Genomic DNA, 57,671 nt, shown 5'->3' with positions numbered 1-57,671 from the left:
GCCGACAACGGCCGATCCGCTTCACTTGGGAGCTGGACCGAAACGGCTGCTTTCGTAGCTTCTCGAAGGAGTTCGCCGAGCTTTTAGGCCCACAGGATGCCACTCTGATCGGCCTCCCGTTCGATGCTGTCCGCAAGAAACTGCGGATTGGTAAGGTCCCGGCGATTTCAAAGGCAATCAAAAAGCAACGCGCTGTCAGCGGCGTGACACTGCTTTGGCCTGCCTGCAATTCAAACAAGGTTGTTCCTCTCGATTTATCCGCTCAACCAGTGGAAACGAAGTCAGGTGAGTATGACGGCTTGCGCGGATTTGGGGTTATCCGCAGCGTTGATGCAAAAAAATCTGATGAACCAGTCGATCCGCTTGCGGTCCTGACCAAGTTGCGTGCTGCCTTGCGAGAGGAAAGCGACAACACTGAATCTATCTCTGAACCGGCAAAGACAGATACTCCTGTCAGCGAGCCTGATGTAGGGCTGACGCTTGAGCATGATCAGCCTGAACGATTTGTGCAGGGAGACGTCGCACCAATCGAAGCCCTTTCCGATACTGAGACACATCAGGTATCAGAAATTGTTGAGGCACCACTAGTTGATGGCATTACAGCTCCGGGTTTCCTACAGAATGAACCTGAGATTCCAGAGTTGATCGTTGATTTCAGCGAGGAAGAAGAGCAGGCAGTCGTTGAGAGTGCCGAACCCCTTGAGCCGGAAACCTCTCCTGAGGCTGATCCGGTTGAAGAGGTGGTAGTTGCGGCTACTCTTGATCCTGAAGCAGACGCTGAAGCTGAAATCAATCACACTCCAGAACCAGACCTACCCGCATCAGACTCACAGCCAGATGAGAATGGGCTGCACTTTCTTCATGAAGAAGAAGCAATTGTTGTTGAAGAGAATGAGGGCCTTCTTCAGCTGACGGATGCAGATGTCCTTCACGATCCAGCAGATCCTCTTGAGATTGTCGCTCCCGTTGAGGTCGAAGCGCAGCCAGAGGATATTTCTGAGCCAGAAATAGTTGATCAGATCACGTCTGCTCCGGAAGCTGCTGTGCAAGTGCCTGCAGATTCTGATTTACAGGCTTTTGAAGAGGATCTTACTGAGATTGAGGATACCCCTCCAGAGGCGGCAGAACAGGTGAGCGCAGCTCCGCCAATTCCGGAGCCTACCAGTAAAGATGATTTTGAGCGTGCTATTGCAAACTTGCCGGACGCACCGCAAAAGAAAGTCAGAACTGGTCCACGCAGCCTTGCGGAGTTGACCAACAGCATTGTTCGGCTGGTAGATAAACATCCTGTTCCAAGAGAGAATGCTGGACTTTCCAAACCTGAGCGAGATGCCTTCGACAAAATTGCGCGAGCATTAGGTGCTGAGAAGAAAGATGAGCAAACTGCTCTTCCGGCACAAGTTGAAACCGCAAAAACGGTCTCTGCTACACCCGAAGAGACAGCAGCTCTCGCGTTAGCTGAAACTGATGTGGTAGAGACTGAGTTCCACGAGGAGCCAAAGCCTGCGACCGCGGCTAAAGCTGACAACATTATTCCGCTGCCAGCTGAGCCAACTGCACGCGATGAGACCGTTGAGGTTGAAGCTGAGCCAAAGCAGGACAACGTAACCCATGTGGTTCTACCACGGGTTCCGCCAGATATTGAAGAAGCCGCAGAGCGCGCTCGCGAAAAGACAGGACGTATTCCTGATAAGCCGATTGTAGCGCCAATCGACCCTCGTCTTTTGGATCGTCTGCCAATTGGGGTCGCCGTTGTTCGCGACCGCGATGTTGTTTATGCAAATGATACTCTACTTGAGCTGCTTGGTTACGAGCGCTTTGAGGGGTTGAACGAAGCAGGAGGCCTTGAGGCGATCTTCGCAGAACCAGAAGAGTGCCCTACTCCAAGCCCTCAGACTGTTGACCGTGTGGTCCATGTGAGGCTTGCAGAAGGTGGTGTACTTTCTGTTGATGCCCGCATGCACGCAGTGCCCTGGAATGGTGCGCAAGCGCTGATGATCTCTGTGGTGGAGAAGGTACAGGGCGAAGCAGATGCACCCGTAGCTTCGGCACACGTTCAGACTACAGCAGGCTCTGAAACTCAAATCAAACATCTGCACACACGCATTGAAGAGCTGGAATCCGTTCTTGCTACTGCGACAGACGGTGTGCTTGTGATGGATCAACACGGAACCATCCGCAGTGCAAATCACTCTGCAGAAGCTCTGTTTAATGCCGGAGAAGATGATCTCCTTGGCGCTCCATTTACGACATTCCTTGCGGATGAGAGTCACATTGCAGCGCTGGATTATCTGGATGGACTGGTCGCCAATGGCGTTTCCAGCGTGCTCAATGATGGTCGCGAGGTCATTTGCCAAACGCTGGATGGCGATATATTCCCAACCTTCCTGAGCATGGGACGTGTCAGTCATGCTAACGAACAGCTTTTCTGTGCGGTTCTTCGCGACATCACCCAGTTCAAACGAGCTGAAGAAGAGTTGGTGAGTGCTCGTTACAAAGCAGAGAAAGCCAACACGCATAAGTCCGAATACCTGACTAAAATCAGCCATGAAATCCGTACACCACTGAATGCGGTGATCGGGTTCTCAGAAGTGATGCAGGAAGAGCGTTTTGGTGAGCTTGGGAATGTGCGTTACAAAGAGTACGCCCGCGATATCCATCGCTCTTGCTCCCATATGCTGACGCTGATTAATGACTTGCTTGACTTGGCCAAGATTGAAGCTGGCAAAATGGATCTAGCATTTGAGGCCGTTTCTGCAGCCGACATCATCAATGAATGCGTAGCACTGTTGCAACCTCAGGCGAATGACCAGCGCGTAATTATTCGCGCCAGTACGCCTCTGTCTGTTCCAAAGATTGTGGCGGATCCGAAAACGCTGCGCCAGATCACGCTGAATCTGTTGTCCAATGCCATCAAATTCAACCGGTCCGGTGGTCAGGTGATCATCTCGCTTGTGCTTGATCCGAATGGTGAAGTGCACTTGCGCGTGCGAGATACTGGCCACGGTATGTCGAAGGCTGATCTTGAAGCTGCGCTTCAACCGTTCCGCCGCCTTAATGCCTCTTCTTCAACAGAAGGGTCTGGTCTTGGTCTTCCATTAACCAAAGCTCTTGTGGAAGCGAACCGTGCTTCGTTTTCAATAAATTCTGAAGAGGATGAGGGTACGCTAGCAGAAGTCACTTTCCCACCTCAGCGAGTTCTCGCCGAATAACGCGCTCCTGTGGTGGCCTGACCATCGCAGGAGATTTGCATGCTCACACTGGCTGCTTTGGAAGATGCGTCGCAGGAACTGCGGCGCCATATGGCCCCGACAGCGCTTTATAGCTGGCCCTTGCTGAATGACGCCCTGGGCTGTGAGGTCTTCATCAAGCACGAGAACCATGCGCCCACCGGATCGTTCAAGGCCCGGTGCGCCTTGCTTTATCTCCTACGCCAATCACAACGGCATGTCAGCTCCACGAGCTTTGTTGCAGCCACTCGCGGTAACTTTGGACTGGGTATGGCGTGGGCAGCAAAGATGTTGCACCAACGAGCAGCAATTGTTGTTCCTCAAGGCACTTCCAAAGAAACGACATCCGCCATCCAAAGCTACGGTGCATTTTTGATAGAGCACGGCAAAGACTTTGAAGAAGCCCATACATTCGCCTGCCAGATGGCCGAGGATTCTAAGCAGGTGCTCTCCCCCGGCTTTGATTATGATCTTGTTCTTGGAGCCGCGACTTACGCGCTTGAGATCTTCCGTACGATTAAGGATCTGGATGCCATCTATGTGCCTGTTGGTTTAGGCACTGGCATATGCGGACTAATTTCTGTGCGTGACCTCTTTGGCCTGAAGACGAAGATCATCGGCGTGGTTGCGGAAAAGGCGGATGGGTGCGCACACTCTATTGAAGCTGGTGAATATACACTCACGTCTTCAGCCAATACCTTTGCTGAAGGGATTTGTGTGCGGGGGCCTGCCCGGGAAGCTTTTGCCTTAATCAGATCAGGCGCTGAGCGCATTATTCGTGTCAGCGAGGATGAGATTGCAGAAGCAATCCGCCTGCTCTATCGCACAACACACAATGCGTGCGAAGGTGCTGCAGCAGCTGGCCTGGCAGGTCTTTCAAAAGAACGTGCCAATCTGCAAGACAAAAAGGCTTCTTTCATCCTCTGCGGGCAAAACATGAACCGCATCTGGATGGCACGAGTGCTGCAAGGAGACACTCCAACTCCTTAAAATTGGAATCGTTTCTGCATATGAATGCAGGTACTGCACTCCCTCCAGACCCGTTTGTTTTCAACAACTCTGAGTTTTTCAGTAAACTTTCCCGTGAGGTTGACATAAGCCGCAATTGAAAATCATTCGCAATTGCAGATGGATAGCGCCTTAAAAGCTGAATTTTACAGTTTAGAATAGTTCTATCTCATTGTTTTCACGCAGTTTATTAGTTGACAGAGAAAGTCAAGTTTCCGATATAACGGCAAATGACAAGCGTTTGCAGGCGCATACAAGATCACTCAGGAGATGTTCCGATGAAGTCGTTGTTTAAGGGAATTGGGCTAACAGCAGCTGGTTTTGCAATTGGTACAACCGGTATGGTCGCATCAGCACAGGCAGAAGGCGAAGTGAATATCTATTCTTACCGCCAGCCAGAATTGATCAAACCACTTCTCGATGCATTCACTGCTGAGACTGGCGTCAAAGCAAACGTTGTTTTCGCTAAGAAAGGTCTTGGCGAACGTATGAAGGCTGAGGGTAAGAACTCTCCAGCTGACGTTCTTCTTTCCGTAGACATTGGCCGCCTACAGGGTGCAAAAGACCTCGGTGTTACTCAGCCAGTCGTTAGCGATGCAATCAACGGCAACATCCCGGCAAACTTGCGTGACTCTGAAGGCCACTGGTTTGGCCTGACAACGCGCGCTCGTGTCATCTATGCTTCCAAAGACCGTGTTGCCCAAGACAGCATCACCTATGAAGAGCTGGCTGATCCAAAATGGAAAGGCCGCCTTTGCACCCGCTCTGGTCAACACGTTTATTCCATCGGTCTGATTGCTTCCATGATTGCTCACAAGGGTGAAGCTGAGACACAGAAGTGGCTGGAAGCTGTTCGTGACAACCTGGCACGTAAGCCAACCGGCAATGACCGTGCGCAGGTTAAGTCCATCTTCGCTGGCGAATGCGACATCTCATTGGGCAACACCTATTACATGGGCAAAATGCAGACCAACGAGAAAGATCCTGAACAGAAGGATTGGGCAGCGTCAGTTCGCATTCTCTTCCCGAACACCGAAGGTCGTGGCACTCACGTGAACATCTCCGGCATGGTTCTGGCGAAAAATGCTCCGAACAAAGACAACGCTGTAAAGCTGATGGAATTCCTTGCTTCCGATGAAGCGCAGGCTATCTATGCTGCACAGAACTTCGAGTATCCAGTAGAGTCAGGCATCGCACCATCTGAACTGGTTGCCTCCTGGGGTTCCTTCAAAGCTGATGAAGTTTCTCTCAATGAGATTGCCGCTCAACGCGCAAAAGCTAGTGAGCTGGTTGATATCGTTGGTTTTGATAACGGTCCATCCAGCTAAGTTCCAACAAGTAAATTGAGTTGAAGCCATTCCATGACATCCAGACACGGACATAGTGGATCGCCACAATACAGAACCGCCGCCCCCTCTTCTCGAGGGGAGCGGCTTCTTGCGTTTGGGACCTACTTTCTGACCGGCCTCGTTGTGATGCCGGTTCTTGCAATTGTTATTATGGCTATGGGCTCTTCGGGCAATCTGTGGCCGCACCTTGTTTCAACAATTCTGCCACGCTCAATTGCCACCACATTCCAGCTAATGGTTGGTGTGGGTGTGATCGTGTTTGTCGTCGGGGTCAGCACTGCATGGTTAGTTACCATGTGCCGTTTTCCCGGGCGACGCTGGTTTGATCTGGCGCTGTTGTTGCCGTTCGCAGTCCCGACCTACATTATCGCATTTTCATATGTTGAACTGCTGGATTACACTGGTCCGGTGCAAGGTCTGATACGCGATATCTTCGGATTCAAGACCTCTCGTGACTACTGGTTCCCTGAGATCCGCTCTCTTGGCGGTGCCATGTTTGTTATGGGTTTTGTGCTTTACCCTTATGTGTATCTGAGTGCACGCGCCTCATTCCTTATTCAGTCAGCTTGTGCATTGGATGTGTCCCGCACCCTCGGTGCTGGTCCATTTCGCTTGTTCTGGAAGGTCGCGTTGCCGCTGGCTCGTCCTGCTATTGTAGTTGGTGTGACGCTCGCCCTGATGGAGTGCCTGAACGACATTGGTGCCGTCTCCTTCTTTGGCGTACAGACGCTCACATTCTCTGTTTACGACACATGGCTCAATCGCTCTAATCTGACGGGTGCGGCTCAAATCGCAACAATCATGCTGGTGTTTGTGCTCGCTCTGATGTTCCTCGAGTATTATGGTCGCCGAAAGCAGCGTTTTCACCAGACAACGGGTACCTATCGCGCTTTGCCAAGCTACGAGCTGAGAGGCTGGCGTGGCTGGATTGCTGTGGCTGTTTGCGCCCTGCCTATCATTCTGGGCTTTGTCTTTCCTTCTCTGCTTCTGCTCAGCCGTGCAAGCCGCCGGTTAGAAGATCTATTTGAACCGGCTCTCTGGGCAGCCGCTGGCAACACACTTTGGCTGGCTGCAGTGGCCGCTGCTGTATCTATCGGCATCAGCCTGACCCTTGCCTATCGCCGCCGCCTGTTCCCAAGTAGAGTGACTACGACACTGGGCCGGGTGGCTTCAATTGGCTACGCTGTTCCTGGAACTATTCTGGCCGTTGGTATTCTGTTCCCCGTTGCTGCGCTAGACAATATGATCTCAGAGGGCTTTGAGGCACTGTTTGGCTTTGGTACTGGGCTGCTTCTTATTGGATCAGGCACAGCGCTCATCTACGCTTATGTCGTCCGCTTTCTGGCTATGTCATACGGACAGATAGATGGCGGCTTTGGCAAGATCACCCCGCACTATGATATGGCTTCTCGGAGCCTGGGTCAGACCGCCTGGGGCACGCTAGGCCGCGTTCATATGCCATTGATGAAACCGGTTATTCTCTCTGCGACACTGCTTTCCTTCGTTGAATGCATGAAAGAACTGCCTGCAACATTGCTCCTGCGACCGTTTAATTTTGAGACGCTCGCAACAACGGTTTACAATGCAGCTTCTCGAGAAGCGTTTGAAGACGCAGCTTTGCCAGCCCTTTGCATTGTGCTGGTGGGGATCATTCCGGTGATTATGCTCGCGAAGACAAGCGCTGATACGTTCCGCGAAAAACGGGGCAACAAGCGCTTTTCCAAGGACACGTCAATGGTGCCGGCTGAATAAGAACAGAAGAACTTGCGATAAAAAAAGCCGCTGAAGATGTTCAGCGGCTCTTTTATATCTGATGCGTCTGTATTCGTTGTTATCTGGTAGCGGCTGCCAGTTTCAGCGCCATTCCGACAAAGACAACAGATGCAATCCGGTTCATGACTTTCTGAGCAGTTACAGACTTGCTCAAACGATCGCCAATGGCACCGGCTGCGAAGGCGACTGAGCCAAAGACCAGAATTGCCGAAAGCATAAATACTGCACCCAACTGCAAGAACTGCGGCATAACAGGACCATAAGCAGGATCAACAAACTGCGGAAAGAACGAAAGGAAGAAGATCGCGACCTTTGGATTGGTGATGTTCATGATCACGCCACGACGGTACAAAGGGATCAAGGCGGAATGATCGACTTTATTCTGCTGTACCGGCTCAGGCTTCGCTCTAAAGGCTCCCCATGCGAGGTAGAGCAGATACCCAACACCAAGTATTTTGACGAAGGTAAACGCCAGCTCAGATGCCTGAAAGATCGCAGAAACGCCGAGCGCCACAGCCGTAGTGTGAAAAATCAAGCCAGTGCAAAGACCAAGCGTCACCGCAATACCTGCCATACGACCACACACTGCAGACTGCGTCAGCACAAAAATATTATCAGGGCCAGGTGCCAATGCCAGCAAAACAGTGACAGTGAAGAAACCAGCCAATACGTCTATCGGGATCACACAGTGCTCCATCCATTCAGAAAACTGAAGCGCACAATGCCCCAACTTCCTAATCAGGGCAAGTTTCTTGGCTTTATATGAGCGTTAATTTCGCCTCAATTTCAATCTTAAGATCTGGATGGAAGAGCTTTTTCTTTGAAATGGCTCTGTTACTTTCTCCTAAAAGCAAAAAGCCCAACCAAAAAGGTTGGGCTTTTAATTACACACGCTGAATAGTTGTTAGTCTACCAAATTAGCTTCAGTTTTTTCTTTGATCTCATCTAACGTTACACCCTCTGCCATTTCGACGACTTTCAGGCCACCGTCGACGATGTCGAAGACGCCGAGGTTGGTGATGATGCGATCGACGCATTTTACGCCTGTGAGCGGTAGAGCGCATTTATGGAGGAGCTTTTTGTCGCCCCGTTTGTTGGTGTGATCCATAATGACCACAACGCGCTTAACGCCTGCAACAAGGTCCATTGCACCGCCCATGCCCTTGACCATTTTGCCAGGGATCATCCAGTTTGCGAGATCTCCGTCTTCGGAGACTTCCATCGCACCGAGGATGGACAGGTCGATATGACCGCCACGGATCATCGCAAAGCTGTCAGATGAAGAGAAGTAGCTGGTACGGTCCAGTTCAGTGATGGTCTGCTTACCTGCATTGATCAGGTCTGCATCTACTTCGCCTTCAGTTGGGAACGGACCCATGCCAAGCATGCCATTTTCTGACTGCAGCGCTACATTCATTCCATCAGGAATGTAGTTTGCAACCAGTGTCGGGATGCCGATGCCGAGATTTACGTAGAAACCATCTTGCAGTTCTTTTGCCGCACGGGCGGCCATTTCGTCACGATTCCAAGCCATGATTACTGCCCTCCCTTAAGCTTCGCGTGTGGTGCGCTGCTCGATGCGCTTTTCGAACGAGCCAACAACGATGCGGTCAACAAAGATACCTGGAGTATGGATATGATCTGCATCCAACTCACCGATCTCCACGAGTTCTTCAACTTCAACAACAGTGGTTTTACCAGCGGTTGCCATCATTGGGTTGAAGTTGCGTGCTGTCTTACGGAAGATCAGATTGCCTTCTTTATCGGCTTTCCATGCTTTCACGAGAGACACGTCTGAAATCAGACCCGTTTCCATGATGTAGGTTTCACCGTTGAAGTCTTTGTGCTCTTTGCCTTCAGCAATCAGGGTGCCAACACCGGTTTTGGTGTAGAAGCCTGGGATACCTGCACCACCAGCACGGATGCGTTCAGCAAGAGTGCCCTGAGGGTTAAACTCTAGCTCAAGATCGCCGTCCAGATACTGACGTTCAAAGGTTGCATTCTCACCCACGTAAGACGACACCATCTTCTTGATCTGGCGTGTCTGCAACAGCAGGCCCAGTCCGAAGTCATCAACGCCAGCGTTGTTGGAGATGGCGGTTAGGTCTTTCGCACCAGAATCTCGCAGCGCAATAATCAGGTTTTCAGGAATGCCACAGAGACCAAACCCACCTGCCATGACGGTCATGCCATCAAAGGTAAGTCCTTCCAGAGCAGCGGCAGCACTTGGATAAACTTTATTCATTATAAACTCCCAATACATGAGTTGGTAAAACTCACGCTTCTCATTCTCCAGAACGCAAGCAATACCGCCTTTTCATGCTGGCAATGGGACCTGACCCTCCATCCGGATCAGCATCCTGCCGTTCCCTCCTAGGGAAAATAGGTATAGCGACAGCAATGTTGATAGCCGTGTTTTATGTCCTCGCCAAGTGCTCTTTGTACAGAGAGCGACTATTTATTGAGGTGAAAACCACAAAGCTGGGAGGAATGAGTGTTTGCAGTGCACAATTTTATAAAATTAACACTCAGACCCATGAAAATTCTTAAAGATGGGCTGCTGCGAGTCGCTCTTCTTCCATGCGCTTGAACCTCTGCCTTTTAGTGAGGAGAGAGGCCAAGATGACGCCAATCGTCACGATGACGACCAGTATCGTGCAAATAGCATTGATCTCAGGAGTTACGCCTAATCTTACCTGAGAATAAATCTTCATAGGCAAAGTGGTTGATCCGGGGCCGGAGTTGAAGCTCGCAATCACCAAGTCATCCAGTGACAATGTGAATGCCAGCATCCAACCTGCGAGCACTCCTGGCAGGATTTGGGGCAGAGTGATGCGGAAGAATGTTCTGACAGGAGGACAGCCCAAATCCATTGCAGCCTCCTCCAAGGAACGGTCAAATCCAGAAAGGCGGGATTGCACGACGATCGCCACGTAGCACATGGAGAATGTCGTGTGCGCAATCATGATTGTCCAGAAACCGCGATTCTGATCAATAGCCACGAAAAGCAGCAGCAATGACAACCCGAGGATGACTTCTGGCATCACGAGTGGTGCGTAGATCATCCCCGAGAACAAGGTGCGTCCGAAGAAGCGTCCTTGCCGGGCTAAGACCAGCGCAGCTAACGTACCAAGAACCGTCGCTAGCGTTGCAGATGTGAGACCAATGCGGAATGTAACCCATGCAGCTTCCAACAGCTGTTCGTTCTGTAGCAGAGCTGCATACCACTTGGTGGAGAAACCGGCCCAAACCGTGACTAATCGAGATTCATTGAATGAAAAAACAATCAGAATGACGATGGGCAAATAAAGGAAGCTGAACCCCAAAACCAATGATGTGAGATTAAACCAGCTCGGTTTCGACGGCATTACATGTCCCCTTCGTTGCGTCGGGTCTCATGCCGCTGAAACAGCAAGATTGGGATCACAAGTAATACCAGAAGAACAATTGCCACCGCAGACGCAACTGGCCAGTCCCTGTTGGAGAAGAACTCGACCCATAGAGTTTTCCCGATCATCAGTGTTGATGAGCCTCCCAACAAGTCAGGAATAACGAACTCTCCTACGGCTGGAATGAAGACTAGGAAACACCCTGCAATCACGCCCGGCATAGCAAGAGGGACTGTTACCCGCCAAAATGTCTTCCAAGGCGGACAGCCAAGATCTTCAGCAGCTTCTATGAGTGTCGTATCTAGTTTCTCCAAGGACGAATAGAGCGGGAGGACCATGAAAGGCAGGTAAGAATAGATAATGCCAATGTAGACAGCGATGCTGGTGTTGAGGATGACCAGAGGCTCACTGATGATACCGATCGCGATTAGTGCCTGATTGAGCAAGCCATCGGTTTTCAAAATGCCGATCCACGCATAGACCCGGATCAGAAAGCTGGTCCAAAACGGCAGGATGACCATCATAACCAACGTTGGCTGCCAGCTCCTTGGTGCCCTTGCCATGCCGTAAGCAAGAGGGAAGCCAACGAGCAAAGTCAGCAATGTGGATATAAAAGCTATTTGCAGGCTGGAGACATAGGCACGCCAGTAGAGGTCATCCTCTGTTAGCCAGATGTAATTATCCAACGACCAGCGCTGCGCAGCCTCCCAAAGGCCAAGCAGGCCTCTGCCCCAATCGATTACCGGTAAGTAAGGCGGAATTGAAACGGCAGCTTCAGACAGCGAGATCTTGGCAACAATCACAAACGGAACAAGGAAGAAGAGCAGTAGCCAAACGTATGGCACGCAGATGAGTGCGAAGCGGCCCCATTTTCCGGTTGGATTGGTCGGTGAGTTTTCTGGATCCTGAAGTTCATGACGCGGTGGAGGGATCGTTTCTGATCTCAAGAGGTCCGTTGATGAAAGGTTGGGGTCAGTCATTTACCACCTCTCATCGTGTCAAGATCACGCCGGCATCGCTGTCCCATGACAGCCAGACCTGATCTTCCCAAGTGATCGGTCTTTCAACCAGTCGTGCTGTATTGGCGACAATCGCCCGCAGCGTCTCTGTCTCTGCCACTTTAATATGATAGATGGACACGTCTCCCATGTAGGCGATATCCCAGACTTCTCCTTGAATGGCATTGGTGCCCAGGCGTTCTGGTTTATCAAAGGAGATACGCATCTTTTCCGGGCGTATGGCCAGAGCGGCATGATCGCCGACGTTTGCAGCGGTTGGATAGCACACGTCCAAATGGCTACCCAGAACGGATGAGAACATCTTGACGTCCTCAAGTTCTTTATTGGTGACTTGCCCGTCCAGAACGTTGATATCACCAATGAATTCCGCCACAAATCGGGAATTGGGTTGCTCGTAGATTTCTCCCGGTGTCGCATTCTGAAGGATCTTGCCCTTATCCATAACCGAAATGCGGTCTGCCACGGTCATGGCCTCTTCCTGATCATGGGTTACAATCAGGAACGTCATCCGCAGTTGTTCTTGCAGGTTGATCAATTCCAGCTGGGTTTCTTCACGAAGCTTCTTATCGAGCGCAGCAAGAGGTTCATCGAGAAGGAGCACTTTGGGGCGTTTGGCGAGGGATCTAGCGAGTGCAACGCGTTGACGTTGACCACCGGACAACTGGTGCGGCTTGCGTTTGGCAAATCCTTCCAGCTTGACCAAGCTAAGCATCTCCATCACACGGCTTTTGATTTCTTTGGAAGGCAAGCCATCCATTTCCAAGCCAAAGGCGATGTTCTTTTCGACGTTCATGTGCGGGAAGAGCGCGTAGGATTGGAACATCATATTGACCAGGCGTTTATATGGTGGCACGCCAGCGAGATCTCGCCCTTCCAGAAAGATCTGACCTTCAGATGGAGCCTCAAACCCTGCAAGCATTCTCATCAAAGTGGTTTTACCGCATCCAGACCCACCCAGCAGGGCATGGAATTCACGCTTGTAGATTTTGAGAGAAAGATTATCAACAGCGACAAAATTGCCAAAACGCTTGGTAATATTCCGAAATTCAATAAAAGGCTGCTCGCTCGGGTCGTCCCAAGGTGAAAATGCACGACGTACGGGGCCAAGCGGTTTTTTCGCCAATACTCCAATCCTTTTCAGCGGCCTGCGTGGTCAACTGTTTAAGGTAGGATTGCATGTTATTGAGCAATCCTACGCTCGCAGGCCCATAGTTTTTAGTGACCGGTTTTGACAGTTGTGAAGGTGCGGTTCATCAAGCGTTGAGCTTTAAGCGGCTTGGCTCCGATGGTGTAAAGGCGCTGCTTCACCTCATCTGTCGGGTAGATGTTTGGATTTGAAGTCACTTCTTCATCCACCAGAACTGTCGCATCTTTGTTGCCGTTGGCGTAGTAAACATAATCCGACATTTTCGCGATCACTTCCGGGCGCATCAGGTAGTTGATGAACTCGTGTGCTTCTTCAACGTGTTCTGCATCAGCTGGAACTGCGATCTGATCGAACCACATCTGTGCGCCTTCATTCGGCAGGATGTAGGTGACTTCTACACCCTTATCAGCCTCTGCAGCACGATCCGCTGCCTGCAATACATCACCAGACCAGCCGTATGCCAAGCAGATGTCGCCGTTGGCAAGGCCGTTTACGAATTCAGAATTGTGAAATTTACGAATGTAAGGGCGGATCGTTTCCAGAAGTTCGCCAGCCGCTCGAATATCTTTCGGGCTGTTGGAGTCGGGATTGAGACCGAGATAATGCAGCGCAGCCGGGAACATTTCATCCGGCTCGTCCATCACATATACACCACATCCCGCGATTTTTGAGAGCTCTTCAACGTCAAACAATAAATCCCAACTGCCAATCGGAGCATCTGGATTGAGTGCACGCACCTTTTCCTCGTTTACCCCATAGCCAGAGGTGCCCCACATATAGTTGACGGAGAACTCATTGCCTGGATCGAACACTTTAATACGCTCTTGCAGAAGCGGATCCATGTGCTTGAGATTTGAAAGTTTGTCTTTATCGAGCTTTTGATAGACGCCAGCCTGAATCTGACGCTGCAGAAAGGTGGCACTTGGAACAACGACGTCGTAACCAGTTTTACCAGTCAGTAGCTTTGTTTCTAAAACCTCATTAGAATCAAAGGTATCATAGTTCACCGTGATACCTGTTTCCTTCTCGAAGTCTTTGAGAACCTGTGCATCAACATAGTCGGACCAATTGTAGATATTTACAATGCGATCCTTAGCGTTGGCGGCAGACAGAGAGAGAGCCAGCGCTGCTGCTCCTGATAGCATAATTACAGTTTTCATTCTCAAATACTCCAATCTCAAATACAGGGGCTCAAAGCACCTTTACGAAGCGAACCTCTGCATACAGCCGCCATGGTATATCCTTCTGGTGGCAGATTAATTTCGGCCTACATTCCAACCCAATATTTTACAGGAATGCCATAGGTTCTTTGAGAGACTCATCCATCCAGCTCGTCTGTCCTCTCAACACTATCAGGATTTCTACTGAGCGGCCTCAACCTGTGTCTAGAGGCGGTTGGTTAAACGCCGCATTTTTAGAGGAAATGCGGTGGTTTTATACAGAATTTCGATAAGTTCTCTAGGGAACACTTAGCAGCGTCGGCCCAAAATTTCTTTGGTTGCGTAGATGCATCTCGGGGCATCGCAAACCTTAAGTTTGCGACAGTCTGTTAGAATCAAAGGTTTTTATTGAGACCAGTGATTCCAGCTCCATTCTCAAAAGTCCTAAAAACGTCTTCATCACTTTGGTCACATCGATGGCTGATTATCTGAAGTGCCATTAGCTGTGTTGGAAGCCTGCAAAAACCACATCATATAATCAGGCCTTACAGATTCCCTCCAACCAGCCAGGAAACGAGAAAGCAGTCTGTTCTCAATGCCATAGTTTAGTATACCCCCCAAATATAACCTTAAGTAAGTGATGTAATTATCTGCGAATATGACGTAGATTCATATTCGAAATAATTGAAGAGGAGATGGAATTAAACTTCCACAAAACAACATAATTTACGACTTGAGCTGACCTCTGCTAAACTACTTTTCCAACCAGAAGCAAGCTGGACCTTCTAGCAGCCACAAAGAGCTGAATTACTTTTCATGAGTGAATGATTGCCAAAGCACTTGGCAGCAAACCCAATTGGAAGTCCTATGAGTTCTGAAATTAATCCGGATGATGAAGCGGCGCTCAATATGCGTGGTGTGAGCAATCTTGAAGAAGCCCGCACCTGGCTGCAAGCCCGGAACATTGGAGATATTGAGTGTGTTGTACCTGACGTTGCCGGGGTACCACGCGGCAAGATGATGCCGGCAAACAAGTTTTTCAGCAGCAATACGCTGACAATGCCCTCCTCTATTTTCGCCCAGACTATTTCTGGCGATTACCCTGAGGATGATGATCGGTTTCAATATAATCCGACGGATGGCGACCTTTATTTCAAGCCCGATTATTCAACGCTGACCATTGTGCCTTGGGAGACTGACCCGACAGCTCAGCTCCTGCATGATGCTTTCACCAAGGATGGGAAGCCCTTCCCGATTGCTCCGCGTAATGTCCTAAAGCGCGTTCTTGAGCTTTATGATGCTGAGGGCTGGCAACCAATTATCGCCCCTGAGGTGGAATTCTATCTGGTTAAGCCCAATACCGATCCCGATTATCCGCTGGAACCTCCAGTTGGTCGCTCTGGTCGCCCTGAAGTTGGCAGGCAATCTTATTCAATCTCCGCTCTCAATGAGTTCGACGAGTTGATTGACGACATCTATGATCTCTCTGAGGCTCAGGGACTGGAGATCGACACCCTTATTCACGAAGAGGGTGCTGCTCAGATGGAAATCAACTTGAGACATGGCCACCCTTTGGAGCTGGCGGATCAGGCGTTTATGTTCAAACGCACCATTCGCGAGGCCGCGCTGCGCCATAACATTTACGCCACTTTCATGGCCAAGGCGATGTCCTCTCAGCCAGGGTCATCTATGCATATTCATCAGTCTATCCTTGACCGGGAGACAGGACAGAACATCTTCAACAGTGCAGAGAACGAGGCAACGCCTGCCTTCTATCATTTTATTGGTGGGCATCAGCGTTACATGCCCGCTTTAATGCCGATTATGGCGCCTTATGTGAACTCCTACCGCCGTTTCGCGCGTGATAGCGGGTCACCAACCAACCTGTTCTGGGGCTACGACAACCGCACTGTGGGGCTTCGTGTTCCCAGTTCGTCACCGGATGCGCGACGGTTAGAAAACCGGGTGCCGGGGTCTGATGCCAATCCGTATCTCGTTATCGCTTCCAGCCTTGCCGCCGGATATTTGGGTATCAAGAAAGGGATTGAGCCAGATAAGCCGAGAGACACCGACAACAGTGAGGTGATGAGCAAACTCCCGCGTACATTGCTTCATGCCGTTGATGAGTTTGAAGCAGACGATGATTTGCTGGAGATTTTTGGCGAACAGTTTGTTGCCACATATCGAGCCATCAAACTTGAAGAGTACGAGACCTTTATGTCCGTTATCAGCGCCTGGGAACGAGAATACCTGCTGATGAACGTCTGATTCCCACCGGGTGGGGTGTGACTTTCACGCGAAACTGTGGATACCACACCCCTTAGTTGAGCCAATTAGGCCCAGCAATTTAAAATTTCATAATATTCATTAGGACCAATCACAGCAAAGTTCCTAAGAGATACTTCTGCAAAATAGAATTTAAACCGATTAATATTTCGAATTTAACTAATTACAAATACATATACGGATCTAATTTTCGTTAAAACATCACACAAATGTGATGCTATGCGAAATTATACTTACATATTTTTGAATTTACTGGGTATTTAATTTCAGAATTCCTAGTCTATCATGCAATTTTTGATTTTATTTAATTTTATCACAACTTTATGTCTAATTTTAAATACATTTCAAATATTGTTTATTACAAGCCATATTCGAGGCTATTGATGGCGGTTAATAGGTTGCGAACGCAATTTTAATCGCATTTGCTGGTTTTTGAGGACATCACATGCCAGATCAGAAAAAGAGCATTCTTCTCGTTGAAGATGCCAATTTCTTTGCTCGCGTTACTGAAAGCGAGATTGAGCGTGCGGGGCATTATCATGTCACGACGGCGAAAACGTATGCTCAGGCTAAAGCTATATTGGAAGAAGGGAAGGTAAAGCCGTTCCTTGCTCTTGTTGATCTGACGCTGCCAGATGCGCCGGATGGTGAGGTCGTGGATCTGACCATCAACGCAGGGCTGCCGACAATTGTATTCTCCGGGCGCTTTGATCAGGGCACTCGTCGATCCATCCTGAAGAAAGGGATCGTTGATTATGTTCTCAAGGACTCCCCTGCCAGTCTTGGGTACCTTGGCGAGTTGGTCAATCGTGTAGACAGAAACCTCAGCACCAAAGTATTGATCGTGGACGATTCCTCGCATGCATTGGCGTTGTTAAAGAAACGGCTTCAGCTTTATTGCCTTCAGGTGATCACGGCAACTTCCGGCGAAGAAGCGTTGGAAACACTCAAGCAAAACCCTGATATCAAGCTGTTGATCATCGATCACCTGCTGCCAGGAGCGACTGGCTTTGAAGTCATGACGCGGATCCGCCGGAGGCATAGTTTCAGTACATTGGCGGTGATTGGGATATCGGCAACAGACGACCCTGCCCTGACCGCAAAGTTCCTGAAATCCGGCGCTAACGACTTTCTGAACAAAGCCTGCACGCCTGAGGAACTGATGCTGCGGGTTTCGCAGAACCTCAATCAGTTGGACCGCATAAGTGAACTGACTGAAATGGCTCATCGTGATCCAATGACAGGCCTGTTCAACCGGCGCCATCTCTACAACGTCGTCGATAAACTTCATAAAGACCAGATGCTCGCTGGCAAGGAGATGCGATATGCCATGATCGATATTGATCGCTTTAAGCAGATCAATGACAAGTTTGGCCATGAAACCGGAGACAACCTGATTATCTCTGTCGCGCATCGCATTTCGGATCTCCTGCCACCACGAAGCGTTGCCATTCGCATTGGTGGAGATGAGTTCTGTGTTGCACTGCCCGATATTGATGAACCAACATCCAAGCAGTTTCTTTCTGAGCTCAGAAGTTCCATGCCGGTCACAGATCCCGGGAACGACGAGCATACGTTTGCACCAACGATCAGTGTCGGTCTTTCAGCAGGCTCTGAGAAGTCACTGGCGAGCGCTCTGAGGGTTGCGGACCGTTGCCTGTACAGAGCCAAGAAATCGGGCCGCAACCGCATTGTAACGTCTTCTGCAACCACTCTTGATGCCATGTAGTCTGACGGCACACCTTAGCCGTCAGATTGTCCTTCCTCCATCGACTTCCAAAGCAACACCCGTGATAAACTGGGCTTCATCTGAAGCAAGCCAGAGCGCTGCGTTTGCAATGTCTTCTGGTTTGGAGAAGCGCCCCAGAGGAATGCTGTCACGAAACTGCTGGCGCTTTTCTGGGGTATCTTCGCCCATGAAGAGCGCCAACATGCCGGTTTCGCCAGCAACTGGGCACAAGGCGTTGACGCGGATGTTTTGCGGAGCAAGCTCTACGGCCATGGATTTGGTTGCAGTTATGACCCACCCTTTGGAGGCATTGTACCAAGTGAGCCCGGGACGCGGACGGATGCCCGCTGTAGACGCGGTGTTGATGATGACGCCGCCACCCTGTTTTTCCAACTCAGGCAAAGCTTCAAGCGTTGTCAGGTAGATGGCTTTGGCGTTCACTTCAAAAATACGATCAAAGTTATTTTCATCTACCTGCTCCATTGGGCAATTGCGATGGGTGTAGCCAGCGTTGTTGACGACGACATCCAAACGCCCACTTATCTCAATTGCGTAAGCGACCATGGCTTTCACATCAGAACGCACGGTGACGTCTGTCTCAATGGCATGCGCGTTGTCACCGATTGCATCAGCAAGATTTCTTGCTGCAATTCCATCGAGATCAGCGATGATGACCGTTGCGCCTTCTTGCGCATACTTTCGAGCGATACCTTCCCCGAAACCAGCGGCACCACCAGTGATTATTGCAGTTTTTCCTTCCAATCGTCCTGACACGCTTTTCCTCCCCGCGTGTGAAAGTCCGCCTTAAGCGTGACTGACAACAATGGTTTTCAGAACAGAGAATTCTTTAAGTGCTTCAAAGCCTTTTTCCCTGCCGTGACCAGATTTCTTAACCCCGCCAAATGGCAGCTCAACCCCGCCGCCTGCTCCGTAGGTGTTTACGAAGACCTGACCGGATCGGATGGCTTTGGCGACACGCGTTGCTCTTGCGATGTCTTTGGTCCAAATGCCGGCCACGAGCCCGTAAGGAGTGCCATTGGCAATGCGAATTGCTTCTTCTTCCGTTCGAAATGGAATGAGAGAGAGAACCGGGCCAAAAACTTCGTCCAGTGCAAGTGAGTGATCTGTTGGAACCGGACCGTAAACTTTTGCTGTGGTGTAGTAGCCTTCTGTCGGCGCGTCCGGCGCGATTGTCCCCTCCCCGATGAGCGGAATACCGTCGGCTTCCGCCTGCTCGCAAAAGGCGTTCACACGGCGGAGCTGGCTCGCGTTAATCAATGGGCCGAGATCACGATTGTCCTTGTATTGGCCTGAAACAGTACTTCTGAAGGCGGATCTGAGTGTATCAACTGTCTCTTCCCAACGACTTTGATGCACCAGAACACGAGATCCGGCAGAACAGGTTTGGCCGCCATTCTTCAAAATGCAGTCCTGAATGACAGGCAACGCTTTGCTTAAGTCAGCATCTTCGAAGATAATTTGCGGAGATTTACCGCCAAGCTCCAATGTACATCCGATATGATTGCGCGCGGCGGCAGACTGGATCATCGCACCAATATCCGGCGATCCTGTAAAGGTGATGAAATCCACTTCAGGATTATAAGAGAGCGCAGCTCCGGCCTCTTCTCCCAGGCCTGTCAAGATGTTGAGCGTTCCAGCCGGAAACCCAGCTTCTACTGCAAGTTTGGCAGTCTCAATGACAGATAAGCAGGCATATTCAGAGGGTTTAACGACCAGTGTGTTGCCCATGGCTAACGCTGCTCCTGCAACGCGCGCAAAGATTTGCATGGGGTAATTCCATGGCACGATCGAGGCAACGACACCATGCGGCTCGCGAACTGTCATAGCGAGGTAATCAACTGCAATCGGTAGCGTCTCTCCTGTGATTTTGTCAGCCGCCCCACCATAAAACCGGAAGTACTGGATTGCAGCATCAATGTCCCCGTAGCCTTGGCTTAGGGGTTTACCGGTGTCACGTGCCTCAAGCTCTGCCAGATGATTCCGGTTTTGAGAGATCAATTCCGCAAGCCTTAATAAACGCTCTCCACGTTGCCCGGCAGATAGTGTGGCCCATTCCTTTGAGATGAGTGCTGTTCTTGCAGAAGAAACCGCTTTACCGACATCAGATGCAGTACACCGAGGAATCGTTGCGTACGGCAAGCCCGTGCTTGGGCAGATCATATCAATGGTTTCTCCAGAGGACGCATCACACTGTAAGCCATTGATAAATGTTTGGTATTTTTTCAAATTCTGAGAATTGAGTGTTGCGCTAAACTCTGTCATTCCGCCCCCCTCGGATGATAAGCTTTGTGCTGGTCATCCAAACGCTAGTTCATGTAAGAGGGCGGCGCAATTCTCTTCTTGGGGGAGTTTCAATGGGGTTCGGTTGGTGTCAGAACCGTTGCTGAGCTCTTTACTCCATAAAACTGATTGTGCCACAATTCGGCATATATCCCGTCTTTCGCCAGTAATTCCGCATGCGTTCCTGCTTCAACAATCTGCCCTTTGTCCATCACGATCAGGCGGTCCATTCTGGCAACTGTGGTCAGGCGATGGGCAATAGCGAGGGTGGTTTTGTCCTTCATCACATCATTCAGGATCTCCTGAATATCCGCATCCAGCTTGGTATCCAACGCCGAGGTTGCTTCATCCAGTATCAGGATTGGTGGATTTTTCAGGAACACACGGGCCAATGCAATCCGTTGGCGCTGCCCACCGGATAGTTTGATGCCACGCTCGCCTACGAATGCCTCAAAGCCTTTTCGGCCTTTGTTGTCTTCCAGTGCCTCGATGAACTCCAACGCATGCGCTCGGCGGGCAGCTTCACGAACATCTTCCATCTCGACATCATCTTTTCCAAGCGAGATGTTGTCGAAAATAGACCTATGAAACAACGAGGTGTCCTGTGTCACCAACCCGATTTCTACACGCAGAGATTCCTGCGTGACACTTCGCAGATCCTGATGATCAATGGTGATAGCTCCACCTTCAACGTCGTACATGCGCAGCAGCAGATTCACGACGGTTGATTTGCCAGCACCTGAGTGACCGACGATACCTACCTTCTCACCGGGTTGGATGATGAACTTCAGACCTTTCACAATCGCGGTTTGCTGGCCGTAGGCAAAGTCGACATTGTTGAACTCAATAAGACCCTTCTCATAGTGAAAGTTCTTGGCCTCAGAATCGTCAACAAGACCAAGCGAGTGCTCCATGGTTCTGGCGGTGGATTTAAATGAGCCATATGAGCGGAAAAGGCCGGTTAACTGAGCAAATATTTCCAGCAGTTTGCCTTCCAGGCGAATGGCAAAACCAAGGACGATTGCAACTTCACCCGTTGTGATTGCCTGTTGATGCCACAACGCAAGACTTAAGCCCGTAAATGCAGCAAGACCACATGCTCCGACGAGTGCAACAAGCATCCGCGATGTAACCACTGTGGAGCGAAACCTAACTATTGCTTCTTTGAAACCTCTGAGCTGATTTGTGAAATGGCCAAGCGCACGATCATTACCCTGAAAGAGTTTCACAGTCTGAATGTTGGAGTAAACGTCAACAACAGAACCATTCACGGCATGCGCGATATCTGCTCCTTCTTTTGAAGCATCACGAATGATTGGCACGCGGATATACGCAAGGACAGCAAACAATCCGATCCAGATAAGCATGACTACTCCAAGATACCAATGCAGCCATGACAAGGCGATTAGGAGCGACCCTGCAAAGAAAAAGTTTGGGATGACAATCCCAATCCCCGCCCAGAACAGTTCTGCAACTTCTCGCCCACCTCCAAAGGTTTTGCTGGCGAGGTTTCCCGCAAACTCCTTTTGAAAGAACGTCATGTCCTGATTGAGTAGTCGATCAAAGAACGTGACACGCGATGAGGTGAGAATATTAACGTGAAGTGTCAGTGAAATCAGAACTTCATAAGCAATTGAAAATACTGGCTTTGCAACAAGAAATGCGACCGCAGCAGTCACAATCAGCCACATATTCTGCTGCCAGAACAGCTCTGGTCCACTCGCTTCCATCTGATCAATCAGGAAGCCAACAAATGACAGCAGGAAGACAGTCAGAATGGTTTCGACCAGCACCACCAGCAATAGAACCAGAGTGTGCTTTGGAAAGATGAACACGAGAGAACGCAGTTGTTGCAAATGCGTTTTGCTCTCCCATTCCATATGATTTTTGGCAAATGGGTCAACATGATTGGTTGCCCACTGATAAAGCGCATTCAGCACGATCTGCTCCGGGAGACAAAAAGAGAACACTTAGACTATCGCGCGACTCGGCTTGTGAAAACCCAGAAGAATTCATCTACTCAAATTTGAACTCGAGACTGTGTCATTTTGCGCAAGTTCGAGCACAACGCTTATTTTACCTTATTGAATTCAATACATTATCTCTACATTAGATTTTTCTAATTTTATGTATTGTTATTTTAGCATTTTCTAATATACTAATTTCAACTTTAAAAAAGGATTAGCCCAATGCGTTATCTTTCTAATTTAGGTGAGCGGTATTCTCCTCTGTACTTTTTGTCCGCCGTTGGTGCAGGTGGCTTGGCAATTAGCTTCTTTATGTACCTGATGTGGATGACACCACATAAGGGATCTCCTATCGCTAACTTTGCCTCTTTGACTGAGGCCTTCAACAACGGTTCCATCGCTATGCAGGCGCTGATTGTTGTGGCCGCGGTTGGTATTATCTTCTTCTCAGTTTTGCACTTTCGCTTGCTGTTCTGGAATTTTTCCGAGTACGGAAAGTGGAAACAAACCAAGGTTTTTGAAGGCTTTAAAAATTCCAACGCGGAAAGCCAATTGATGACTATTCCGCTGGCTCTTGCCATGACAGTCAATGTCAGCTTCATCGCGGGTGCGGTATTTGTACCTGGCCTTTGGAGCATTCGCGAAATCCTGTTCCCCTTCTCCCTGCTGGCATTTGCAGCTATCGGAGTGTTGGGCTTCCGCATCTATCTGGACTTCATCTCCCGTGTCCTGACAGAGGGTGGATATGAGTGCGCAAAGAACAACAGCCTCGGTCAGATGATCTCCGTGTTCGCATTTGCCATGATTGGCGTTGGCTTCTCTGCTCCGGCAGCTATGAGTCAAACCAAGGTGATTGCGGCAATCGGCATTGCTGGTAGTGCCCTGTTCATCGGCGCAGCGATTGTGATGGGGACAATCAAACTGATCCTCGGCTTCCGTTCTATGATGGAACACAAGGCTGCGGGTGAAACCACACCAACACTCTGGATCATCATCCCATTCCTGACCGTTGTTGGCATTGCAATCTACCGCATCAAAATGAGCCTTGCACATAACTTCGATGCACCGGTAACTGCTGGCGGTATCTATGTCTTCCTGATCAGCCTGTTCGCAATCCAGATCCTGTTTGGTCTGATCGGCTGGGCAGTCATGAAGCGGGTTGGCTACTATGACCGCTGGATTGCTGGTCCGGACAAGTCTCCAGGTTCTTACGCGCTGGTTTGCCCTGGTGTTGCATTGTTCGTCTTCGGTAATTTCGTAATCAATGCGGGTCTTGTGAAGCTTGGTGTTCTTGGTTCCATGTCCATCGCCTACTTCGCGCTGTACGCCCCGCTGATTGTAATCCAGATCGCGACAGTCTGGCTGTTCCTGAAGCTCAACGGAAAGATGCTTTCAGCGTCCAACCAGCTACAGGCTCAACCAGCAGAATAAGAAAAAGGCGGGTGTTTGACCCGCCTTTTCTCATTAAACTTGAATATCTTGCTCTAAAATCAGATTGGACGCCGCGCCCATGGTCTCGTACCAGCGGGCGCTTCTTTTCGCGCAAAGACTGGCTGCGTGTAGGCGGTGACCTCATTGAGGTTGCCGGACTCCAGATCAGCTCGTAGACGTGGGTTGTCCAGCGCGAAACTGTTGATGCCGACGCGGAGCATGAAGCCAATCTGATCGAGAATGAACGGACCAACCGCACGGATCTCGCCACCGTAGCGCAATCCATCTCTCAGGATGCGGGCAGCAGAGAAACCCCGACCATCTGCAAAGCTTGGGAAGTCTACTGCAATGAGTTCCAGCGCCTCAAGATGATCAGCCAGCTTTTCAGCCTTCTCACCAGCACGAAGCACAACACCTAAAGACAGGTTCGTCTGCTTAAGCTGTTGTTCTTCTGACAGAAAACGCTCCAGAGAGAAGATGAACTTCCCCTCAGCAGGCAGGGCATCATCCTCTGCGATGTAGGCCCAGTCATCGGCAACGATCTTGTCGTTCTTGAAGATCTCAGTGGTCTTTTTGAGTTCTGTTGTCATTTGAACCTCAGATGCTTTGGGCTGCGCCGCCCTTGGACGCACTTGAGAAATGAATTCCGCATTCGGTTTTGTTCTGGCCCCGCCAGCGGCCTGAGCGCGGGTCTTCGCCTGGAGCAACCTTATCCGTACATGGCATGCAACCGATTGAGGGGTACCCTTCCGCGACCAGTGGATGTGGTGGCAGGCCATTATCCTTTGCATATTGAAGGACTTCGGCAGCCGTCCAGTTGGCCAGCGGGTTCACTTTGATGCGACCTTCTTCGACTTCAAAATGCTCCAGACTGGCTCGAGTGTCAGCCTGATGGCGTTTGCGGCCTGATATCCAAGCTTCGAAACCACCAAGCGCTTTAGCAAGCGGAACCACTTTACGAATGTGGCAGCACCCGTCCGTATCAGACGCCCAGAGAGCACCTTTTGGGTCTTTCTCTGCAAGATCTTCTGGTTCAGGCGTGATGACACGCACGTCTAAAAGCCCAAGCTGTTCAACCAGTTCATCACGATAGCGCTTTGTTTCACCGAACAGTTTGCCGGTGTCGACAAACAGGACCGGTGTGCGCACGTCGATCTGAGAGACCATGTGAAGCAGCACGGAGCTGTCCGCGCCAAATGAGGACACCAGAGCAATCTCTCCAGAGAATTGCTCTGTGAGCGCGTGCTGCAGGATGTCCTGAGCATCGCGCTCAGAATACATCCGGTTCAGCAGCTTCACCTGTGCCTCCAAGGAGGCCTTATGTGATTGACTATGCTCCATAAAGAGCGTCCTTAAATGGCTGATCACCCAAGCGGCGGTAGGCTTCGATGAAGCTTTCTTCCTCATCCAGACGGTTCGCCAAATAGGTATCGACAACGGTTTCGACAGCATCTGTGATCTCTGCTTCCGGGAAGCCGCGACCGATGATTTTGCCGATGGAGGTGTTCTGATCCGCAGAACCTCCTAATGTGATTTGATAAAGCTCTTCGCCTTTGCGGTCTACACCCAGGATACCGATGTGGCCGACGTGGTGGTGACCACAGGCGTTGATGCAGCCGGAGATTTTCAGTTTCAGATCACCGATCTCATTCTGACGCTTAACTTCTTCAAACCGCTTGGAAATTTCCTGAGCAATCGGAATTGAGCGTGCGTTTGCCAGAGCACAGTAGTCCAGGCCTGGGCAAGCGATCATGTCGGTGATCAGGCCTGCATTGGAATCTGCAAGCTCATTGGCCTTCAGGATCTTGTAGACAGTGGGGACATCTTGCAGCTTCACGTGTGGCAGAACGAGGTTCTGCTCATGTGTGACGCGCAGCTCATTATGTCCAAACCGTTCTGCCACATCAGCAATTACATCCATCTGGTCTGCGGTCGCATCCCCCGGCGCTCCGCCAATTGGCTTCAGCGAGATGGTGACAGATGTGTAGCCTTCTGCTTTGTGCGCATGCAGATTGCGGCTTGAGAACAAGGCAAGATCACGGTCTTCGCGCTTGGCTGCTTCCAGCTCTGTGCTGATCTTTGGCAGGGCTTCAAAAGACGGCGGGGCGAAGTATTCGTTGATGCGAACGACTTCTTCATTTGGCAGGTCGAGGATACCGTTTTTGGTAGCCTCAAACTCAGTCTCAATGTCCTGCTTCAGCTCTTCCAGACCAGTTTCGTGAACCAGGATCTTGATGCGAGCCTTGTACTTATTATCGCGGCGACCATAACGATTGTAGACACGCAGGATCGCCTCGCTGTATGCCAGCAAGTCATTTTCTGGTAGGAAATCCCGTACCTTACGGCCAACCATCGGCGTACGGCCCAAGCCGCCGCCCACGAAGACCACAAAGCCGATTTCCCCATCTTCATTGCGGGTCAGCTGCAGGCCGATGTCATGGACCTGTACGGCTGCACGGTCATGTTCAGCACCTGTGATCGCAATCTTGAACTTGCGTGGCAGGAACAGGAATTCCGGATGCAGAGAGGACCATTGACGCAGGATTTCGGCGTAAACGCGTGGGTCTGCGAACTCGTCTGCGGCTGCGCCTGCGAACTGGTCGGAGGTGACATTACGGATACAGTTGCCGGAGGTCTGGATGGCGTGCATCTCGACGTCGGCAAGTTCATGCAGAATCTGCGGCGTATCAGAGAGCTTTGGCCAGTTGAACTGGACGTTCTGGCGCGTTGTGAAGTGGCCGTAGCCTCTGTCGTAAGTCCTTGCAATATGGGCAAGTTTACGCATCTGACTGCTGTTGAGCGTGCCGTATGGGATGGCAACGCGCAGCATGTAAGCGTGCAGCTGCAGGTAAAGACCATTCATCAGGCGGAGTGGCTTGAACTCGTCTTCGGTCAACTCGCCAGACATACGGCGGCGGACCTGATCTTCGAACTGGCTCACGCGCTGATTAACAAAGTCGCGATCAAATTCATCGTAGCGGTACATGGAAACTCCTGAATCTAAAAGGACTTAGGCCGAACGCAGGTGGCGTTCGGCTTGCTTGCCGAGGTCGAGACGAGTGGTTGGCCCTTGGGCGCGAATGCGCTCTTTCAGGCTCTTTGGCTGCAGGTGGCCGTCTTTCAGTTCCAGATCAATCGCGTAGGTGCCGAGAACGTATTGCTTGTCTTCACCGGCTTTTGCGAAATCCAGAGCTGAGGTCATGTCTTCGTCTGTGTTGAGGATCCAGGCTGCCTCAACAAACTCGACCCACTCTCCGTTGTGGCCGAGCCAGACGACATCACCATCGACCAGTCTGTTGGCGGTAATAGTTTTCATCGGGTCTCTCCCTAGGCTGCGACAACAGCCGGTAAACTTGCATATTTAATTGGGCTTAGAGGGAGCGAACGCGACTGATCTGCGTGGGCCACTGCCTTACCGATGATGATAAGTGTGGGTCCGGTGACGCTGTCGTGTTGCTCGAAATTACAAAGGTCTTGCAGGGTGCCTGCAAAATTGCGTTCTTTTGTCTGGGCTGCGTTTTCAATCGCCATGACTGGGGTGGATAAATCCAATCCTGACTTCACCAGAAGGTTGGCAACTTTTCCGGCAACGGTACGCCCCATATAAACAGCGGTTGTCGCTCCATTCAGAGCAAGATCCGCCCAGTCCGGGAGGATATCTCCATGCTGGTTATGCCCTGTAGCAAACACCAGCGAGGAGGCAACACCTCGTAATGTCAAAGGAATTTGCGCACTAGCGGCGGCAGCAAATGCAGCGGTGACACCGGGTACAATCTCAAAATCCACATCATGCTCACGCAGTGCGGCGATCTCTTCTCCAGCCCGGCCAAACACCATCGGGTCCCCTGCTTTCAGGCGGACAACCCGTTTGCCGGACTTGGCAGCAGAGACTAATAACTGGTTGATTTGCGTTTGCGTTGAACTGTGCGTTCCTTTGCGTTTTCCTACGCTGATGCGTGTTGCATCGCGACGCCCCATGGAAACCACGGCATCCGGTACCAATGCATCATAGAAAATGACATCTGCTTCTTGCAGGACACGCTGTGCGCGCAGGGTCAGCAGGTCTTCTGCGCCCGGGCCAGCGCCCACGAGCCAGACATATCCCCGCTGATCCTGCTCACTGTTCAGCAAGCGATGCGCTTCGGTCAGAGCCTTTTGTGTCTCACCAGCAAAAGTGTTCGCAGCTATAGTCCCTGAAAAAAATTCAGCCCAAAAGCGACGACGCGCACTTCCCGAAGGCATCAGCTTACCAACTGTAGCACGGAAGCTGTCTGCCAACCTTGCGAGTTGACCGGCTTCACGTGGTAACAAGGCTTCAACCTGTGCGCGGATGTGGCGGGCATAAACAGGGCCAACGCCTGTTGAGGTGATCGCCACGGCAACAGGTGCACGATTGACCATCGCACCGGTGTAAAAATCACAAAGCTCAGGACGGTCCACCGCGTTGACCGGGATGCCCTTCTCACGAGCTGCTTCCACAATTTCGCGATCCGACTCTTCTTCATCGGTGGCAGCAAACACGAGGACTGCGCCATCTAGGTAAGCCGGGTTGAACGCGCTGAGCATGAAGACACCGTCTGCATCGGCAACGGCTTCAGCCAGAGCTGCGCTAGGGCGCTCATGGCTGACAACGCGGATATGTGCTTTGGTTTGCGCCAAAAGCCTCACTTTCGCAGCAGCTTCATCACCACAACCAACAACAACAACCATTTTGCCTTCAACCTTGTGAAAGGTCGGAAAGACAGCGAGTTTATTGCTCTCGTCCTGTTGTGTGTTGAAGCTCTCTACCAAAGCCATTGCGCTCTCCAAGCGTTTTGGGATCATTGGGAGCGAGTTTACAGAGTGGAGTTCCTCTAAGCTCGGTATGGCATTCCAAAGCTGGATGACTGCGTAGAAAAGATTTTTTTCATGCGCTCGAACGGAGGAAAGATACGCTGACCTAAAAAACGGCGCATGTGAAATACCATTCTACATTATCAGCAGATAGAGCCACGTAAGCCCTCAAAATTACCGCTGCATTTTATGATTGAGAAAATAAATCTACATATTGCTATTACTCGTTCGAACAACAAACAGCAAAAATGAAAACCTATCAGTTTCGGACAACGCGCATTTTGAAGAATCTGGTTCTTCGTGTTTCACAAGCTGCTATCACGCGTTTTACGCTGAGTGCCAAGCCTATGAAATCTGTCCCGGCCTATCCTATTAAGTCTTCCAAACAGGATCAGACAGCATAGCCAGCCTTGTCCTTTTCCATTTCACTCAATATCCAGTCTCGGAACAGCTTTATTTTTCGGTTGTTTTTCTGCGTTTCACGGTAAACAAGCCAAACTGGATTTTCAGCCGTGCACTTTAACGGGAAAGGCTGAATAAGCAGGCCATCACGCAACGCACTTGAATGAAACAACGGTGTCAGGATCGCGACGCCATGCCCCGCAATTGCAATATTTCCATCAACCGTTTGCGTGCCCATTTGGGAAACGGGTTGGTTTGAAAAATCGGGGTCTTTCACGCCAGCTGCTTCAAACCAGTTTCTCCACCAAGGATCTCCTGTATCGATAATGGGAAGTTTCAGCAGGTCTTCGGGCTTGTTTACACCGCCAATGCTGTCAGCAAGCCTCGGACTTAACATGGGAGTATATGTAACTTCGGCTAGTTTAAAAGAACATAACCCAGGCCATTTTTTGGGGCTGTTTCTGATTCCTATATCGATATCAGAGGATGCAAAGTCGACAACATCGCCAGAGACTTCCAATTGAACAGCAATTTTGGGGTTCGCCATCTGGAACCCTCCAATACGCAACGAAAGCCAGTTCATGGCAAAGGTGGGAACCACACTTAGTTTCAGTGTCCCATCCTGCGTTCCTTGCACCGCCGAAAAGCCAGTCCGAATAGACTGAAAAGCCTCACTTGCAACTGCCGCAAGTTGCGCACCTGCATCCGTTAAAACAACTTGTCTTCCCACCCGATTGAACAAGGGTTTACCGGTACGATCTTCCAGCACTTTTATCTGATAACTCACCGCTGCTTGCGTCATTCCCAATTCTTCCGCAGCGCGGGTGAAGTTGGAATGTCTCGCTGCGGCTTCGAAGGCGCGAAGAGCGTTGAGTGGAGGTAGACCATTCGGCATTATTAATAAAATCTCCTTATGCTTTGATCCCTACATTCGATTGGACTGCAAATGCAACCTCCGGCATTAATTCCCCAACAACAGCAGGAGAAAAAGCATGGCAGATTTCACCGTAGAAACTCAGAAAACCAAAGCATTACCTAATACTTTCAATGTCTTAAAAAAATTATTTGGAGACTTTTTCTTTTCAATAAAAAGCGGGAGTGAGCGTTTGGATGCACGTGATCTGCCAGCACATTTACAAAAGGATATCGGTGTCAACTTAGAGTCAGGGCCAGTTATCAGATAAAGCGACATAAGGATGCCATATGATTCTTATTTATGTCTTAGATACCGATTTAGCTTGGCCCGCTTTGCTTCCGCAGCCTTTTCGATGTCCTCAGCCGAAAAGAGGCCTATCTCAATACATCTCTGGATCATATGTGAAAGATCACCAACTTCCGCAGCTAAGAGCTCAGCGTTGGTTTTCTCTTGATCGGGTCCTGTCGCGTTCACTCCAAAACGCAAAATCTTGCTAACCTGCTGTTGGACTTCAGCACATTCCTCCATCAGGACGATCAGCAGCTCGCGTTCGAGGCCGTCAGGAAGGTTATTGGCATCTTGCATGATATTCTCCGACTAACAAATCCAAACCAAGCATACAGCTGCATCACCCACCATAATGCGCGCTTACGATGACGCGGACTTCTACCAGGGCGCCTTCGCGGCGGAGGCCGGCGACCTCAACAGGGGTCCAGGCTGGGTAGGGTTTGGAGAATAACTCAAGGCGGATGGAGTTGAACAGCTCGAAGTGCTCTCGCAAGCCTATATGGTAGCTGGTCATTTCGACGATGGCATCCATCTCGACATTCGCTTCATGGAGGATGCATTCGATTTTTTTGAAGGTGTTGCGGAACTGGGCCTCAGGGTCTTCCGGCATCAGGCCGCTCATATCCGCGCCTGTCATGCCACTCAAGAAGATGTGGTTTCCTGAGAAGATGGCTGGTGACATGTTGAGCTCTTCTGAGACAGACTGAAACTCATGCGGAAGCACTAAACGCTTGACCATAAAATACCTTTCACGGCGCATCTCTAAGGAGTGTTGTTTGCATTTAGAGACATGCAAACCTAAAACGCCCCCTGAACTTATCAGAGGGCGACGCAAATCCAAATGGCATTGTCACATGCTAGTGCCTATTGCTTAAACTTGGATTCTATGAACTCAACGGCTTTACAAGGAATGTAGTTGCCGCGTCTGATCAGGTTGCGGGACTTAGATTTGTAGACCACATCTCTAAGCACCAGATACGCAGGCAGTTTGGCGCCGGAGCCGTAGACTTTCATGATCATTTCCGCCCATTTCTTTGCCAGATCACTTGGCTTATCGACGATAGGTACGCCATTGTGCTTTTCACCGGTGTATTTGAGGATCAATTCCTTTTGAACCGCAGGCTTTGACAGGGCTGCCAGTGCACCTGTCAGCGAGGCTTCGTGATCCTTTGAACTGCCGTCTGTTTCTGTACGGCCACCTTCCGATGCACCGTCAGTCTCTTCTACTTCCTCTTCTTTTTCTTTGACGACTACATTGTAGAGATTCTTCTTGCCATTTGGGTCAGGCTTGAACTCGATCTCAAACATCATTGCCCAGGGCTGTTTACTTGCCCACTTCTTGATGTTCTTGAGGCTGGTACCCTTGCCCATTTTGGCAATAACCTGATCAAGAATGTTTTTCTGCAAAGCATCGAATGCTTCGTGAGCTTCGCCAAAACTTTCCAGCAAGCCCTCGCCTTTGGAACTGAGGAACTTCTCAAGCTCTGCTTTATGTGCTTGCAGTTTCTCAGCTTTGCGGGCCTGGTCTGCTTTGAGGTCAGCCATATTGTCTGCAAGGTCAGCCAAATCTCCGGCCATGTTTTTTGGTGCTGTGCGAAGCTTTTGAGCTGCCTGAACGGACTCTGAGGTATCCTTATAGGTCACCACGTGCACTTTCTTTTCAGGCTTGCCGCGCTTGAGTTTTCCTTTAAGGCCAGAGCGGTTTTCGCGATACCAGACTTCCTTCACTTCCATATAGTCAGGCAGTTGATCCGATATGTCCTGGCCTTGCTTTTGCGCTGTTAGCAGGGTTTTGGCCCATGCCATGGAGGCCTCGCTGGGTATGCCCACGAATGGCACGTCATCCGGCCCTTTTTCTCCTGTTTCGCGATGAGACATGGAAGCCATCATCTGGCCTGAGCGAAGGCCATTGAAGACCAGCTCCGGAGTGTTTGCCAGATCTGTTTTGGTTACAGCTTTGTGGGGCATGTCCACGTGGTTGTCGACCATCGGGTCGCCCGTGTTTGCTTGCGTTTCCGGCGCTGTACGCTGTTCTGAAGTGATGGAGTACTCACGTCCTTCCTTCTTAATGTTGACCTTCATCATCGGCGCCCATGGCTGTGTCTCTGCCCATGCAAGGGTCTTCTTGACGTTGTTGCTCTTGCCAAGGTGGGTGTGCACCATTTCTTCTGCTGTGCGCTGTAACCCAGAGGAGGCGAAGACAGCTTTGGGCCGCTCATCAGACAGTTGCAGAACGGCTGCTTCGACCTCAGCCCCCCGACTGATTGCTACTTCTACGCAGTTGGTGCAATTGAGCGCGAAGGCCATTTGTTTGGAGGTGGCGGTGCCATAGGCGATGGCTTCTTCTTCCAGCCCGGCCAGTCGTTTCTTTTCGCGATCCGTCACCGCATTCGCTTTGGCTTCGTGCAGGGTCTTCATCATGGTGTCGCCAAAGGCTTTTTCCTGCATCAACTCTTTGGTTGTGGCCACCAGCTCATTGCCCAACACCTTCATATTCTGGCTGAAGAACATAATGGTTTCGCGCTGAGCAGTCTCCATCTGGTTGGAGGGTGTATCACTGGCCTGACGGAGATAGGCTCTGAACTCAGGCGCGGTTGCCTGATCCTGAAACGCTTCACGGGTGAGCTGGCGGGATTGTTTTTTCAGCTCAATTTCGTGCTGCATCAGCACCATTTGCCGGGCTTTAGTATCACTCTCCCCTAAGGTGCCTTTGACCAGTCGGTCCCATTTGACGGCCTCCGGGTCTGCATAGGCTGCGCCCAACGGGTCTTCATCATAGTGGGATTTTTGGGATTGGTAGGAGTTGAGCCGCTCCGTGAAACCTTCAGTAGGTCTGATACCCGCATCACTCAAAGCGGCAGTCAGCGGGCGCTTTTTACGTTCTTCAGCCGGTGTGCCAGCAACCACATAATCTGCGATGTCAGGATCAATGGTCCAATCCGGGGTATCTTCATCAGTCTCCTGACCGATGGCGGCCGTTGCCTCAGAGGGTTTGCTGGTGACGCTTGTGGAGCGCTTCTTCCGGGCACCACCAACGAGATCATGGAACTTCCAGTTCATCTCTGAATAGACTTTTTTCAGCCAATCATCGTATTTGGGGGCTGACTCTTGTCCCGGCATAGACACACCTCTTCTGACCTTGCGTCATACAAGAGGTTTACCACGTTCACATTGGCGTGATGATGGTGGTCTGGCGGCTTAGTTAGCGATTGGCTAGCGGCAAGGTCACAATGCAAAAGAAAAGCCCCGGCAGACCGGGGCTCTCCTGATTAATCATCTGGCTTCACTGCACTTATTTTAGGCGCTGAAGTACGGAGACGTAGTTGGCAACGGCTGCGCCGCCCATGTTGAAGATGCCGCCGAGTTCTGCGCCTTCAACCTGAATGCCGCCAGCAGTGCCTGTGAGCTGCATGGCTGTGAGGGCGTGCATGGAAACACCGGTTGCGCCGATCGGGTGGCCTTTTGCCTTCAGACCGCCAGATGGGTTGACCGGCAGTTTGCCATCCTTCTGGGTCCAGCCTTCCAGGATGGCTCTTGCGCCCTGACCTTCTGGTACCAGACCCATGGCTTCGTATTCGATCAGCTCAGCGATGGTGAAGCAGTCGTGAGTTTCAACGAAGGACAGGTCTTCGATGGTAATGTTGGCCATGGAGAGCGCGCGCTTCCAGGCTTCTGTACAGCCTTCGAACTTGAGGATGTCGCGCTTAGACATTGGCAGGAAGTCCTGCGCATGGCCCATGCCGCGGAAGGCAACGGCCTTTTTCGCGGAGAGTGCAGTGGTGGTGTCAGTAAGGACGATGGCTGCTGCACCATCGGAGACCAGCGAGCAGTCTGTACGCTTCAGCGGGCCAGCCACGAACGGGTTCTTCTCGCTCTCGTTGAGGCAGAACTCGACGCCAAGATCCTTGCGCATCTGCGCATATGGGTTTTCGACGCCGTTCTTGTGGTTCTTTGCAGCAATATGGGCCAGCGCTTCGCTCTGGTCGCCATGCTTCTGGAAATACATGCCAGCGATTTTGCCGAAGACGCCTGCGAAACCAGCCGGGGTGTCGCCATCTTCCGGAAGGTAGGAAGCTTTGAGCAAGTTCGCACCGATTTCGCGACCTGGCGTGGTGGTCATCTGCTCAACACCAACGACGAGCACGAACTTGGCGTCGCCTGCCTTGATGGATTTGACGCCCTGATGCACTGCAGCTGAGCCGGTCGCACATGCGTTTTCAACGCGGGTAGTTGGCTTGAAGCGCAGTTTGTCATCTGCCTGAAGCACCAGGCTTGCTGTGAAATCCTGCTTGGAGAAACCTGCATTGAAGTGACCCAGAACGATCTCATCAATGTCTTCAGCGGCGAGACCGGCATCGGCAATCGCTTGCTTGGCAACTTTTGTGACTAGAGTCTCTACAGTCTCATCTGCCAGTTTGCCAAACGGTGTGTGTGCCCAACCAATAATTGCGGCCATTTTCTTCTCCCAAAGAATTTAAAGTGGGTGCCGAAAGTCTCGCCTCAAACCCGGCTCTCAAATGCGCGCAAATCGTTTCACCCCTGCGCGCGAGATGCAATCATACGGAAGTTGTAGTGAACGGGGCTATCCGAGGGACTTTATGCTAGGTTTTGTCGATCTGACAGTCATTTCCACCCAAGCAGGGTGATGGTTGCTGGTTAGCCTTCTCCGCGTGAGCAAGGTTAGACTGGCGGTGTGCGATGACTTTCTCATTCATCTCCCCTTATTTGATATTGATGGGTTTCTATTGGGTGAAAACAGTCCTTCATATTGAACGAATTTCGGAATGTGTATGGGGGAGTAAACTCTAGATTATTGCGGATAATCCAAGAGTTTGAGGCCCGATATCTCCACCCAGAGCAAAATCATCGACATTGCAGCAAAGCGAGCCCAGCAAGGAAGGCCAACCGCTGACGAGCGATCTGATGAGGCCCGCATTTCAATGTCCGTTTTCATCATCGCGATGAATGAGGAAGACCGTATTGGACAGACGATTGCCAGCTGCATTCACTGGGCTGATGAGGTCATTGTGATTGACAGCGGATCTACGGACCAAACCGTCACCGTCGCCCAGCGCATGGGGGCACGTGTGCTGCACAATGACTGGAACGGGTATGGCTTGCAAAAACGGTTTGGCGAGGACCAGTGCCGGAATGACTGGATCCTGAACATTGATGCCGATGAGGTGGTTACGCCTGCATTGCGTGATGAGATACTGGGCTTGTTCCAGACCTCCGTTCTAGCGGAGAACGACTTTTGGGAGGTGGACATCTGCGATGTGTGGCCTCACGAAAAGACCGCTGCAAAACACGCTTACTCTCATAAGCAAATCCGGCTTTACCGCAGGAGTGTAGGCCGTTTTTCTGCCAGCTCGGTGCATGACACGGTCCGTCCACCCAGCGATGCCAAGGTGGGTATGCTGAAAGGGCATATGGACCACCGCAGTATTCCCAGTGTCGCCTTCCACTTTGAGAAGATGAACCGCTACTCCACCATGCAAGTGCATGAGATGCGTGGACGGGGGCGCAAAATGCCAAAGTCACGGCTGCTCTATGAGTTTCCCGCAGCCTTTCTGAAGGGCTATCTGGTGCGCGGATACTGCCGTTATGGCTGGTGGGGCCTAATTGCCTCAACCAATTACGCGGTTGGGCGATATCTGCGGGTCGCGAAATCCATTGAAGCAGATCTTCTGGAACAAGCTCATGCATCTCAGAGGGGTTCAGCTGCTGTGCGGCAGGATAAGACCTGAGCCAGCTTACGCCCAGTATCCCAGATTTTTCAAAGAAACGACGCAACACAACAAACGCTTAAGCAGATAGGTGGCTTATTCAATGGCTGAAAAGCAACAGCAGGACCCCGCCCCTCTTGTCAGCGTGTTGATCCCAGCGCGCAATGCTGCAAACACGCTTGGAGAAACTCTGAGCAGCCTGCTGGCACAAAGCTTCACCAATTTTGCTGTTGTGTTGGTGGATGATGCCTCCACCGATGAAACCCGGGAGATTGCCGAGCATTTTGCTGGTCATTTTCCGAAGGGCCGGTTTCAGATCCTTGACGGGCCGGGTCAGGGGATCTCAAATGCCCTGAATACCGGACTTGCAGTGATTGAGAGCCCCTTGGTTGCCCGCCTTGATGCGGATGACCTGTCGGAGTCGCTTCGGCTGGAGCGGCAGGTCCGGATTATGAACCGGAACCCTGACTGGCAGTTGTGCGGAACAGAAGTTTCCGTGATTGACAAAGCCGGGCAGATCATTGACCAGATGGAATGCCCAAAAAGCTCGGTCGAGATCCGCAAACGCCTTTTTGAGAAGTGCTGCTTGTACCATCCGACTATCATGTTTCGACGGGATGCTGTGTTGGCTCTTGGCGGGTATCGTCCGCATTTTGATGGTGCTGAGGATTATGACCTTTATCTGCGCTTGCTGGAATATGGGAAGATTGGCGCTCTTAACGAGCGGCTTGTTCGGTATCGGCTGCATCCGGGTCAGGTGACGGCACGCAGCGGACGACCTTATCGGATGGTGGCTGATATGGCGTTGCTCTGTGCTGTTGCGCGGTTGCATGATGAAGAGGAACCGACTTTCAGCGAGGATACATTCGCGAATGATCTGGGCCAAGCACTGCGTGCCGAACTTCGGGAACGCGGCTTCTCGCATATCTCGCCAAAAGTGGCGCGGCATATGGCACAGCGGATCAAAAAATCCAAGGCGCGGTTGGAGTATCTGAAGGGACTGCTATTTATTGAGAACGCGAAGGCACGAAATTATAAAGAGGCCGCCAAGGCGTTGTTGGTGTGAGGTTTTGTTCTCAAGCTTGCAGTGATTGCACGGTCTCTACCATCTGTGATGAGCACGAGATAGCAATTCTCCTTGACGTCCAATGTGGGATTGCTCAGGGGCTGTAGAAGCAGACATTGTTATTCATGCGGGTACGCTTTTTTGTATGCGCCTGCCCTGCGACCGATCTTTCGCTGATCGAAGCGACCAGTTTCACATGCACGCCCTACTCTGGCTTGGTCCACTGCGCCAATTCTATCGTGATTTTTTCTGGTCCGAACAGAAACACCAATTTTCTGTCGTTAAACTCCATGACTTCAGAGCGGGCTTTGAACCCGGCGGTTTGAAGCTTTGACAGTCTGTCCTCCAGATCATCAACCGCGAAACACAAGTGATTGTAGCCTGTTCGGCAGAGGTCTTCGGGGTAAGGCTCGCTGCGAGGCTCTGGGTTGTGGTAGTGTAGCAACTGAATTTCAAACCTTGGGCTATGGCCTTTCAGCACCAGCGTGACGTGCTCTGCTTCCAGATCCGGAATGCCCATGTACTTTGAAAACACGGGACCGGAGATGACGAGAGATTTTTCTTCCTGAAAATCAAGCAGGGCAAAAAAGGAGCGCGCCTCCTCCAGATTGCGGACCGCCACCGTCACATGATCAGGGTGCATTTTGTTGGTCTCCTCGCATGCAGGTACACTCCGAGGCCGACTTACGCCCTCTACCAGCCTCATACCTCGATTACTTCATTCTGACACGAGCATGTGGTCGATGAGACCCTGTGTATTGTCGGAGCCGCTGACGAAGTCGTCCCACAGGCTCATGAGCATGTCATCATAGTTTTCTGCGATCTGCTGGATGTTGAAGAGACGAAGTACTCTCTCCCGTCCCGCCTCTGCCATGTCTTCGCGCATGGGTTGGTTATCAGCCAGATCGAGCAGCGCTGACGCAATTTCTTTGGGCGCTCTTGGGTTGATCACCTTGCCAGTTTCTCCGACCGCCTCCCACAAGCCTCCTGAATGCGTGGTGATCACTGCAGCACCGCAGCTCATCGCTTCAATCGCAGTGCGGCCAAACCCTTCTGCTACGATGGAAGGCACCACTGCGATGGATGATCTGGCGAGGCGTTTTTGGACATCTGAGGCATTGAGATTGGTCTCGATGGAGACGCTGGCAGCATGGTTTGAAAGCATTTGTCGGAGCGAGTTTGCAGTCGATTGCTCCCCTTCATCGGTAACGGCCAGTACCAAGTTCAGTTTCCAGCCCGTTCGGTCCAGACGGTCAGCGCAGGCAAGCCAAGCCTGGGCCAGGTCGAACACGCCTTTGTCTTCCCGCGCTCGGCCTACATAGATCACCGAGTTTTCTTTGGGGGCTGGGGACCAGAGGTCGCAGTCTATGCCGTTGGGCACGACAACACTGCGGGCCTTCACTCCGGTGAAATTCTCGCAGAAATTATTGCGTGCATCCTCGCCAACCCAGATGATGCCTGCGAGGCGGTTCATTTTGCGAGTATACTTCCAGCGTTTGAAGGCGCTGTTGCGCTCAAACCTGCCATGCCTGTGTAAGACCACAGGGGTGCCCGGAAAATCCGTGATGATCTGAAACGCTGTTTCCAGATGCTGATGCACGACAATCAGTTGCGGGCCGAACTCTGACAGCGGGTCGTAAAACCTCGCTGGAGTTGGCTTTTTGCCCGGTTCTGTCACTGCTAAAACATCAACATCCTCAAAAAGATCCTCCTCGCCCCCTGCAAAGATACGCAGGTTGCCTTTGTTCTGGCTATGAAGCGCAAGATCATGAGCGCACAGATCTATTGATGTGGCTCGAGACTGGCAAAAATGCATATTACGCGGCATTACGATTGCAGTTCTCAATGCGGCCCCCACTCTACTGTTTGCATTCAGCAAAGCTTGAAGTGCGCGGACTGTACATTCCTTAGAAGTCTTCCTTCTAAAATCAGGGGTGCTTCTTTAAGGAGGTGAAAATCCCTGATGCTCCCCGGGGCTACATCTGTGGGAGGGAGCGCTCTTCCTGCTTGTAATTGGCGGAAAACAAAGGCAATAGAGCTGTGAATGTCATTGGCTTGAGCCTCAATGACCATAAGCGGATTGGATGGATCTTTGACAAAGCGCGTTGCAATCATCGGGGCAGGCCCCGCCGGGCTGTTTGCTGCTCAACATCTGGCAGAAGCCGGCGTGCGCGTGAGCCTCTTTGATCAACGCCCCTCTCCTGCCCGCAAGTTTTTGATGGCTGGGCTTGGAGGTCTCAATCTAACCCACAGTGAGGATCTGGAGGTTTTTCTGAGCCGCTACCGTCCTGCACACGCGCAATTGCTAAAGTCGGTACGGGACTTTCCTCCTGCTGCACTGCGGGAATGGAGCGCGGGGTTGGGGCAGCCAACTTTTGAAGGCTCGAGTGGCAAGGTGTTTCCTGAGAGTTTCAAGGCCTCTCCGCTGTTGCGGAATTGGCTGAAACGGCTTGATCAGCACGGTGTGACTCTACACACCAATACTCGTTGGCATGGATTTGATGAAGCTGGAAGTGTACTGCTGCAGAAAGGCAATGAGCCCATTGAAGCGCAGGCGTTTGACGCTGTCCTGTTGGCGCTTGGAGGAGGTTCCTGGGCGAAGCTTGGGTCTGATGGTGCGTGGGTTTCGACTTTCCGTGACAAACAGATTGACGTGAACGCGCTACTCCCTGCCAATTGCGGGTTTGAGATTGCGTTTTCGGATCACTTCAAGGACCGTTACAAAGGCACCCCCCTGAAGAAGGTTGCTGTGTCCCACGCAGAGCGCCGTGTTGTTGGCGATGCCATGCTGGATGCTTCTGGAATTGAAGGAGGCGTGATCTATGCGCTTTCAGCTGATCTGCGTGATACAATCCTTGCAACAGGGGCGGCCCAGATTGAGATTGACCTGAAGCCGGACGTTTCCGCTGACAAACTCGCGTCCAAACTGAAGCGGCCTCGTGGTAAGCAATCCATGAGCAACTACCTGCGCAAGGCGACTGGTCTGCCTGCTGCTGCCATCGCTTTGATGCGGGAAGCCGGGCCACTGCCGATTGAGGCTGATGAACTGGCGGCGCGTATCAAGGCATTGCCATTGCAGCTGACAGCGCCACGGCCTATTGACCGGGCTATCTCCAGCGCGGGCGGCATTTCGTTTGACGAAATCGACGAGCACTACATGCTCACCAAACTGCCGGGTGTGTTTGTGGCAGGCGAGATGCTGGACTGGGAAGCTCCAACGGGTGGCTATCTGCTGCAGGCGGTGTTTGCGACAGGCCGCTCTGCTGCACTTGGCATGAACGCGTTCCTTCAGGACTGACGGGTTTGGAACTGACGCCTGTAGGCAGTTGGTGTGGTGCCATATTTGCTTCGGAAGTGATGCCGCAAGGTTGCTGCTGAGCCGAACCCACACAGGTGGGAGAGCCTCTCCATATCCATCGTTTCCTTTGCCTCCAGCAGGTGTTTTGCCGTCTCTAATTGCTTGGTACGTCGCCATTCTGCAGGCGCCAGTCCGGTTACCTTTGAGAACTTGCGAATGAACGTGCGTTGGCTCATGCCCATCAGAACTGCCATTTCTGGCACGGACATGGTGTAGGCTCGCTTCTTCTCCAGTTCCTCAAAAAGCGAGGCAAAGCGTTTGCTTTCTCGTTCATCAGGTACAGGCTGCTCTGCAAACTGGGTTTGCGTTCCTTCCCTAAACGGGGGCGCGACCAATCGTTTGGCAACGCTGTTGGCGATCTGAGAGCCGTAATCCTGCCGGATGATGTGGAGCGCGAGGTCAATGCCTGCTGCACTGCCCGCGGAGGTAAACACCCTGTCGGTCTCAGAGTAGAGCCGGTCTTCTTCCACGTTGATGGACGGAAACTCTGTTTGCAGCGCCTCGGCATAACGCCAGTGCGTGGTAGCTGTGCGGCCATTGAGGAGGCCCGATTGCGCCAGAACGAAAGCGCCGGAGCAGATGGAAGCAACACGGGCTCCCCTATTGTAGGCCGCGCACAGGGCCTCAATCAGGTCCTCCGGCACCGGGGTTTCAATGCCGCGCCAGCCGGGGATGAGGATGATGTCGGCATGCTCCAGCGCATCCAGCTGCTTTTCCGCGTTGATTTCCAGACCACCCGCGGCTCGGATAGGGCCGTCCTCGATGGCAACGGTCTCATATCTGTACCAATTCGCGCCAAGCTCTGGTCTTGGCAGGCCGAACAGCTCGTAGGCCTGACCGAACTCGAAGGTGCACAAACCGTCGTAGATGAGCGTTGCAACAAGCGGGCCTTCGGGGCTGCGAGGTGTGGATTGGACCATCGGAAAATTCAACTCAAACAAGATTGGCGTATTTTTTACGAATATAGTCATTTGAGCCAGTTTTTTACAACCGGGAAATTCTCCAGATTACGTGAGCAGGCGAGAATCCTGTCATCACCCAATGCAGCTTGCCGAGGCACCCCTCATGCAAGCTGCTTTAAAATAAGTGTTTTTGGTGCTCCACTCCCTAATTGAGAGCATCCTTGCAGATTTGGAGAAGTACATGTCCCCACGCGCACTCGAATATTCCCCAGCAGACCCAAAGCTGGCACTCTCGCATTTCCGTTCAATCCTGCAGTTCGAAACAGATTGCTCTGATGTGCAAGCAGATCTGGCAGATGGCACTGCAGAGTTTGTTTTGCTTGATGTTCGCGGTGCTGCCCGCTTTGCGAAAGGACACGTGGATGGTGCGATCTGTTTGCATCACCGCGATCTAACCGAACAGAACCTTGCCAAATGGCCAATGGACACTGTGTTTGTCGTCTATTGCGCTGGGCCGCATTGCAACGGGGCAGACAAGGCCGCCTATAACCTCTCCCGCTTGGGACGTCCGGTGAAGATTATGCTGGGCGGTATGACTGGCTGGATCGATGAAGGCTTTGAGCTGGTTGCGTCACCAGCTGAAGAAGTTGCTTAAGCCGAGCACCCACTCATAAAAAAGGCACCGAGGTGGGAGGATACCTCGGTGCCAAACAAAGCAGGCATAAAAAGACCGATTGGGAGGGGAGGTACGGCCTTTAAAATCGTCAGGGCAAGACAACCTGCCTTGAAACAAGGGAGACCCACCAAGCAATGGAAACGGGTCACCCTTCAGTTGTCCGCATAGTGATATGCAGATAATCCCTTTTCAGGACTTATTGTTATTTTGGTAATACTGACTGCAAAGCACTCAGTACTTAATGACGCCCTGTTAAACCAGTGTTCTTATTGCTATTGAAGGTATCAGGATCTTGTTATCATCAGGTTGTCAGAGATGGTGAACAAACACTTAGCCGACACACCTGCAGAGAGACGCGGCCTAACGGCTAATTGAGGTGTAAACAGGGCAAAATGCGGCTTTTCCATGGCGCATAGCCGTCAGCTTGTCGCAGTGAAAGCGGGAGCAGCCACAATGTCTTACAGTAAATTTCAATTTCTATCTGCTTCAACTGACAACACAAAGAGTAATTGCAAATATTGGACAAGCTTACAGATTACAAAAATCGTTTTTTGATAAAAAATTATGGCTAGATGAAATTTATTTTCGAAAACAGCAAATACAAGTGATCCGCTCAAACCTTAACAATTTGGCTCAATCTGGAATCATTGACTCCTTCCTAAATACATGCGTCAACTATCTTTACGTTGTTTAAGGGCAGGCTTGCGAAGTCTTTTGAAGCGGTGTTTGCGTTTAAGACGGCCCCGGGACAACGTGGGAGGGGTTTCATTATGCATAAATTACTAAGGGCCGCGGCAGTTAGCCTGGCGGCCAGCGCGTTTGCGCTTTCTGTTTCTTCAAATATTTCCTCTGCGGAAGAGCCAATCAAGATCGCCCATGTCTATGGTAAAACCGGCCCCTTTGAGGCCTATGCCAAGCAGTCTCATGTGGGTTTGATGATGGGGCTGGAATATGCCACTGGCGGCACAATGGAAATTGACGGTCGCAAAATTGAGGTCATCGAAAAAGACAGCCAGCTCAAGCCGGATATCGGACGTGCCATGCTGGCCGAGGCTTATGGCGATGATGAGGTTGATCTGGCAATTGGGCCGGTCTCCTCTGGTGTTGCCTTGGCCATGCTTTCAATTGCGGAGGAATACGAGAAACTGCTGATCGTGGAGCCTGCCGTTGCTGACAGCATCACTGGCGCCAACTTCAACCGCTACATCTTCCGCACGTCGCGGAATTCCTCTCAGGATGCGATTGCGAATGCTGTTGCTCTTGGGCAGGACGGGGCGTCTATTGCCACGCTGGCGCAGGATTATGCGTTTGGGCGTGATGGTGTGGCTGCTTTTCGCAATGCGATTGAAAAGACCAATGCCAAGCTGGTGTTTGAGGAGTACGCACCGACGGACACCAAGGATTTCACTGCGAGTGCCCAGCGCATCTTTGAGGCTCTGAAGAACGAGAAGGGCCGCAAGTTCCTGTTTGTGATCTGGGCTGGTGGCGGAAACCCGCTGGCAAAAATCAACGCGATGAACCCGGAACGTCATGGGATTGAGATTGCAACGGGCGGCAATATTCTGGCGGCTCTGAAAGCCTATAAGGCCATGCCGGGCATGGAAGGCGCGACCTACTATTACTACGAAATCCCACAGAACCCGGTGAATGATTGGTTGGTGAAGGAGCACGAGGCTCGTTACAGCTCACCGCCAGACTTCTTTACAGCAGGTGGTATGGCGGCTGGCATTGCTGCTGTTGAGGCGATCCACAAAGCTGGCTCTACGGATACCGAAGAGCTGATCTCCGCCATGGAAGGCATGGAGTTTGAAGGGCCAAAGGGGCTGATGAAGTTTCGCGCTGAGGATCATCAGGCATTGCAGTCCATGTATCACTTCAAGATCCGCGTGGACCCTGAGGTTGAATGGGGCATTCCTGAGCTGGTACGTGAACTCAAAATTGAGGACATGGATATCCCAGTTCAGAACCAGTAGGTCCCAGTTTTACATAGCTCAGAGAGGGAGCGGACCACCTGCTTCCTCTCCTAAATCGCAAAAGATAACGCTCTGAAACCATAAGACATTTCTGCAGAATTGCTGACCTCATCCTCAGTTGCAGATTGTCCCGCTCATGGATTATCAGAGCCTCAAAGAGCGAAGTACAAGACCATGGACATTCTCTTAAAGCTGTTTTTGCCGCTTTCGCTGGCGTTCATCATGTTCTCCCTCGGGATCTCCCTCACCCTGCAAGACTTTAAACGTGTTGTGCAGATGCCGCGTGCTTTCAGCATTGGTATGCTGGGGCAATTACTGGTGTTGCCCGTTATTGCCTTTCTCATTTTGCAGGTGGTGGAGCTGGAGCCTGCCATGGCGTTTGGTGTGATGCTGCTTGCCTTCGCACCGGGTGGCGTCACCTCCAACATGCTGACACGGTTCAGCGGCGGGTCTGTAGCACTGGCGGTGTCGCTCACGGCAGTAACCAGTGTGCTGTGTGTGCTGACGGTGCCGGTTTTTGCAGCGGCATCCGCAAACTACTTTCTTGGCGCAGCCATGCCCAAGATTGATGTGACGTCTATTGGCATTTCCATGGCACTGATTACGGCTGTTCCCGTTGCGATTGGGGTTCTCGTCAATCATATGGCGCCATCGTTTACCGCCGCGATTTCCAAAGTGGTGTCGCTGTTGGCCTCCGTACTGTTTGTGGTGATCGTGCTTGGAGCCATTGCCACCAACTGGTCTGTGCTGACGGCTAACATTCTGGAACTGGGGCCAGTCCTTATTCTGCTGAATGTGGTGATGTTGCTGATTGGGTATGGCGGCGCGAAGCTTATGAAGCTCTCGCATCCTGACAGTGTTGCGATTGCTATGGAGGTGGGCGTCCAAAATGCCACGCTTGGGATAACCGTTGGGGCTTTGATCGCGATGAACGGCGAAGCGTTGCCGCCGTACAGTCTGGCCTCCGGCATTTACGGCATCACCATGTATGGCTGCGCCTTCCTCTTCATCCTCTGGGCACGGCGGAAAGCGCGGGCAAATCCGAGCCTTCGTGCCCAAAGTGAACTCTCATAAAGGGCAGGTCTTTGGAATTGCAGAAAGATGAAAAGCCGGTTCTGAGTACGCGTGATCTGACCATTCGTTTTGGTGGTCATGTGGCTGTTGATGCGGTGTCCTGCGATTTTCATCGCGGGACACTGACTGCCATTGTAGGGCCGAATGGAGCGGGCAAGACCACTTACTTCAACTTGATTTCCGGTCAGCTCTCTGCAAGTGCCGGTCATGTCTGGCTTAATGGCGAAGACATCACGCGCCTTTCAGTTGCCGACAGGACGCTGCGTGGCATCGGGCGGGCGTTTCAGATGACCAATCTGTTTCCCGGCCTGAGCGTGCGGGAAAATGCACGGCTGGCGGTGCAGGCTCATCAACGGATGGGCATGGATTTGTTTTCCATGGCGGACAGTCATGTGGAGCTTACTGAACGGGCAGAGCACATTCTTGCAGAGGTGCATTTGCTGGATAAGGCCAAGCAGATCACTTCTGAACTGTCGCATGGAGATCAGCGCAAGCTGGAGGTGGCGCTGATGATTGCCATTGGTCCGCAGGTGCTGATGTTTGATGAACCAACGGCTGGCATGAGCGTTGATGAAGTGCCGGTTGTGCTGGACCTGATCCGTGAGCTGAAGCAGGACAAGGACCGCACAATTTTGCTGGTTGAGCACAAGATGGATGTGATCCGTTCACTGGCTGATCGGATTATCGTGCTGCACAACGGAGAGCTGGTGGCAGATGGGGACCCTGCTGAGGTGATCGCCTCTCCTGTGGTTCAGCAGGCTTATCTGGGTGTTGCGCCTGAAGAGAAAACAGAGGGTGCGCATGTCTGATGCTCTTCTCAGCCTAAACGGCGTTCACACGCATATTGGCCCCTACCACATTTTGCAGGGCGTTGATCTGGAAGTTCCACGCGGTGGTGTCACGGTTCTGCTTGGGCGGAATGGTGCTGGCAAAACGACGACACTGCGAACCATCATGGGCCTGTGGCAAGCCTCACAAGGTACGATCCGTTTTGATGGAGCGGCAATTCAGAAAGAGACGACACCGGCCATTGCCCAGCGTGAGATTGCTTTTGTGCCCGAGGATATGGGCATCTTCACCGATCTGACCGTGCATGAAAATATGCTGCTGGCGGCACGGGGCGGAGCGATTGATGAGGAGCGGCTGGGATGGATTTTTGGCCTGTTCCCTCCCTTAAAAATATTTTGGCAGAGTGCGGCGGGTAATCTTTCTGGCGGGCAAAAGCAGATGCTGGCCGTTGCTCGTGCGATCATTGAGCCGAGGAAACTGATCCTGATTGATGAGCCGACCAAAGGGCTGGCACCTGCGATCATCAACGCCATGATTGCAGCCTTGAAAGAACTGAAAGAGATGCAGACCACGATATTGCTGGTGGAGCAGAACTTTTCCATGGCGCGCGCAGTGGGAGACACCGTTGCCGTGATGGATGACGGGCGGATTGTTTATTCCGGCGATATGGCAGAGCTGGCAGCTGATGCCGGATTGCAGGAGAGGCTGATGGGACTTTCACTGGAGGCACACCAATGAGTAACAGCCTGATTAAACCGCGCATCGAGCGCCCTTCCCCCTCTCAGATAATCGAGGCAAAAGCTCCGCTGTTGCTTGTGCCTGTGCTGATGGTGATTGGCTTGCTTGCGATTGGTTCCGGCTCCACCTGGTTGACGCTGACGGCGGCGGGACTGGCGATGGGGATGATGATTTTCATCATGGCGTCTGGCCTTACTGTGATCTTCGGCCTGATGGACGTGATCAACTTCGGGCATGGGGCGTTTATTTCGCTTGGAGCCTTTGCAGGATTTACCATTTTGGGTCTGCTAGGCGGGTGGATTGAGAGCCCCAGTATTGCGCTTAATCTGGGCGCTGTTCTGCTTGCTGTGGCGTTTGCCATGCTGGTGACGGGCCTTGCGGGCTATGGCTTTGAGCGGCTGATTGTTAAGCCGGTGTACGGGCAACACCTGAAGCAGATCCTCGTGACCATGGGCGGGCTGGTTGTGACGCAGCAGCTGATCTATGTGATCTGGGGGCCGGATGAGATTGTGCTGGCGCGGCCTGCTGCGTTTCAGGGTTCTTTTGTGGTGCTGGGCGCTGCCATTGAGAAATATCGTGTGTTGGCCATTGTAATCGGGCTGGCATTGTTTGTTGCCATGCGTCTGGTTTTAAACCGGACACGCATTGGGCTGCTGGTGCGGGCTGGGGTTCAGAATGGCGAGATGGTGGAAGCTCTGGGGTATCCGATAGAGAAGCTGTTTCTGGCGGTGTTCATGGTGGGCTGTGCTTTAGCGGGGCTCGGCGGTGTGATGTGGGGCATGTATCAGGAAACCATTAGTGCTCATATGGGGGCTGAGGTGATGATCTCCGTGTTTATCGTGGTGATCATCGGCGGGCTTGGCTCCATTGAGGGCTGTTTCATCGGCGCGATGCTGGTGGGTTTGCTGACCAACTACACGGGCTTCCTGATCCCCAAACTGGCTCTGGTTTCAACGATCCTGCTGATGGGGGCTGTGCTGATGTGGCGACCTCAGGGGCTTTACCCCGTCGTCAAAGCGCATTGAGGAGTTTGTCAGATGATTGTGAAACTCCTTTCCGGTGATCGTCCACGAAGCAAAATGCTTAGTGCAGTCTTGCTGCTTATTCTGTTTGGTTTGCTGTTTGCACCCTTTCTGTTTCCCGGCACGCGTTCCTTAGATACAGCTGCTCGCATCTGCATCTTCATTGTGCTGGTGGCCAGTTATGATTTGTTGCTGGGGTATACGGGCGTGGTGTCGTTTGCGCATACGATGTTCTTTGGCATTGGTGCCTATGGGACGGCCATTGCACTGGTAAACATGGGTGCCTCTTACAGCGCGATTGCGCTTGGCACCGTGTGCGGTGCGCTGGTTGCCGGAGCTTTTGCGTTTGTGATTGCGCTGTTCTCGCTGCGGGTCAAAGCGATCTTCTTTGCCATGATGACGCTGGCTGTGGCCAGTGCATTTCTGGTGCTGGTCTCGCAACTTTCTGGTTTCACTGGCGGTGAGGACGGGCTGAGCTATCGTATCCCGCGAGAGATGACGCCTGCATTCAAGCTGGTGAAGGAGAAGGTTCTCGGCGTTCGCCTTAATGGCAAACTGATCACGTACTATGTTGTCTTCTTCAGCAGCCTGTGTCTGTTCCTTGTGTTGTTGCGCATGGTGAACTCACCGTTTGGCCGTGTTCTGCAAGCTATTCGTGAGAATGCATTCCGTGCTGAAACTATTGGTTACAAGGTGGTGCGGTATCGCAGTGTGGCGACAATTCTGTCTGCGGTGATGGCTGCGCTCGCCGGGTCCCTGATGGCTCTCTGGCTGCGTTACACGGGACCGGCAACAACACTCTCTATGGATATCATGGTGGACATTTTGTTGATGGTTGTGATTGGCGGAATGGGGAGCATGTACGGCGCCGTTATCGGGGCGGTCCTGTTCCTTCTCACTCAGTCCTATTTACAGAACCTCTTGGGCCTCCTTCAGGAATCGCTGGGTAGTCTGCCTATAGTGTCAGAGGTGGTTTCACCGGAACGCTGGCTGCTTTGGTTGGGAATGTTATTTATCTGCAGTATTTACTGGTTCCCTAAGGGCATCGTGGGCCGTTTAAGAGGAACATAATGCCTCAATTGGCCTCTTTTTTTAAATTGCACCTTGTGGATTTCTTAAGGAGCAACTACATCGGTAGGGACGAGCAAGCTAAGAGATTTGCTTATCCCGTAGTATTAGAGGGGCGACATATGACCCGCCTCCCTATATGAACCATTAGGACTGATTTCTTTTAAAAAGAATGAGAGCTCAGACCTTATGACTGCGGGCTGTTATTAGAGACACGGCTGGCAATGTTGCGGTGCATGTATCGGAACAATGTCCTTTTCTGCCTTTGATTACATTGCTCGTCACGACTGACCCGCCTTAACCAGGCGAGTTGACTTTTTTGGCTTAAAGGACGTTTCCATGCGACAAGACGGTACCCTCAAATTCTTCAACCACGACAAAGGCTACGGCTTCGTTACTCCAGCTGACGGTTCCAAAGACATCTTTGTTCATATCACAGCTTTCGAACGCTCTGGCATCGCAGTTCCTGCTGAAGGTGCAGCGATCACTTTTGTTGCTGAAGAAGATCGTCGTGGCCGCGGTTTGCAGGCTTCCCAGATTGAGCTTGCTTAATCTGTACGATTTGCGAGGCTCCAGAGTTTGTTTCAGCGCAAGCTGAATGAACTTTGTGACCGCCACATAATTGGCCTGATGCGCGCCGGCAATTGCCAGGCGCCGTCAGGCCTTTTATTTTTTACATCAGACCAGCCGTCTCCTTGTTCTGATCAGAGCTTGCCTAATGCTCTCTCTCCCCCATCTTTCAGCTGAGAACTTCTTAAAAGAGCCGCAATCACGGCTATTTTATCTGGCTCAACGAACATCGTTGTTTTCACTTCATAAATTTCGTGGTTCACATGACGACTTGGCCTCGCAAAGTTGCCACTGATGGCCTATACTGACAAAAGTCGCAGATCTGCGCTTATAAGAACAACTTTTTTCTCTGCGACCTCTCGCAGAATTGGGCAAGGGACTCATTGTGAAGGGCACGACCAAAGCCAGCAGAACGCAGCATCGCATTCTTGAAGCGGCCATCGACTATGTGCAAGCACAAGGCGGTGGGCAGTTTTCGTTGGATGCAATCGCCAAGCATGCAGGTGTTTCCAAAGGTGGGCTGCTCTATAACTTCCCAAGCAAACAAGCTCTCATCCGCTCCATGGTTCAATACCATGTAGATGGCACGCGCGATAACATTGCCACAGAAGAGCAGAAGCTTGCTGATGATCCTTATCGTCATAAACTTATGCGGGCATTCCTGAAGGGGCTTTGCAGCAAGTTCAAAGAAGACAACAAGGCAGCCTCCGGTATGCTGGCCGCCATTGCAGACGACCCGAGCCTGCTTGACCCCGTCCGCGTCTTCCACAAAGACATGTACGCGCGCATTCAGGACGAGTCAGAAGACCCAGAGCTGGCAACCCTTGTCTATCTGGCTGTTGAAGGCATTCACAGCAACGGGATGTTTCAGGTTCTTGATGAGGACCAGCTGAATGTGGAAGAGCAACTCGAGCGCATGTTCGAGATACTCAAGTAAAGCTCTCTCTGACTTGATTTCTTCTCAGCCCTGACCGCTGAAATATATCGCCAGACCCGCCTGCCCTCTGCTAGCATTAATACCTACGTATTTTATGAATTAGCGGAGACGGGCAGATGAAACGCCGTGACTTTCTGAAAACAGCAATGGCAACTGGTGCTGCGGGCGGCGCTTCTGTCCTTGCTGCGCCAGCACTTGCAAACGCCACATTGAACCTGAAACTCGTTGGTTCTTTCCCAAAGGGCTTCCCGGGCGTGGGCACCTCAGCTGAGCAGCTGGGCAAACGCATCGAGGCGCTTTCTGACGGCAAGATCTCCATCAAGTATTTTGGTGGCGGCGAACTGGTTCCTCCGTTCGAAACATTCTCTGCCGTTTCCTCTGGCACTGCTGATATCGGTCACAACGCGCCTTATTACCAGGTGGGCAAGATCCGCTCGACCATGTACTTCACCACTCTCCCGTTTGGCCTGGATGCGACCGAGCTTTCCGGCTGGTTGCGTCATGGCGGCGGACAGGCGCTTTGGGACGAAGCGTATGCACCGCATGGTGTGAAACCATTTTATGCGGGCAGCTCAGGCGCTCAGGCAGGTGGCTGGTTCAAGAAGCCAATCAAGTCTCTCGATGACCTTGTTGGGCTGAAGATGCGCATTGCTGGCCTTGGTGGCGACATCCTACGCAAAGTGGGTGCGACCACTGTCGTGACACCTCCACCAGAAATCTACCCTGCCCTGCAGTCTGGTGTGGTTGATGCAGCTGAGTTTGTTGGCCCGTGGAACGATCTCGCTCTCGGCCTTTACAAGATCGCGCCGTACTACCACTTGCCAGCGTTCCATGAGCCGGGTCCGGGTCTGGAAATGATCGTAAACCAGAACACCTATGAGAACCTGAGCCCTTGGCTGAAGGAAGTTCTGGCGCAAGCGGCGACAGCGCAAGCTGAAGAGAGCACGGCGGAGTTCCGCTACAACAACACCATCGCTCTTTCCACTCTGGTGGAGCGCGGTGCTATTCTCTCTTCCTTCCCACCGGATGTGATTGAAGCGATCGGCGCGGCTGCACGCGAAGTGATTGCGGCCTATCCTGCTGGGGACGCCATGAGCGAGAAGATCCATGGTTCCTACATGGACTACGTGAAGGCCTGCTCCCTGTATGGTGCTCGCATGGAGGGGCAGCTTTATCAGGATCGCGCGCAGGTTTGGTCTACCTAAGCCTCACCTGACCGAGATTTTGGAATGGAGAGCTTTGCTTTCCATTCCGCGAACTGCTTAAACGAATCATCAAAAGCTTATTAAATAACGTGGATGCTCTTGTACTCGCTGAAAACTCAAGTATATTTCCGAAATAGTAATCAATTGCAACCTACACATATACTTAGGAACTAAGTATTTAACCTAATTATATTACTTAGGTGAGAATAAGTAGGCAGTTAGTACAAATCCAAGCGACAGAATAAACGCTCTATAAAGAATTACTGACTCAATTTGTGGGTGTAATCACGAAACAGTGAAACGGGCAGCATTGCCCCGCTCAAATTTGGAACTCGAGTTCCCCTTTCAGGTGCTCTCATGCGTCGTATTCTTTTAAAGTATCGTATCATCGCGATATTCATGCTTGCGTTTGTGCCCATGCTCTATTTTGCTGGCTCACAAATCACCACTGCCTATAACAAAAAGGTGGAAGCATCCTCTATTGGCCAGGTTGCAGAGTTTGTTCCTGTATTGAGTGCTGTTGTTCACGAACTGCAAAAAGAGCGTGGCCGCTCTGCCGGATATCTTGGTGCTAAGGGCAAAGCCTTTGCCGAAGGACTCGCAAACCAGCACAAGCTGACCGATAGTAAAATCCGCATTTACAAAACGGCGCTCACCAAAATTGACCTGATGTCCATTGATCGAGGCCTTGCGGCTCAGGTGGACATGGTGAACAGCCGTTTGGCAAGCATTGATCGGATCCGCAATAACGTCAAAAGCCTGAACACAACCGTTGGTGAAACTGTTGCTTACTACAGCGGTACTATCAACGAAGCTTTCAAGTTTTTGCCAAGCACAGTTGCCGTGAGTCGCGATGCCAGCCTTGTTCGCAAACTGAGCATGTATGAAGAAGTTCTGCTCGGTAAAGAAAACGCAGGCATTGAGCGCGCAATTGGCGCAAACGGCTTTAGTGCTCAGGAATTCAATCCGACTATCTACCATCGCTTTGTTCGTCTTGGCGCCAGTCAGGATACGCACTTCAAAACTGCGCAATCATTGATGACCGGGCCTCAGGTGAAGTTTCTGGAGAAGATCTTCAACCGGCCTATCATGAGCCAGGTCGATGCTGCCCGTAAGTTGGGTTACGCCGCTGCGTTTGGTGGCGATATCTCCTCTATCTCCGGTACTGAGTGGTTTGATCTGGCGACCGAACGTATCGACTCGCTGAAGGATTTTGAAGACTACCTTGCGGACGAACTGGTGATGCATGCGCAAAAGCTGACAGCGAATGCACAGTGGGAGTTCATGCTCGCCCTGATCATCTCCGGCATCGTCACTGTGCTGGGTATTGGCGCGGCTTACACGATCATTCGCAGTGTATCTATTCCGGTAACAGCCCTACTTAGCGATGCTCGCAAACTGGCTGAAGGCGACACCACTGTGACGTTCGCTGGTGCGACTGGCGTTGATGAAGTTGGCCAGGTGGCGAACGCTGTTATGTCTTTCCGCGATACAGTTGCTGAGCAGAAGCGTCTGCAGAGCCTTTCTGAGAAAGAACATGAGCAGGAACGCGACCGTCAGATGCACGTGGATCAGCTGATCAGTGTGTTTAATGATCAGGTTTCCAGCGTTCTTGACCGGGTTGATGACAACACCGGCAAGATGCAGCAAACCGCTGACTCTCTCACGCACATCGCAACAACCACATCTGACCGTGCCAACAGCGCTGCAGGTTCTTCTGAACAAGCCTCACAAAACGTACAGACTGTGGCATCTGCTGCTGAGGAGCTTTCGGCGTCCATCGAAGAGATTGGTCGTCAGATCTCCCAGACCAAGCAAACCGTTGATGATGCCACCAGTGTTGCAACTGCAACCAACGACCATGTGGCAGATCTGGATGTTGCTGCGCAGAAGATTGGCGAAGTGGTCAACCTCATTCGCGACATCGCCGAGCAGACCAACTTGCTGGCCCTGAACGCGACCATTGAAGCAGCGCGTGCTGGCGAGATGGGCAAAGGCTTTGCGGTTGTTGCCTCCGAGGTGAAGGAGCTGGCAACCCAGACCTCCAAGGCGACAGAAGAGATTTCCTCGCAGATCTCCGGTATTCAGGGCTCCACAAAGGAAGCCGTGACTGCCATTGAGCAGATTGCTGGCACAATGCATCAGGTGAATGAATACACCAGCTCCATTGCAACTGCGATTGCTCAGCAGAATGCGGCAACGTCCTCCATCAGCCAGAACATTCAACAGGCTGCACAGGGCACTCAGGATGTGGCGGACAGCATGAGCGTTGTGACGAGCTCGGTTCAGGAAACCAACAGCTCTGCCAATGACGTGCTTGAGGCATCTTCCTCTGTTTCCAAACAGGCAACAGAGCTGCGCCAGACAATCTCCAGCTTCCTGAGAGATGTTGTTGCGGCTTAAGCATTGAACATTACCGAAATGCATTGAGGAGGGCTCTGGCCCTCCTCTTTTGTTTGATCCCGAGTTGACCTTGGCTGGAAAGCCCATATAAGAGCGCCATGCAAAACATTGACGTTCTTATAATAGGTGCAGGCGCAGCCGGCCTGATGTGTGCCATTGAGGCTGGAAAGCGCGGACGCTCTGTGCTGGTGATTGACCATGCCAAGCGCCCAGCGGACAAGATCCGTATCTCCGGTGGCGGGCGGTGCAATTTCACCAATCTGCACGCATCTCCTGCAAACTATCTTTCTGAGAACCCACGTTTTGCTGTTTCTGCTTTGAAGCGTTTCACCCAGCATGATTTTATCGCGCTGGTGGACAAGCACCGCATCAGTTGGCACGAAAAAACACTGGGCCAACTGTTTTGCGATGACAGTGCTCAGCAGATCATCGACATGCTGCTCCAGCTCTGCCAGCAATCTGGCGTTCGCATTCAGCTGGGCACCAGTGTCACCTCTCTCACCAAGCCTGATGATCGCTTTACCGTGGGCACGTCCAGAGACACCGTGCGAGCGCAGTCTGTAGTTGTGGCATGCGGAGGTCCATCCATTCCCAAGATGGGTGCCTCCGGCTTTGGCTACGAGATTGCCAAGCAGTTTGATCTACCGCTCGTCACCCCTCGTGCTGCTCTCGTGCCATTCGTCTTTGATGATGCGATGCGGGAACGGACCAAACATCTGGCAGGCGTTTCAGTGGATGCTGTTGTGTCTTTTAAGAAGACCAGTTTTCGCGAAGGGTTGCTCTTCACCCATCGCGGCCTTTCCGGGCCATCCATTCTGCAGATCTCCTCTTACTGGGAAGAAGGCAAAGACATTCGCGTCAACTTGCTTCCAGACACAGATGTTTTTGAGGCCCTGAAGTCCGCCAAGCAAAGCCAGCCGAAGCAGGACATTAAGACTGCGGTGGCAAGCTTGTTGCCTAAAAAGCTGGCCACACACATTGCTGAGGAGCACAAGCTGAGCGGACGGTTGGCCGACACCTCCGACAAGGTGCTCCGCAAAGCCGCTCTGACAATCAATGAGTGGACCCTCAAGCCCATCGGCACCGAAGGCTACCGCACTGCTGAGGTCACTTTAGGCGGTTTGAGCACAAAGGCCCTCTCCTCCAAAACAATGGAAACCAGCTCCGTCCCCGGCCTCTTCTTCATCGGCGAAGTCGTCGACGTCACCGGCCACCTCGGAGGCTTCAACTTCCAATGGGCCTGGTCTTCAGGCCACGCGGCGGGACAGTTTGCTTAGGTGTGACGGCACAATAAAGTTTGTAATGATGCGGTAGAGTTTGTAATCTTAACCGCGTTTGGAATAAAAAAGTTTGTAATGTCGGATCACATACACTTTGCTGCATGTGCGAAAAGCTCTCCCAAAATTTGATCCTTCTTGGCTGCGACGGGCCATGACCGGACATTCGCACAGTTTATCCAAGGTTGAACAAGACCCACCCGAAGGCTTCTACAGTCGCTTTCATGATCATTCTGTGCTTAGATCTCGTCCTTAAGCGTTCATTGAACTCTTCGTCAGCATTGCAGTGGAGAACCCTTAAAGCTGTCGTTGGGATGGCTTGCAATTATTCTCCGGCGACCAAGTGCTCCACATCAAATCCAAGAAGCCGTATTCCCCGAATTGAGCGATTGTTGAATGGTGGGCGCGTCGGATCCCCCCAACCAAGCAGCTCCATCACGCAGGCTTCACCAAAGCCATTTAGTTTATAGCTGCCATAAACACAGTCAAAGGCACGGTCGATTGCGTCACCGGGGCCTGACAACAAGTACTTCACCGTTTTTGCAACGGCCTCGCGCGGGTTCTTCGCCTGAAAATCGAGACGCAAGCGTTCGAGGCCAGTCAAATCTTCACCCAGATCTTTCGATGCGAAGCGCAATCGCTCAAGAAAGGCGTGGCACCCTGTCAAATAGTGGAACAGGTCGTCGTAGCTGAGTTGCTCAAGTTCAGTGGGATCACAAAGATAGGTTTTAATGTTCGCGATGTTCTCGATTTCCGATGAGGCATGGTAAGCGTCACCTTTCACGGTGTCATCAGTCGACTGCCACACATCTACATAATGCGCTATGCGACTTGCCCGTTTCGCGGAATCACTCAACAGCGTTGCCTCTCGCCACCCGTTGCCGCCGCCCTGCGTGAGTCTCAACCAACCTAGGAAGCGCCCCATCTCGATCTGAGGATCCTGACCAGAATACTCGGGACGCCCAAACCCGTGTTCTTTCGCGACTGTCAAGATCTCGTGGTGAGCAGGAACCAGCACCTCGTCGTACTTGCGACGAAAGCTTTGAATGAACGAGCGCTCCTTCGACTTTTTCTCACTTCCGACGACCACACTTGTTGGGGCCGCGGGTTTGACAAATTTGTGAATGAACCTTTCAAACGCATCCTCTCCCTGTGGCTTTTCTTTCGATTTGAACGCCCTACTATACTCGCGGAGCACTCCCTCGGTTAAGACGTCTGCATCATTCCACAAGTCATCGAAAATCTGGGGTAAGTCGTAGAATGTCTCATCACGGTCCTGTCTCAAGAGCACTGAAAGCTCTCGGTTCGATTGCAGGCCGCTTTTTGTTAGGTTGGCTGATCCGACAAGTGCCACGTCATCAACGATGTACAGCTTGGTATGGAACTTTGCGTCGGTGAAATATCTAACTTTGACCATCGGGTTTTCGAATGCAGCGCGCAGGGCCTCTGGTGTAGTGGCTGGAGAAAACCTGACAACAAGGCGAACCTCGCAACCCCTGTTGGTCAGCGCTTCGATGGGTGCCGTTGTCGTGAAGAACGGAGCAGCCAGCAGGCCAACTCTCGGTTTTACTCCAGCTTGCATAAAGAAGTTGATCGTGAAGCCTGATTCCGAAGTGTTCCCGTATAGGTCTCTCAAACTCATTGCTTTACCGATAACTCGCTCAAGTGGAACAGGAAGCAGTTCAAAACACTTTCACGCCGGACCCTGTATCGTGTGTTTTTTAAGAGGCTGTCAGTTCGATAAAAGCAATTCATGCATAACACCAACTTCATCAATTGCTTTGACATACTGATCTCGCCGCAAAACGGAGTACTTGTCGTTCGAAAGAATAATACGATTAGCGTCCTCTGGAATGATTTCACTCGACACAGCTTGTGTAGAAATCGTTCCCAGAATGAGCTGCTGACCATCTAGTGCCTTAGTAAAGATAAACTTGAAAATCGCATCCAAGTTACTCGAGTCTTGTTCTTGTTGTTGCGGTGAGTCGATGACCAGAGGACAGACCTTTGTGTCGCCGAATTTTTTCAAGGTGTGCAACAGAGAAAAATACTGAGCAAGCAGAGCACGGGGGAGATCGCTACCCAGAGCATTGTTCTTAATTACCCGTGTTGGTTCCGCATAATCGCTATCTTCCAAAACAAATACATTTAGAGCGTTCAAGTACTCTTTCATGCGCAACTGGTAATATTCGAGAATCTCTTTCTTCTTCTTCGAGTTCAGCTTTAAGTCGGCTTTTAAACTATCAATCTCTTTCTGGACTTCTGCGATTGCCTCGTCCTGAATAGCGATGTCCTTGTTGAGGGAGGCAACCATCTCCTTATTACCCTCGGAGGCAACGATTTCGCGCAAGCTCACCTTAGATTTTTTTCCATTGAGCAACTGTTCCATTTCGTCGGTTTCTTGCTCAGTTGTCTTATATTCGCACTCTGCAGCTTCAAGTTTTTCAGAAATTTCGATGCGGGCTTTCTTACGTTGATCTAAAATTCCTCGGCAGTAGTCCACGTCATCCAGCAGACCAAACCTCTCTTGAATGTTTGTCGGCGACGCCTTATGGACAAATCGATCGATTTGAGTAATGGAGTGTTTTGGCCCATGATCACTAGATTAGGAGTGAACAATGGGGCAATACACAAGGACCGCCAGCGCTGCAGCTGAGAA

General features: G+C 51.5%; 48 protein-coding genes (1 of these 48 running past the window's edge). 23 read left to right on the top strand and 25 right to left on the bottom strand.

Going from position 1 to position 57,671, the window contains the following annotated elements:
• The 4 genes from PsAD26_RS06075 to PsAD26_RS06060 all read left to right on the top strand — a co-directional run.
• Nucleotides 1-3,212: the 3' portion of an ATP-binding protein gene (locus PsAD26_RS06075; RefSeq protein WP_063309689.1), read on the top strand. Its footprint begins 22 nt before the window's first position; the window shows 3,212 of its 3,234 coding nt (coding positions 23-3,234); its start codon lies beyond the left edge, outside the window; its stop codon occupies nt 3,210-3,212.
• A gap of 39 nt (nt 3,213-3,251) precedes the next feature.
• Nucleotides 3,252-4,220, top strand: coding sequence for a threonine dehydratase (locus tag PsAD26_RS06070; protein WP_063309688.1), 969 nt, complete (start codon nt 3,252-3,254; stop codon nt 4,218-4,220).
• Nucleotides 4,221-4,579: 359 nt separating this feature from the next.
• Entirely contained in the window at nt 4,580-5,566 is a 987-nt protein-coding gene (locus PsAD26_RS06065) for a Fe(3+) ABC transporter substrate-binding protein (protein ID WP_244278175.1), read from the top strand.
• A gap of 33 nt (nt 5,567-5,599) precedes the next feature.
• Complete coding sequence (locus tag PsAD26_RS06060) at nt 5,600-7,339, top strand: iron ABC transporter permease (protein WP_208985535.1); 1,740 nt, start codon at nt 5,600-5,602, stop codon at nt 7,337-7,339.
• Between the two features lie 79 nt (nt 7,340-7,418).
• Here PsAD26_RS06060 and PsAD26_RS06055 read toward each other — a convergent pair whose 3' ends face one another.
• The 7 genes from PsAD26_RS06055 to PsAD26_RS06025 all read right to left on the bottom strand — a co-directional run bounded on the left by PsAD26_RS06055 (nt 7,419) and on the right by PsAD26_RS06025 (nt 14,075).
• Nucleotides 7,419-8,045 (bottom strand): LysE family translocator, encoded by a 627-nt coding sequence (locus tag PsAD26_RS06055; protein ID WP_063309719.1) that lies wholly within the window; start codon nt 8,043-8,045, stop codon nt 7,419-7,421.
• A 219-nt stretch (nt 8,046-8,264) separates the two neighbouring features.
• Complete coding sequence (locus PsAD26_RS06050) at nt 8,265-8,894, bottom strand: CoA transferase subunit B (protein ID WP_063295261.1); 630 nt, start codon at nt 8,892-8,894, stop codon at nt 8,265-8,267.
• Between the two features lie 15 nt (nt 8,895-8,909).
• A complete protein-coding gene (locus PsAD26_RS06045) occupies nt 8,910-9,605 on the bottom strand; it encodes a CoA transferase subunit A (protein ID WP_063309685.1) in 696 nt (231 codons plus the stop codon).
• A gap of 301 nt (nt 9,606-9,906) precedes the next feature.
• Nucleotides 9,907-10,728, bottom strand: a complete 822-nt coding sequence (locus PsAD26_RS06040; RefSeq protein WP_063295259.1) for an ABC transporter permease — start codon at nt 10,726-10,728, stop codon at nt 9,907-9,909.
• The gene (locus tag PsAD26_RS06035; RefSeq protein ID WP_063309684.1) at nt 10,728-11,729 is read right to left on the bottom strand and encodes an ABC transporter permease subunit; all 1,002 of its coding nucleotides are present in this window, start codon (nt 11,727-11,729) and stop codon (nt 10,728-10,730) included. The genes PsAD26_RS06040 and PsAD26_RS06035 overlap by 1 nt, the downstream gene beginning before the upstream one ends.
• Nucleotides 11,730-11,739: 10 nt before the next feature.
• The gene (locus PsAD26_RS06030) at nt 11,740-12,909 is read right to left on the bottom strand and encodes an ABC transporter ATP-binding protein (protein ID WP_063309683.1); all 1,170 of its coding nucleotides are present in this window, start codon (nt 12,907-12,909) and stop codon (nt 11,740-11,742) included.
• A gap of 74 nt (nt 12,910-12,983) precedes the next feature.
• Complete coding sequence (locus tag PsAD26_RS06025; protein ID WP_063309682.1) at nt 12,984-14,075, bottom strand: polyamine ABC transporter substrate-binding protein; 1,092 nt, start codon at nt 14,073-14,075, stop codon at nt 12,984-12,986.
• 867 nt (nt 14,076-14,942) lie between these two features.
• On the opposite strand from PsAD26_RS06025, the gene PsAD26_RS06020 reads away from it, so the two are divergent.
• Nucleotides 14,943-16,343: a glutamine synthetase family protein gene (locus PsAD26_RS06020; protein ID WP_063309681.1), complete on the top strand. Its 1,401-nt coding sequence runs from the start codon at nt 14,943-14,945 to the stop codon at nt 16,341-16,343.
• Nucleotides 16,344-16,806: 463 nt separating this feature from the next.
• Nucleotides 16,807-18,090: a diguanylate cyclase gene (locus tag PsAD26_RS06015; RefSeq protein ID WP_063309680.1), complete on the top strand. Its 1,284-nt coding sequence runs from the start codon at nt 16,807-16,809 to the stop codon at nt 18,088-18,090.
• A gap of 21 nt (nt 18,091-18,111) precedes the next feature.
• On the opposite strand, the gene PsAD26_RS06010 is transcribed toward PsAD26_RS06015, so the two are convergent.
• From PsAD26_RS06010 to PsAD26_RS06000, 3 genes are all read right to left on the bottom strand, one after another.
• Nucleotides 18,112-18,864 carry an SDR family oxidoreductase gene (locus tag PsAD26_RS06010; RefSeq protein ID WP_063309679.1) on the bottom strand — a complete coding sequence of 251 codons (753 nt, stop codon included), beginning with the start codon at nt 18,862-18,864 and terminating at the stop codon, nt 18,112-18,114.
• A 30-nt stretch (nt 18,865-18,894) separates the two neighbouring features.
• The gene (locus PsAD26_RS06005; RefSeq protein WP_063309678.1) at nt 18,895-20,373 is read right to left on the bottom strand and encodes an aldehyde dehydrogenase family protein; all 1,479 of its coding nucleotides are present in this window, start codon (nt 20,371-20,373) and stop codon (nt 18,895-18,897) included.
• Between the two features lie 89 nt (nt 20,374-20,462).
• Nucleotides 20,463-22,331 (bottom strand): ABC transporter ATP-binding protein, encoded by a 1,869-nt coding sequence (locus tag PsAD26_RS06000; protein ID WP_208985533.1) that lies wholly within the window; start codon nt 22,329-22,331, stop codon nt 20,463-20,465.
• A gap of 249 nt (nt 22,332-22,580) precedes the next feature.
• On the opposite strand from PsAD26_RS06000, the gene PsAD26_RS05995 reads away from it, so the two are divergent.
• Complete coding sequence (locus PsAD26_RS05995; RefSeq protein WP_063286879.1) at nt 22,581-23,789, top strand: hypothetical protein; 1,209 nt, start codon at nt 22,581-22,583, stop codon at nt 23,787-23,789.
• A gap of 59 nt (nt 23,790-23,848) precedes the next feature.
• On the opposite strand, the gene PsAD26_RS05990 is transcribed toward PsAD26_RS05995, so the two are convergent.
• The 6 genes from PsAD26_RS05990 to PsAD26_RS05965 all read right to left on the bottom strand — a co-directional run bounded on the left by PsAD26_RS05990 (nt 23,849) and on the right by PsAD26_RS05965 (nt 29,919).
• Nucleotides 23,849-24,379, bottom strand: coding sequence for a DUF934 domain-containing protein (locus tag PsAD26_RS05990; protein WP_063309677.1), 531 nt, complete (start codon nt 24,377-24,379; stop codon nt 23,849-23,851).
• Between the two features lie 7 nt (nt 24,380-24,386).
• Nucleotides 24,387-25,130: a phosphoadenylyl-sulfate reductase gene (locus tag PsAD26_RS05985; protein ID WP_063309676.1), complete on the bottom strand. Its 744-nt coding sequence runs from the start codon at nt 25,128-25,130 to the stop codon at nt 24,387-24,389.
• Nucleotides 25,120-26,775 carry a nitrite/sulfite reductase gene (locus tag PsAD26_RS05980; RefSeq protein WP_063309675.1) on the bottom strand — a complete coding sequence of 552 codons (1,656 nt, stop codon included), beginning with the start codon at nt 26,773-26,775 and terminating at the stop codon, nt 25,120-25,122. Before PsAD26_RS05980 ends, PsAD26_RS05985 begins: the two co-directional genes overlap by 11 nt.
• A 24-nt stretch (nt 26,776-26,799) precedes the next feature.
• Complete coding sequence (locus tag PsAD26_RS05975) at nt 26,800-27,105, bottom strand: DUF2849 domain-containing protein (RefSeq protein ID WP_063290794.1); 306 nt, start codon at nt 27,103-27,105, stop codon at nt 26,800-26,802.
• A gap of 11 nt (nt 27,106-27,116) precedes the next feature.
• A complete protein-coding gene (cysG, locus tag PsAD26_RS05970) occupies nt 27,117-28,586 on the bottom strand; it encodes a siroheme synthase CysG (RefSeq protein ID WP_208985532.1) in 1,470 nt (489 codons plus the stop codon).
• Between the two features lie 427 nt (nt 28,587-29,013).
• The gene (locus PsAD26_RS05965; protein ID WP_063309673.1) at nt 29,014-29,919 is read right to left on the bottom strand and encodes a LysR substrate-binding domain-containing protein; all 906 of its coding nucleotides are present in this window, start codon (nt 29,917-29,919) and stop codon (nt 29,014-29,016) included.
• Between the two features lie 97 nt (nt 29,920-30,016).
• On the opposite strand from PsAD26_RS05965, the gene PsAD26_RS05960 reads away from it, so the two are divergent.
• Entirely contained in the window at nt 30,017-30,208 is a 192-nt protein-coding gene (locus PsAD26_RS05960) for a hypothetical protein (protein ID WP_063309672.1), read from the top strand.
• A 26-nt stretch (nt 30,209-30,234) separates the two neighbouring features.
• On the opposite strand, the gene PsAD26_RS05955 is transcribed toward PsAD26_RS05960, so the two are convergent.
• The 4 genes from PsAD26_RS05955 to PsAD26_RS05940 form a co-directional block, all read right to left on the bottom strand.
• Nucleotides 30,235-30,525: a hypothetical protein gene (locus PsAD26_RS05955; RefSeq protein ID WP_063309671.1), complete on the bottom strand. Its 291-nt coding sequence runs from the start codon at nt 30,523-30,525 to the stop codon at nt 30,235-30,237.
• Nucleotides 30,526-30,568: 43 nt separating this feature from the next.
• Entirely contained in the window at nt 30,569-30,967 is a 399-nt protein-coding gene (locus PsAD26_RS05950) for a RidA family protein (protein WP_063309670.1), read from the bottom strand.
• Between the two features lie 125 nt (nt 30,968-31,092).
• The gene (locus PsAD26_RS05945) at nt 31,093-33,348 is read right to left on the bottom strand and encodes a hypothetical protein (RefSeq protein WP_063309669.1); all 2,256 of its coding nucleotides are present in this window, start codon (nt 33,346-33,348) and stop codon (nt 31,093-31,095) included.
• Nucleotides 33,349-33,520: 172 nt separating this feature from the next.
• Nucleotides 33,521-34,684 (bottom strand): acetyl-CoA acetyltransferase, encoded by a 1,164-nt coding sequence (locus PsAD26_RS05940; protein ID WP_063309668.1) that lies wholly within the window; start codon nt 34,682-34,684, stop codon nt 33,521-33,523.
• Nucleotides 34,685-35,060: 376 nt separating this feature from the next.
• On the opposite strand from PsAD26_RS05940, the gene PsAD26_RS05935 reads away from it, so the two are divergent.
• Together PsAD26_RS05935 and PsAD26_RS05930 are read left to right on the top strand one after the other, a co-directional pair.
• Nucleotides 35,061-35,975, top strand: a complete 915-nt coding sequence (locus tag PsAD26_RS05935) for a glycosyltransferase family 2 protein (RefSeq protein ID WP_063309667.1) — start codon at nt 35,061-35,063, stop codon at nt 35,973-35,975.
• Nucleotides 35,976-36,057: 82 nt separating this feature from the next.
• Nucleotides 36,058-37,020: a glycosyltransferase gene (locus PsAD26_RS05930; RefSeq protein ID WP_063309666.1), complete on the top strand. Its 963-nt coding sequence runs from the start codon at nt 36,058-36,060 to the stop codon at nt 37,018-37,020.
• 205 nt (nt 37,021-37,225) lie between these two features.
• On the opposite strand, the gene PsAD26_RS05925 is transcribed toward PsAD26_RS05930, so the two are convergent.
• Together PsAD26_RS05925 and PsAD26_RS05920 are read right to left on the bottom strand one after the other, a co-directional pair.
• Complete coding sequence (locus PsAD26_RS05925) at nt 37,226-37,663, bottom strand: VOC family protein (RefSeq protein WP_063309665.1); 438 nt, start codon at nt 37,661-37,663, stop codon at nt 37,226-37,228.
• A gap of 75 nt (nt 37,664-37,738) precedes the next feature.
• Complete coding sequence (locus PsAD26_RS05920; protein ID WP_208985531.1) at nt 37,739-38,866, bottom strand: glycosyltransferase family 4 protein; 1,128 nt, start codon at nt 38,864-38,866, stop codon at nt 37,739-37,741.
• Nucleotides 38,867-39,085: 219 nt separating this feature from the next.
• Between PsAD26_RS05920 and PsAD26_RS05915 the strand changes: the two genes are divergently transcribed.
• Nucleotides 39,086-40,318: a TIGR03862 family flavoprotein gene (locus tag PsAD26_RS05915; RefSeq protein WP_063309664.1), complete on the top strand. Its 1,233-nt coding sequence runs from the start codon at nt 39,086-39,088 to the stop codon at nt 40,316-40,318.
• Here PsAD26_RS05915 and ftrA read toward each other — a convergent pair.
• Complete coding sequence (ftrA, locus tag PsAD26_RS05910; RefSeq protein ID WP_063309716.1) at nt 40,309-41,298, bottom strand: transcriptional regulator FtrA; 990 nt, start codon at nt 41,296-41,298, stop codon at nt 40,309-40,311. The genes PsAD26_RS05915 and ftrA overlap by 10 nt on opposite strands.
• A gap of 223 nt (nt 41,299-41,521) precedes the next feature.
• Between ftrA and PsAD26_RS05905 the strand changes: the two genes are divergently transcribed.
• The 12 genes from PsAD26_RS05905 to PsAD26_RS05850 all read left to right on the top strand — a co-directional run bounded on the left by PsAD26_RS05905 (nt 41,522) and on the right by PsAD26_RS05850 (nt 55,012).
• Nucleotides 41,522-41,935 (top strand): rhodanese-like domain-containing protein, encoded by a 414-nt coding sequence (locus tag PsAD26_RS05905; RefSeq protein ID WP_063309663.1) that lies wholly within the window; start codon nt 41,522-41,524, stop codon nt 41,933-41,935.
• 791 nt (nt 41,936-42,726) lie between these two features.
• Nucleotides 42,727-43,929, top strand: coding sequence for a substrate-binding domain-containing protein (locus PsAD26_RS05900; protein WP_063309662.1), 1,203 nt, complete (start codon nt 42,727-42,729; stop codon nt 43,927-43,929).
• 174 nt (nt 43,930-44,103) lie between these two features.
• Nucleotides 44,104-45,003: a bile acid:sodium symporter family protein gene (locus PsAD26_RS05895; protein ID WP_063309661.1), complete on the top strand. Its 900-nt coding sequence runs from the start codon at nt 44,104-44,106 to the stop codon at nt 45,001-45,003.
• Between the two features lie 17 nt (nt 45,004-45,020).
• Nucleotides 45,021-45,812 carry an ABC transporter ATP-binding protein gene (locus PsAD26_RS05890; protein ID WP_063309715.1) on the top strand — a complete coding sequence of 264 codons (792 nt, stop codon included), beginning with the start codon at nt 45,021-45,023 and terminating at the stop codon, nt 45,810-45,812.
• Complete coding sequence (locus tag PsAD26_RS05885; RefSeq protein ID WP_063309660.1) at nt 45,805-46,530, top strand: ABC transporter ATP-binding protein; 726 nt, start codon at nt 45,805-45,807, stop codon at nt 46,528-46,530. The genes PsAD26_RS05890 and PsAD26_RS05885 overlap by 8 nt, the downstream gene beginning before the upstream one ends.
• Nucleotides 46,527-47,555: a branched-chain amino acid ABC transporter permease gene (locus PsAD26_RS05880; protein ID WP_063309659.1), complete on the top strand. Its 1,029-nt coding sequence runs from the start codon at nt 46,527-46,529 to the stop codon at nt 47,553-47,555. The genes PsAD26_RS05885 and PsAD26_RS05880 overlap by 4 nt, the downstream gene beginning before the upstream one ends.
• 12 nt (nt 47,556-47,567) lie before the next feature.
• Entirely contained in the window at nt 47,568-48,623 is a 1,056-nt protein-coding gene (locus PsAD26_RS05875) for a branched-chain amino acid ABC transporter permease (protein WP_063309658.1), read from the top strand.
• A gap of 336 nt (nt 48,624-48,959) precedes the next feature.
• The gene (locus PsAD26_RS05870) at nt 48,960-49,172 is read left to right on the top strand and encodes a cold shock domain-containing protein (RefSeq protein WP_057461006.1); all 213 of its coding nucleotides are present in this window, start codon (nt 48,960-48,962) and stop codon (nt 49,170-49,172) included.
• Nucleotides 49,173-49,575: 403 nt separating this feature from the next.
• Nucleotides 49,576-50,127 (top strand): TetR/AcrR family transcriptional regulator, encoded by a 552-nt coding sequence (locus PsAD26_RS05865; protein WP_063286955.1) that lies wholly within the window; start codon nt 49,576-49,578, stop codon nt 50,125-50,127.
• A 116-nt stretch (nt 50,128-50,243) separates the two neighbouring features.
• Complete coding sequence (locus PsAD26_RS05860; protein WP_063286857.1) at nt 50,244-51,332, top strand: TRAP transporter substrate-binding protein; 1,089 nt, start codon at nt 50,244-50,246, stop codon at nt 51,330-51,332.
• Between the two features lie 357 nt (nt 51,333-51,689).
• The gene (locus tag PsAD26_RS05855; protein WP_063309657.1) at nt 51,690-53,735 is read left to right on the top strand and encodes a methyl-accepting chemotaxis protein; all 2,046 of its coding nucleotides are present in this window, start codon (nt 51,690-51,692) and stop codon (nt 53,733-53,735) included.
• Nucleotides 53,736-53,833: 98 nt separating this feature from the next.
• The gene (locus PsAD26_RS05850) at nt 53,834-55,012 is read left to right on the top strand and encodes an NAD(P)/FAD-dependent oxidoreductase (RefSeq protein ID WP_063309656.1); all 1,179 of its coding nucleotides are present in this window, start codon (nt 53,834-53,836) and stop codon (nt 55,010-55,012) included.
• Between the two features lie 325 nt (nt 55,013-55,337).
• Here the strand turns inward: PsAD26_RS05850 and PsAD26_RS05845 are convergent, their stop codons facing one another.
• A complete protein-coding gene (locus PsAD26_RS05845) occupies nt 55,338-56,654 on the bottom strand; it encodes a phospholipase D-like domain-containing protein (RefSeq protein WP_063309655.1) in 1,317 nt (438 codons plus the stop codon).
• A gap of 90 nt (nt 56,655-56,744) precedes the next feature.
• Nucleotides 56,745-57,515 (bottom strand): hypothetical protein, encoded by a 771-nt coding sequence (locus PsAD26_RS05840; protein WP_063309654.1) that lies wholly within the window; start codon nt 57,513-57,515, stop codon nt 56,745-56,747.
• Between the last annotated feature and the right edge of the window lie 156 nt (nt 57,516-57,671).

Source organism: Pseudovibrio sp. Ad26 (genome assembly GCF_001623285.1).
In the GTDB taxonomy this organism is placed as follows: domain Bacteria; phylum Pseudomonadota; class Alphaproteobacteria; order Rhizobiales; family Stappiaceae; genus Pseudovibrio; species Pseudovibrio ascidiaceicola.
Note: the sequence above shows the minus strand (reverse complement) of the source record. Positions and strands in the feature narration are given on the sequence as shown.

Coding starts and splice junctions, on each gene's coding strand:
- PsAD26_RS05915 (WP_063309664.1), top strand. CDS start 39,086: ATGACCATAAGCGGATTGGATGGATCTTTGACAAAGCGCGTTGCAATC.
- PsAD26_RS05870 (WP_057461006.1), top strand. CDS start 48,960: ATGCGACAAGACGGTACCCTCAAATTCTTCAACCACGACAAAGGCTAC.
- PsAD26_RS05975 (WP_063290794.1), bottom strand. CDS start 27,105: ATGAAAACTATTACCGCCAACAGACTGGTCGATGGTGATGTCGTCTGG.
- PsAD26_RS05940 (WP_063309668.1), bottom strand. CDS start 34,684: ATGGCCGCAATTATTGGTTGGGCACACACACCGTTTGGCAAACTGGCA.
- PsAD26_RS06060 (WP_208985535.1), top strand. CDS start 5,600: ATGACATCCAGACACGGACATAGTGGATCGCCACAATACAGAACCGCC.
- PsAD26_RS05875 (WP_063309658.1), top strand. CDS start 47,568: ATGATTGTGAAACTCCTTTCCGGTGATCGTCCACGAAGCAAAATGCTT.
- PsAD26_RS05965 (WP_063309673.1), bottom strand. CDS start 29,919: ATGCCGAATGGTCTACCTCCACTCAACGCTCTTCGCGCCTTCGAAGCC.
- PsAD26_RS06070 (WP_063309688.1), top strand. CDS start 3,252: ATGCTCACACTGGCTGCTTTGGAAGATGCGTCGCAGGAACTGCGGCGC.
- cysG (WP_208985532.1), bottom strand. CDS start 28,586: ATGGCTTTGGTAGAGAGCTTCAACACACAACAGGACGAGAGCAATAAA.
- PsAD26_RS05945 (WP_063309669.1), bottom strand. CDS start 33,348: ATGCCGGGACAAGAGTCAGCCCCCAAATACGATGATTGGCTGAAAAAA.
- ftrA (WP_063309716.1), bottom strand. CDS start 41,298: ATGGTCCAATCCACACCTCGCAGCCCCGAAGGCCCGCTTGTTGCAACG.
- PsAD26_RS06035 (WP_063309684.1), bottom strand. CDS start 11,729: ATGACTGACCCCAACCTTTCATCAACGGACCTCTTGAGATCAGAAACG.
- PsAD26_RS06015 (WP_063309680.1), top strand. CDS start 16,807: ATGCCAGATCAGAAAAAGAGCATTCTTCTCGTTGAAGATGCCAATTTC.
- PsAD26_RS06045 (WP_063309685.1), bottom strand. CDS start 9,605: ATGAATAAAGTTTATCCAAGTGCTGCCGCTGCTCTGGAAGGACTTACC.
- PsAD26_RS06050 (WP_063295261.1), bottom strand. CDS start 8,894: ATGGCTTGGAATCGTGACGAAATGGCCGCCCGTGCGGCAAAAGAACTG.
- PsAD26_RS05960 (WP_063309672.1), top strand. CDS start 30,017: ATGGCAGATTTCACCGTAGAAACTCAGAAAACCAAAGCATTACCTAAT.
- PsAD26_RS05980 (WP_063309675.1), bottom strand. CDS start 26,775: ATGTACCGCTACGATGAATTTGATCGCGACTTTGTTAATCAGCGCGTG.
- PsAD26_RS06025 (WP_063309682.1), bottom strand. CDS start 14,075: ATGAAAACTGTAATTATGCTATCAGGAGCAGCAGCGCTGGCTCTCTCT.
- PsAD26_RS05955 (WP_063309671.1), bottom strand. CDS start 30,525: ATGCAAGATGCCAATAACCTTCCTGACGGCCTCGAACGCGAGCTGCTG.
- PsAD26_RS05950 (WP_063309670.1), bottom strand. CDS start 30,967: ATGGTCAAGCGTTTAGTGCTTCCGCATGAGTTTCAGTCTGTCTCAGAA.
- PsAD26_RS05880 (WP_063309659.1), top strand. CDS start 46,527: ATGAGTAACAGCCTGATTAAACCGCGCATCGAGCGCCCTTCCCCCTCT.
- PsAD26_RS05860 (WP_063286857.1), top strand. CDS start 50,244: ATGAAACGCCGTGACTTTCTGAAAACAGCAATGGCAACTGGTGCTGCG.
- PsAD26_RS05855 (WP_063309657.1), top strand. CDS start 51,690: ATGCGTCGTATTCTTTTAAAGTATCGTATCATCGCGATATTCATGCTT.
- PsAD26_RS05985 (WP_063309676.1), bottom strand. CDS start 25,130: ATGGAGCATAGTCAATCACATAAGGCCTCCTTGGAGGCACAGGTGAAG.
- PsAD26_RS06040 (WP_063295259.1), bottom strand. CDS start 10,728: ATGCCGTCGAAACCGAGCTGGTTTAATCTCACATCATTGGTTTTGGGG.
- PsAD26_RS05895 (WP_063309661.1), top strand. CDS start 44,104: ATGGACATTCTCTTAAAGCTGTTTTTGCCGCTTTCGCTGGCGTTCATC.
- PsAD26_RS06005 (WP_063309678.1), bottom strand. CDS start 20,373: ATGACAGAGTTTAGCGCAACACTCAATTCTCAGAATTTGAAAAAATAC.
- PsAD26_RS05905 (WP_063309663.1), top strand. CDS start 41,522: ATGTCCCCACGCGCACTCGAATATTCCCCAGCAGACCCAAAGCTGGCA.
- PsAD26_RS06020 (WP_063309681.1), top strand. CDS start 14,943: ATGAGTTCTGAAATTAATCCGGATGATGAAGCGGCGCTCAATATGCGT.
- PsAD26_RS05925 (WP_063309665.1), bottom strand. CDS start 37,663: ATGCACCCTGATCATGTGACGGTGGCGGTCCGCAATCTGGAGGAGGCG.
- PsAD26_RS06065 (WP_244278175.1), top strand. CDS start 4,580: ATGGTCGCATCAGCACAGGCAGAAGGCGAAGTGAATATCTATTCTTAC.
- PsAD26_RS05995 (WP_063286879.1), top strand. CDS start 22,581: ATGCGTTATCTTTCTAATTTAGGTGAGCGGTATTCTCCTCTGTACTTT.
- PsAD26_RS05850 (WP_063309656.1), top strand. CDS start 53,834: ATGCAAAACATTGACGTTCTTATAATAGGTGCAGGCGCAGCCGGCCTG.
- PsAD26_RS05990 (WP_063309677.1), bottom strand. CDS start 24,379: ATGACAACAGAACTCAAAAAGACCACTGAGATCTTCAAGAACGACAAG.
- PsAD26_RS05845 (WP_063309655.1), bottom strand. CDS start 56,654: ATGAGTTTGAGAGACCTATACGGGAACACTTCGGAATCAGGCTTCACG.
- PsAD26_RS05930 (WP_063309666.1), top strand. CDS start 36,058: ATGGCTGAAAAGCAACAGCAGGACCCCGCCCCTCTTGTCAGCGTGTTG.
- PsAD26_RS05885 (WP_063309660.1), top strand. CDS start 45,805: ATGTCTGATGCTCTTCTCAGCCTAAACGGCGTTCACACGCATATTGGC.
- PsAD26_RS05900 (WP_063309662.1), top strand. CDS start 42,727: ATGCATAAATTACTAAGGGCCGCGGCAGTTAGCCTGGCGGCCAGCGCG.